Here is a 57,671-nt window from a genome sequence, read left to right on the forward strand (position 1 = left end):
AATACCACGTTCACCTGGTAAAATCCCCGTTGGCTTAAAAACTATGCCGCAAATACATCGAAAGTTAAGTATAATGAGACTATAAGCGAACTGTGAGCGGAGGTGCGCGTGATTGGATGAAGTGACAAAGCGTTTAACAGAATTTTCAAAGAAAACCATTGAGTTAGGCGAGCTTGAGAAACTGCTCACGCCGTTTTTTCAGACCTATGAAACATTCGCGGACAGGATTCTTCAGTTCGAAAAAGAGAACGTATTGATCATGGTGCGATCCACCGGTCGGACGACACGCACACCGTCGCTCGCACTCAAATACCGAATCAATAAAAGTGCGCTGAGCGGGAATTACCACAAAGAGCTTCAACGCTATCGGGCTAAGCTGCACACGGCAATCAATCTTGACGGGTATTATCGCGCGGATCCTTCATTGTGGGAAAAACATCTCCCGTATCTCCTCAAAATTGATCGTTATCTCAAAACACATGGTTTTCCGACTGACCTCGTTCCTGCGCCGGAGCGAAGCTATGAATTGGTTGAGGATGAGAAGTGGATTGATGAGAAGGGCGGGAAGGAACTATTAGAAAAAATTGGTTTGTATGCTCGCCTTACTATTATCCCCGTCTCAGATCCTTTAATGTTCGCAATCAATCCGCTTAAACTAAATGAAAAAGAACAGTATCATCTGATTGTTGAAAATAAAACAACCTATCAAGGCCTTCTGCCGGTATTAAAAGAGACAGATTGTGCGACACTGATTTATGGGTGCGGCAAGGCAGTTGTTAAGAGTATTGAGCAGTTTCCCATGCAATATCCGATCAGCGCCAAGCATCATTTCTTGTACTTTGGTGATTTGGACAGGGAAGGACTGTCAATCTGGTACTCTCTTAATCAGAAACAAGCAGCGCGACCGGCATTACCGTTTTATCAAGCCTGCTTAAAAAAGGCCCCTGCCGTTGGCAAAGCGTATCAGCGATCTCGAAGCGTTGCAGAGGATCAATTCCTTGCATGTTTCTCAGAACAACAGGCAGAACGAATACGCACGATGCTTCATGATGGAAAGTACTATCCGCAAGAAATTCTGAAGACGAGAGAATTACAACATATATGGAGGGGAACGGATTGGAAGAGCTTGATCTGCGCGAAATCGTAAACGGCTATAAGGAACGGATGCGGCGGCTCGCTCTGTTCGATCCACTATATGAGCTGGAGCGCAAGCGCGAACAGGACCACGAAAAGAATGACGTTGATATGAAGGGACTGGGTTTGCTTTCGCTACTTTTCTTTTTTGAGCAGAAATTGATGCGCCAGTACAAGGCCGGGGCGAAACAATTGGCCGCTTTTTTGGAAAAGGTGATTGCGGCTCAGTATCAGTTGGATGAGAACGATTATGAACGTATCGCCCGATCAATTATTCAAACCTTCCGTCCCACAACCGGGAAAAAACGGCGTTATATCTTTTTTAATTGGGAAACAAATCAAGAGGACAGCATTGACTATTCGATCTTGAAGGCAAACTCATTCGACTTGAAAACGAACACGCAATATTACACTTTGGACGAGGATGGACTCGAACTCGTTTTCGCCACCAAGGAGTTTTACAGTGAATTTCAACTGTCGATTAATCAGCTGATGCTTCGGAAACAGCTGGACAAGGGAGAGTTCAAAGGCGCGCTGCGGCAGATTAATGAAATGCGGATCGATGTCGAGAGTCTTGAGGAGCGCATGGGGCGGCTGAAGCATGAAATTCAGCGCAGTATTGTGTCGGAAGAGACCTTTGAGCGCTACAAGCAGCTGCTGGAAGATATCTATGGACGGCTCAAACGTGAGGACGAAGAATTCAAAGAGCTGCGCCAATTTGTTAAGGAAACACGTGATCGGCTGTATGCAAAGGATGTGCATAAGCGGGAGATCCGTACCTATGATTTGGTTTTGACGATCGCGCGCGAACTGGAGTCTGTGCATTATGACCATTCGCGGCTTTTGGAGCAAACCCTAGATTTGAAAAATACGACGCTGCTTACCGCTCAGGAATCCCTGTACTACACCGGTATTCAAGCATTCAATTTTGATCAGGATCTTACCGCGAAAATCCTGGCTACGCCATTGCCTGCCGAAGCAATGATCGGAGTCCTGCAACCGTTTCTTAACGTAGAAGAGAATGAAACATGGTCGCCGCTCACGGTCCTTGCCGACCAAAAAATCAATGAAGAACGTGAGGAACGCGATGATCAGGGATTTGTTGAAGCGGACGAGCATGAAGAGGATCAATCCTACCGGCACGCGCTGGCTGAAAAATACAAACAGCTCATGGGTCTTTTTCTGAGTGCCTATGAACAAGGGCAGGGGCAAAATTTGTCCCGGTTCATGAATTTTCTTGAAGCACATGAACATGCGGAATTATTGGAACGACGCTATTTTTACCAATTCTGGCTGATTCTTCATCAACGCTCGCCAATCAGATACGGCGAATCAGAGGATGAGGAAAGTAATGCCATCCTTGACGAAGCGCTCGCACTACTCGAAAACCGAACGCTGCATGTGCGTGAGGGTAAAGGACTGATTCGAAAATCCAAGCGATTTTCCATCCAAGAATTGCAAATCCATTTGGAGGGCGAAGAAAATGAACTATTCTGAACATAAAGTTGTCAAGGCATTTCGCCTTTATACCGTGCTCGCCCGCGATGGCGTGGCGGGAGATGACGCGGTGCAAAGTTATCGGGCGGATGACGAGCTGCGAAGTCTTCTTGATACGTTCAGCCATGAGGTGGATTGTGTGATCATCAGTACAAGCGAGCAGCTGTTTCTTGTGCCGGAGACGAAGCTCTCGCCATTCCATGTCAGCAACGAATGGATCAAGCGCAACTATTTGCGCAGCGGGGCGACGAACGGAGATCTTTATCTGCTCTATTTCGCGACACTGATCCTGTTCGGCAGTTTCTACGACACGTACCAAAGCCAGGAGCCGACGCGTCTTTTTTTGCGCATGGATGAATGGATCCGTTTTATTCAGGAACGGATTGATCAGCTCAAAACGCATGACGAGGATGAACTCAAGCAGCTGGAAAATGAATTTTTCTATAACTGGCGATTGATTATTCAGAAATGGGACGACATGGATGATATTAAGGAACAGGCAAAAAAGCAGAGCGGCAATACAATCAGCCGAATGAGTTTTATTGATACGGTGAAACGATTCTTGGTTGATCAAGACTTGGTGCAGGACATCGGTAATGAGGAGATTCGGCTGACGGAAAAGGCGAAGACGATTATCCAACGCTATTTTATGGAAGTCGAATACAATAAGGGGATTTTTGAATTCATTTACGGCTTTGAAGGAGGTGCAGAGCATGCCGACGATCAGTAAAATTCGCTTGACGAACGTGATCTATGAAGAAGGAAACAAACGCTATAATGATGAGTTGTTCCTTTTTGACGGGCACAACGGCGCGATTCTGATTGAGAACGGCGGCGGGAAAACGGTATTCATTCAAACTGCGCTGCAGGCGATTCTGCCGCACACCGATCTGGCCGACCGCAAGATCAAAAATACGCTGATGCTGGAAAATGCCCCGGCGCACATCGCGATTGAATGGATCACGAATGAGCGGCCGAGACGCTACGTGGTCACGGCGGTCTCGCTTTACACCGTGAAAAATGGCTTGGATTCGCTGCGCTATGTCTATGAATACAACGAAAACGATCCAAACGGAATCGAGGGCATTCCTTTTGTCCGAGAGACGCGTGAGGGTAAGCGGGCAGCCGAACGCGGCGAAATGCAAGACTACTACGCCGGCATGCGCGAGAAGACGCTGAGCGCGCAAACCTTCAAAACGATTAAAGAATATAAGACATTTCTCGAGGAACAGTACACCATTATTTCGAGCGAATGGGAAAGCATTGTCAAAATCAACAGCTCGGAAGGCGGCGTCGAAGCCTTTTTTGATGAATGTAAGAATACCAATCAACTGTTCGACCGCTTGCTGATTCCGACCGTGGAAGATTCGATTGTCGGTCACGACAGCCACCTCTTCGCCGATTTGTTTGAACAACAGCTGGCGAGTTTGAAGAATTACAAAAAACTGAAAGAAACGATTGAGGAAAATAAACAGATCAGCGGCGAACTGGAAAAATACAGCGAAACCTATGAGACGCTGCATGAGTACCAAATGGACTATGAGAAAGCGAAGCAGCGGGCGAAGGGCGTATGGAATGAGATTATTTTGGAGCATCGCAAGCAGATCGCAGCGCAGGAAGCAAACAGCACAAGTCTGCAAGAATGGAAGGCGGACAGCTCTGCTCACGCGCTGAAGTCGGATTCGTATACCATTTTTGTTGAACAATCGGTACTGAGCGCGCGTGAAAGTAAGTATAAGAAGGCGCTCGCGGCACAAACAGGAATTCAGGAAGCGTTGCAGCAAAACAGGCATGAACTTCATGCGTTGAAATGGGCGAAAGCTAAGCAGGAACGCACGGAACAGGAAGACGCGCTACGTTTGTTTGAGCAGCAGCTGGCACAATTTGATCAGAAGGACGACGCCGGCAATCTTCGTGATCAGCTGGAGACGGCGCGGCGGGAACTGCTCGGCTGCTACGAGCGAGATCTGGCAGAACTTGCGAAGATCGAGCAGGAACTAGGCGGGCAGCTGCAGCCGATTCTTAAGCAGATTGAGGCGGACGAGCAGACAAAGAAGAATGCGTCCGGCAAGGAAAAGGGGCTGCTTGCCCGTCTGTCGGAAACCAAGGGTGCTGTGAAGACGCGCCTTGAGCAACTAGAAAAATTGAAACGGGAACTGCTTTCGAATCCGGAACAAGAAACGGTTAAAGAACAGCTGGTTAAGTGGCAGGAACGTGATCAGCTTCTTGATGAAACAATTATCAAATTCAATCAGCAGGAGAAGGAAGCGCTGATTTATAAAAAAGAGGCTGAAGAGCGGAAAGCAGCTGTACAAACGGATCGTATTGAAACCAATCGGGCAATGGATCGGCTGCGCGCCGAGCTTGCCGCGATGGAGAAAGCGCAGCGCGCAGTGATTGAGCAGCTGTCCGCGCTGCGCCGTCAATGGTCCGCGCTTGAAACCGTCTATCTTGAGCCGGATTCCATTGAACAGCGGATGCTTGAGAAGATGAATCAAATCACGGCGGATCGCGAAGCGCTTTTCCACAAAGAGCGGATCGCGCGACGGTTTGTCGACGACCATGCCGACCAGAGCGTCTTTTTCGGCGACACATTTATGGAAAAACAGCTGTTCTCGTGGAAAAATCAAGTTGATTATCTTGTCAGCGGCGTAGACTATCTCCAGTCGATGAGTGAGGAGGAACGCAAAAACCGCCTGCGTTACCCGCTCTGGCCATTGACGCTGGTGACCACCAATACAGATAAGCCGAGAGTGGTTGATAAACTGAACCACGTTGCCGATCGGCTTCAGTATCCGATCACGGTGCTCACAACCGAAGAAGCGCTTGAGGTGCATGAACGGAGTGCAGTCCGTTCATGGGTGGCGCCGAGTCATTGGCAAGGAAACACGGACGCGGTGACCTTCGCTGAATGGAAGAAGCAAATTGGCATTGAGGCGGAAAAGGTGACCGCAGACCGCGTGGCAAAGGAGCAGGAGCTCGCTGAATGGAAGGATGCGCTCCGGGCGTTCCGCCAATTTTTAATGGACTATCCTTATGAATCAACTGATGAAAAGAAAACAAAGCTCGGCGAACTGACCAATAAGAATGAGCAGCTTGCCCTGGAGCTTCGACGTGAAGAACAAATGCTCAATGATTTGGATGCCCAGATCAGCAACGGCCGCGAAAAAACCGACCAATATCGTGAGGAGCGGCATGGACTGGCTCGCTATATTGAAAAGGGTCATGAGTACCTTCGTGTTGAGAAAATGGTTGCAGAGGGACGCAGCCTTGAGCAGCAACTAAAAGAAAAATTGCAGCTTGTGGAGCAAGAACTCGATGCGGTGAACCAAAAGCTGAACCGATTGAATGCTGAGCGCGGGACCCTTGAACGCAGGGCGGCAGATATCAAGCTGCAACTGCAGTTGCTGCGCCAGGATGATGACTACCAATCGTTGAGCGAGCTGACACCTGCTGCAACCAATGAAAGCAAGAAAGTAATTAAGGATAAGATTGACATTTTACGGTTGAAGCTGCGCGAAATTGATACGGCCCGAGGCGAATGGATCGCCAAACGTGACGAAGCTGTTCGAAATATAAAGCGGCTCACGGACGAAATGGAACTGCTGCGCCGCAGCGAGGGAACGATTGATGAATCGCGCGCGTTTCCTGTTGACGGCAAGCAGCAGATTCAGTCGCTGCAGGATCGTATTTTCGCCCAGATCAAGGAAGAGAAAACATGCGGCGATGACGTTCGGCAGGCGGAAACTGAAAAAAATAAGCAAGAAGGAAAGCTGGACACGCTCGTCATCCAGTTTGAAAAAAGTTATCCAAATGAAGAACGGATTGCTTTTGATACCTATGACGGAAATGTCGAAGAGGATCTGGCCGCAGAGATAAAACACTTGAATGAACGAAAAACTTATATTGATCAGGAAGCCGTCCGAATTGAACAGGATCGCAAAGCGATTGAGTCTGCAAAGTATAATCTTGAGATGTTTGAGGAAGCGCATCATTTTAAAGCGCCGGATGTTTCGCCGATTTCTTTGACGAATGAGGAGATTCTTGACTTTACGTACAATCGCAAGAAAGTTGTTGCTGCGACAAAGCACAGCCTGAAGGAAAATCAAGGCCGCGTTGCGGAAGGCGCGAGCGAGGTCTCAAGCGCGCAGCGCGCATTCCGCGCGTTTTGTCGGGCGAATATTTCCGATGTGAAGCTGCGGCAGATGGCAATCAGCGGCATTGAAACGAAACAGAGCTACGAAGCCATCATTGAATTCAAGAAAAATATGGCAACGCGCATTGAGAGCATTTCCCATTATGCGCATGAACATATCCGCCAAAGTGATAAGGATCTCCAACTTTTCATCGACCAGATTCACACGCATCTGCGTACGCTGGCCGAAGAATTGCGACAGATTCCAAAGAAAACCAAGGTGAAGGTACAGGACGACTGGAAACCGATCTACGCCTTTAAAATTCCTGATTGGAACGAAGAGGAAGGCAAAACGCGAATCCGAAATTACATCGAATGGATTTTGACTCAGCTCGAAGACGAGCGCTTCTTGGACGAAGAGCGTCGGCAGGACAGCGGAAAGGTTCGGAAGGAACTGGACATGTGGCTCCAATCCAAACAGCTGCTGCGTATCGTCATGGACAATGAGGTGCTGAAGGTCAGCTGCCGCAAAGTGGCCAATGACAATACAGTAACAACGCGCGCGTACTCATGGGAACAAAGCAATATCTGGTCAGGAGGAGAGAAGTGGAGTAAGAATATGACGCTTTTCTTAGGCATTCTCAATTATGTCGCCGAGAAAAAGAAACATATCCAATCAAGTGCCAAGCTGCACCGTGCCGTTATTCTCGACAACCCGTTTGGACAGGCATCCAGCGATCACGTGCTGAGTCCGGTATTCTTTGTCGCGCAACAACTCGGCTTTCAGATTATTGCATTGACAGCCCTTGCCGAAGGAAAATTCCTGCAAGACTACTTTCCAGTGATTTACAGCTGCCGCTTAAGGGGCTCGTCCGGATCGGGCAAACAAGTCATGACCAAGGAAAAATGGATCCGCAAAGCCTTCTTCGAAGACCATGATCCCCAGGTTCTCGAACGGCTTGGCGAAACCGAACAGCTTGGATTATTTGATTGAACAAGTGAAAATGATAAGAAGAGCCTGATTCAGGGCTCTTTTTTGCTGGTTAGGAATTGATCATATATCAACTTGTGGATAACTAAATCTTTGGTTAACTCGTTTTAAAACTTCTGGAGAAACAGAACCTGGCTATATGAAGCAGCGGGATCCTCAACAACCACTTTGGTTGATTTAGGTAAACGGTATCTCGAGCAGGTGAATTGATCTCTGGTCGCCTTTATGAAGGGTTCGAATGCAGTACCTATGCTCGATTGAAGACACAACCGATGCCGAGTGTTCGGTAACGTCATCCGTGGCACTGTTTTCTCTAAAATACTTGAAGTATTTTTTTTCGATATAAGGTATACTTATAGCAAACACGACCATTTGTTCTCTTCTTGATTTGCTTCACACATTCCTCTTGATCGAAACATACCCCGCAAGGAGGCTTCCTATGTCTATAGACCACGATCGACGCTTTAAAGTCCTGCTTCACGAGTTTTTTGATGAATTTCTCGAAGCCTTCTTCCCAAAGATATACCAGGCACTTGATCTTTCCGACAAGAAATTTCTTTCCGAGGAACTGTTTGCGGATATGGTCGAAGGCGACAAAAAACGGGCAGATGTTATCGCGGAAACAAAGCTGAAATCCAATAAAGATGTCATCCTGATTGTCCATCTTGAAGCACAGAATTATTACCAAGATAATTTTTCCGAACGGATGTACATCTACTACAGCATGATCTATCTGAAATTTCGAAAACCTGTTTTACCCATCGCTATTTTCAGTTATGATGGAGTTAGAGATGAACCGGACGAATTTGTGGTAAAAGTACCGCATCTAATGGTTGTTAACGAGTTCCATTTTCTGAAACTTGAACTTTCCAGAATGAGCTGGCGAAAATTTATGTACAGCAATAATCCTGCCGCCGCCGCGCTAATGAGCAGGATGAACTACTCAAAAAGGGAACGTGTGCAAGTACGACTTGCTTTTATCAGGCAAATGATTACAATGCATCTTGGAGAAGCACGTGAAAGCATGATCAATGGATTTTTCGAAACCTATCTTCAATTAAACAAGGAAGAGGTGGATCAATTGATGGACCAAGCAAAAAAACTCCCGGAAGAAATTCGTGAAGAAGTGCTCAAGTGGCCCAATTCTTTTTATGATCGCGGAAAAAAAGAGGGAATTGAACAAGGCATAGAACAAGGCATAGAACAAGGAATTGAACAAGGCATTGAACAAGGAGAACGAAAAGCAAAAGAACAATTCGTCCGAAAACTGTTGCAAAAAGGAATGAGTCATGCTGAAATCAGCGAGCTAACCGGATTGAGTGAAGTAGCGATTAAATCGATGGAAATCACCGGTGAATGAGCCGAATTATAGAGTTCACCCAATGAATGACCGCCTGCCATATTTGCTAGTACAGGGGAAGATGGAACCTCGTGTTCCAAGAATTGTTTTGGAGCACGAGGTTCCATTTTTTTGCTGTCTAAGAAAGCTGATTGGATGCTAAGCGATTAAAACCACGGTAATTCTTGTCGATACAATTTTATTTACTCTTATAATTGATAATTTCCTTAAGCTTTAGGGCTTATCGGGTTTTGTTGTTTAACGGGAAGTTGAATTTCTTCTGCAATGACGTGGTATTTAGCGAACATACCTGCACTGTATTTTGTGAATGGGTATAAAATACAGTTGACACTTTTTAAAAAGTCTGATATAAATAGAATCACCAACTCAAAGGGAGTTTTAAGTCATGATCAAATCAGGCAAACTCCAATTGAATAACTTTTATTACTACTTTGGTTTCTTTCGTTAGTGTTTGCATTCGCTTCAACAGGGTGCAAACACTTCAGCAGAAGGTTGCATCCATGCGGAAGCCAAGGCGGTACGATTTAACTTGGAAAAATAACCACATGGATTAAGAATCAATAATCCGTGTGGTTTTCATTTATCGCGAGAAATTCCGATCGCCCATGGTTATTGAAGCCGTGGGTGATTTTTTTCGCACAAAAATTTTATAAAAGGCAGGTAACGAAAAATGACCCACTCATTAGTTGGCAAAATGAAAACGGAATTGAACTTGCTTAAGCCTTCGGACATTCTGAAATTCGATCAGGATATTTCAGGAATCCCGGATATCATTAAATTGACACTTGGCGAACCGGATTTCAACACGCCCGAGCATATTAAAGAAGCGGGAAAACGCAGCATTGACAATAACCGGAGCCACTATGCACCGCCTGCAGGAACACCGGGTTTAAGAAAAGCAATCAGCAATTTTCTCAAGGAAAAATATAATTTATTTTACAATCCGGATCACGAAATTCTTGTTACCGCCGGTGCGACGGAAGCGATCTACACCGTGCTCACATCGATTTTGAATCCTGGCGATAAGGTGCTGATTCCGACACCGATTTTTCCTTTATACATTCCGGATACGATTCTAGCGAAAGCGGAACCGGTATTCATGGATACCTCATCAAATGGTTTTGTTCTTTCGCCTGAATTACTCGAAGAAACACTTGCAAAACATGGTGACGCGGTTAAGGCGATCGTCTTCAATTTCCCGACCAACCCAACCGGTGTGACGTATCGCAGAGAAGATGTGAAGGCACTCGCAGCAATTTTGGAAAAACATGATCTTTTTGTCATTAGTGATGAGATTTACAGTGAGCTCACCTATGGCGAACACCATGTTTCCATGGCTGAATATCTGCCGGAACAAACAATCGTGCTTAACGGTGTATCAAAATCGCATGCGATGACCGGTTGGCGAATCGGCTTCATTTGTGCACCGGCCGCGATTACGACGGAGTTGAGCAAGATTCATCAGTTCACAATTACCTCAGCGACAACGATGGCCCAGGACGCGGCTCAGGAAGCATTTGAAAATGGAATGGATGACGGTGCGGAAATGCGTGTGGAATATGAAAAACGGCGCGATTTTGTTTATGAAGAAATGAGCAAAGCCGGCTTTGCTTGCGTGAAGCCGGAGGGCGCTTTCTATCTGTTCGCCAAAATTCCGGAAACCATGATTCAAAAAAGTCTTGATTTCTGTACGGATCTTGCATACAAGGCTAAGGTCGCTGTGATACCCGGCGGTTCTTTTGGCCCCGGTGGTGAAGGCTATATTCGAATCAGCTATGCGGCAAGTATGGAACAGTTGACGGAAGCGATGAGTCGAATCGCAAACTATGCGGCGACTATTAGTGAAGAACAAGGGAGCGTGCAGCGATGAAAGTGATTATGTTCAGTGTACGAGACGATGAGGAAGCAGCAATTAGGAATTGGGAAAAGAAAACCGGTGTTCACGTCGACATTAACGATTTGGAACTGGATGCGGAAACCGTGCAGAGGGTCAAGGGTTATGATGGCATCGTCATTCAGCAGCGTAATCGTATTAGTGATCCGGTGATCTATGAGACTCTGGAAAAATTCGGCTTGAAGCAGCTCACATCACGAACCGCGGGTTTTGATATGGTTGATCTTGAACAGGCGACGGCGCATGGTTTGGCTGTGACGAATGTTCCGGCCTACTCGCCGAATTCTGTTGCAGAATTGGCCGTAACGCAGACGATGCGGCTGATCCGCAATCTGCCGCTGTTCGACGCGCGAGGTGCCGAACAGGATTTTCGATGGGCAGGACTTCAAGCACGGGAAATCCGCTCACTGACTGTCGGCGTTATTGGTGCCGGACGAATCGGCGGAACGGTTGCCCGCCTGTTTAAAGGGCTTGGCGCGACAGTGATCGCAAATGATATCGTTGAACGTGATGATTTGCGTGACGTGCTCAACTATGTTTCAAAAGAAGAACTTTTGAAGACAGCGGATGTTGTAACGCTGCATGTTCCGCTGATGGAATCAACCACCCATTTGATTGACGCGGATGCACTTGCGTTAATGAAGCGCGACGCGTTCCTTGTGAATGCATCACGCGGACCAGTCGTTGACACAGATGCTTTGATTGCGGCGTTGACTAATAAAAAAGTTGCCGGAGCTGCGCTAGATACATTAGACGGCGAAGAACACTTCTTCAATCAGGATTTGCGTGGCAAGGATATTCCAAGCAAGCAGCTGAAAACACTGCGCGCGATGCCAAATGTATTAATTACGCCGCACATCGGTTTTTACACAAATCTAGCGGTGCAGAATATGGTTGAAATCAGCTTGAATGATGTGCTCGCAATTTTGAAAACAGGTCGGAGCGAGCATCAAGTTAACAAAGTGGCTGTTGAAAGCTAAAAAGAAGGTCAGCTCATGGAGATTGTACAAACAAAGGATGCCGCACTGATCGCCAGGCTGAATGAACCAGTTCAAGCCTTACATGCCGAGCTGTATCCTGAGTACTTTAAGCCGTATCGTTTTAATGAAATTCGTCAATGGTATGAAAGGGTCATCGCCAGTGATCCTGATTCAACGTTCTTAGTGATTGAAGATGAAGGTCAAATCGCAGGCTATGCTTGGATTCAAGCTTTGAGTCGAAAAGAAAATCCGTTTATGATAGCTCGAACTGCACTCGAGATTCATCAATTCTGCATCATGCGAACCGAACGCAGAAAGGGTTATGGGACTTTTTTGATGAGCTACATTTGTCAAATGGCCAAAAACAAAGGGATAAATGAGATTGATCTTGATTACTGGGCGGACAACGAAGCAGCAGAGCTATTTTATAGGAAGCAAGATTTCAAGGTATACAGAAAAGCTGCTCATCGGATCGTGTAAACAAACAACAACTATTTAAGTGAAGGAAAAATGCGTCACGCAGATCATATACTGCGTGATTTTTGTATTCGAAAAGATCTTCATGTCTATCCTATAGTTCTGGATTTTTCTCGGATAAAATGACGAGTTTCCCAGATTGCTTCCCAGTATGACCTATAAATCGTTTTAAACTTTTATGCTTCACAGTTCGTCAACTATGCACTAGATTTGAACAATTTTTTTCATCAGAATTGGATTCACAGCATTAGATCCAATTGGATCTTTTCGGCGGACATTGGTATGGATATGATAAGAATAATCACTTTTCATACTTAATAAAAAAGGAGGCAGCTATGAGACTGGAGATTAACCGAGAGGATCCGATGCCTGTCTATTTGCAAATGGCGAATCGAATTAAGGAACAAATACTGTCGGGAATTCTTCCGGAAGGCTTTGTTTTACCGCCTGAACGAAAGATGGCGGATGATCATCACGTTAGCCGAACAACTGTCATCAAGGCTTATGAAGAACTCAAAGCATTGGGGCTCGTGATGTCCAGAGTTGGACAAGGGACTGTGGTCACTGAAAGGAAACTTCCTGCAACGAATGGATCGGAACCGCTTATTTTTCCGATGTCTTGGTATCCGCTCTTCGATAAAAAAATCACCAATGTTAGCGATACGGTGAGTGAGATCATGTATATCGGCAATCAAGGCAATATGATTTCTCTTGCGGCAGGTATCGGCGATCCGAGTTTGTATCCAGTCGATGAGCTTCGAGAAATTCAAAATGAGCTGCCGATCGACAGTGATCATCTGAATTTATGTCCTGTTGAAGGTTACTATCCGCTCCGCAAAAGTATTGCCCAATTGATGGGTTCTCGCAACTTATCCGTTACTGCAAAAGAAACAATGATCGTGACCGGATCGATGCAGGGCATTGATTTCGCGGCGCGAACATTCTTGTCTCCCGGTGATGCGGTTATTGTTGAAGAACCAACTTTTTTGCAGGCGATTCAATGCTTTAGGGCAACAGGCGCAAGGATTATTGGCATTCCTATGGATGAGGAAGGTATTCGGCTAGACATCCTCGAGGCACAGTTGGCACGGTATAAGCCTAAACTTATCTATACAATCCCTAATTTTCATAATCCAACGGGTGTTTCGATGAGCATGGAACGAAGAATGGGGCTGCTGAAATTGGCGTATCATTTTCAAGTGCCGATTCTTGAGGATGATCCTTATGGAGATATTGCGTTTGATCAAGAAAAATTGACGCCGCTTAAAGCACTTGATCCGTATGGATATGTGATCTATCTCAGTACCTTATCGAAGGTTCTTTTTCCAGGCTTAAGGATCGGCTGGGTTGTTGCGCCGGAGCCAGTCATGAAAAAATTTGTGCTGCTCAAGCAGATTACCGATTTGCATGTGAATACGGATAGTCAGATCTTGATTAACCGATATCTCAGAAAAGGACTTTATGAACCACATCTCAAAAAGATTCTGCCGATCTATAAAAAGAAAAGGGACGTTGCTATTAAAGTGCTTAACGAAGAAAAGGGACTCGTTCATTTTGAACCTCCCGAAGGCGGCTTTTACTTATGGTGCCGAATTCCTTACTCTGTACCGCAAAAGAAATTACTTGCGTTATGCGCGGATCAAGGAATGATCTATACGCCGGGAACGGTGTTTTTCCCTCAAGAAAGCGATGGGGAGCACTGGCTGCGATTGAATTACACCTATGAGACGATAGAACGCTTGACTGAAGGGCTGAACCTGCTCATTAAGGCGATAAAGAAGCTAAGTGTGCAGAATGAGCCATCAGATAAGGAAACCGGCGTACGCCCAATCGTTTAAAAAAGAGAGGAAGATCCCATGATGAAACTTAACTTTTCAGAATGCGCGAGAAGCGTATCCAATTCAGCAACACGAGAAATATTAAAAGTAACAGAGCAGCCTGAGATTATTTCCTTCGCAGGTGGGCTTCCGGCGCCTGAGTTATTTCCGGTAGCAGGTATTAAAGCAGCCTGTGAGGCGGTGCTCGATGAAGCAGGGGAACAAGCGCTTCAGTACAGTACAACTGAAGGTTATCTTCCGCTGCGTGAGGCTATTGCCGAGCGGATGCGTACTCTTGGAATCGTCACGACTCCGGAACATTTGCTTGTTCTCACGGGATCTCAGCAAGGGCTTGATTTGACTGGTAAGCTGTTTCTGGACAAAGGAGATGTTGTGATCTGCGAGAGCCCCACTTACCTTGCGGCGATCAATGCGTTTAAGGCGTACAGCCCCCGATTTGTCGAAGTACCGATGGACGATGGCGGTATGAGAATGGATGAACTTGAGCTGGCGCTCCAGGCAAATCCTAATGCTAAATTCATTTACACAATCCCTGACTTTCAGAATCCGACCGGACGAACGATGAAGCTTGAACGACGAAAAAAGCTGGTCGAACTTGCGAATCAATACAATATTGTGATATTAGAAGACAATCCGTATGGTGCGATTCGTTTTGTCGGGAAGGATCTGCCACCTGTAAAACATTTCGATACCGAGGGCAGAGTGATCTATTTGAGCACCTTCTCAAAGATCTTCGCTCCTGGCCTGCGTCTGGGATGGATCTGTGCTGATGAATCCATTCTTAACAAATACGTTGCGTTCAAGCAAGCGACCGACCTGCATACAGATAGCTTTGCGCAAAGAGTCACGGCAAAATACATGGAGCTTTTTGATCTGGAGGAGCATATTCAAAAAATTAAGGGTGTCTACCGTGCGCGTCGGGAAAAAATGATGGAATGCATTGATGCGTTTTTTCCAAAACAACTCAAGCACAGTGCTCCCGAAGGCGGACTGTTCATTTGGGTGGAGCTTCCTGAAGAGATTAATGTCCAAAATTTATTTAAGAAGTGTTTGGACAACAAGGTTGCCTTCGTGCCGGGGGATTCGTTCTTCCCAAATGATGCAAAGATCAACGCATTCAGATTGAACTACTCGAACATGTCTGAAGAAAAAATTGTTGAGGGCATGAAGCGGATCGGAAACGTTTTAAATGAAACGTTGATGCTCGTGTGAACGAAAAAACAGCTCTTCTGGGGATCGTACCGCCTGAGAGCTGTTTTTTTACGCTTAGTTAAGCTGTTGTTTGCTGATTTCCGGATTTCAATAGTCCAAATTTGGTCAGGCGCTGGCGAACCTGAATGCCGACAACGCTGGCGATGACTGCTTTAACCACACCCACAATGAGGAATGGATAAACACCGGCAGCCAATGACTTCGCCCAAGAAAGGTCGAGGACATATTTCAATTGGATCGTGCCGATTGCTAAGGTGACGAACATGCCGACAATGTTGGCGATGATCGCCATTGGTGTAGTGAATTTCGTGTATTCGAGAATCAATCCGGTAACAAGTGCGGCAACGATAAATCCGGTAATATAACCTCCGGATGGCCCAAGAATAACGCCGAATCCGCCGCTCATTCCTGCGAAAACAGGAAGGCCGATGGCACCGAGTCCGGCGTAAACAATCATTGATACTGTGCCATATCTGCTTCCGAGAACAGTGGCGGTAAGTCCAACAGCCAGCGTCTGACCGCTTATCGGAATAATGGGTAACGGAATGGTGATCTGCGCGAGAATAGCAGTAATTGCCGCAAATAGTGCGCATAAAATTAGGTTCTTTAATCGTGTATGATTCATAATGAATAAGCTCCTTCGTTTATATGTTAACCCAAGCAAATAATAGGTTAACATACATGGAGGCTAATTACTATATTTTTTTATTAAATCGCAGGTGTATTGATTTCAGAATTAAAATACAGATGCACACCAATAAGCCAAAATAAAAACCCAACTCTTTTTAGAGGGGGCTTCACTACATGGAATGATAGGATATAACAAAATGCAGGATGGCTAGTGTTGAAGAAGGGTTAATGTATTTATGATCCAGATCGCCTTTGAATTTAATCGAATCATACGCGTTTAGATGATACGTTTCACCGCCCACTTCCAATTCCAATTCGCCGGACATGACAGTGACGTATTCGTTTACGCCAAATTGATGTGCGGAGGATGGATACTCGGCATTCGGCTGAAGGTAACCGCGATATAATTCATAGAGTCCATGCGATTGGAAGAGGGGTTCGGCAACAAAAATCTTATCTGAGCTGGCTAGCTTCATGCTGTCTTCTTTGCGCGCGATTGACACATCGGACTCTATGGACAGAAGCGCACTGACCGGGATATTCAACCCGTTCGCAATCTTCCAAATGACGGATAGGGTTGGGTTGCCGTCACCGCGCTCAACGTTCATGAGTGTCAGTTTGCTGATACCGATCTTGGTCGCCAAATGCTCAAGGCTCATGCCTCGGCTTGTCCGAAATTGGCGCAGATTGGCTCCAATTCGCTTACCGGCATTGCCGTCTTCCCAAGGGTTGTTCTGCAAGACTATCATCTCCTTGGTACATTTTAATATACAAAAGATAAATTAATATATACTTGATTTCCTGCGTCCTTACTCGTGACTTCAGTCATGAGTAAGGACGCCCTTCTTTTGTAAAAAAACGAACATTTGTGCTATATTTAAGGTAACCATTTTTTACAAAAAAGGAGGAACGGCTGTGCTCATCCAAAAGGCGTTTAAGTTTCGGCTTTTCCCTACGGAAGAACAAGCCGTTCAAATCAATAAGTCCATTGGATGCAGCCGGTTTGTCTACAATCATTTTTTAGACTGTTGGGAAAAGACCTATAAACAAACCGGGAAGGGCTTAACCTATAACACCTGCAGTAAAGCCCTGACGCAGCTCAAAGCCGAGCTGCCTTGGCTCAAAGAGCCGGATAAGTTTGCCTTACAGAATAGCTTAAAGAACCTTTCCAAGGCTTATGACCGGTTCTTTAAAAAACAAGCCAAGCATCCTCGCTTTAAGAGTAAAAAGAATCCGAATCAGGCGTATAAGACCTGCTTCACCAATCGCAATATTGAGGTGACGGATCAAACAATCAAACTTCCTAAACTGGGCTGGGTGCGTTACGCCCGCTCTCGTCAGGTGAAAGGACGCCTTTTATCTGCCTTTATCAGGCATGTGCCGAGCGGCAAGTATTTTATTTCGCTCGTTGCGGAAGCGGAAGTAAAAGAACATCCGAAAACCGGCAAAGCAGTCGGCATTGACTTAGGTTTGCTGGACTTCATGACTTTGTCTACCGGAGAAAAAATCACCAATCCCAAGTTTGGGCGTTCCATGGAACAAAAGCTTCGCTGTGAGCAGCGAAAGCTGTCTCATCGCTACGAGGGAGCGAAAAAGCGAATCCTAAAACAAAAGAATCTAACCTTAATGGATGCGCGCAACTATCAGAAACAAAAGATTAAGGTTGCTCGTCTTAAAGAAAAAATCAGTAACCGTAAGACAGATTTTTTACATCAATGGTCCACGAAACTGGTCAAAAATCACGACCAGTTGGTGGTCGAAGACCTCAACGTCAAAGGGTTACTAAAAAACCATCATTTAGCCAAAACCATTAGTGAGGTCAGTTGGGCAGAATTTGTGCGTCAACTCACGTATAAAGCTCAATGGTATGGCAAAACACTGATAAAAATAGATCGCTTCTTTCCCTCTAGCCAGAGGTGTGCCACTTGCGGGCACCAGGATGGAAAGAAAGCGCTCCACATCCGGAAATGGGACTGCCCGCAATGCGGGGCTCACCACGATCGAGATGTCAATGCAGCTCTCAACATCTTGCATGAAGGGCTAATAAAGCCTTCAATTGAGGGCTGAATAAAAGCTAAGAACCGTCGGAACGACGGGGTTCGCCTGCTCAAAGAAATGAGCCGCTACCCAATGATAAGTCGTGTTGGGCAAGCTTATTGTTCGCAGGAACTTTTGATTGAGAGATCAGAAGCCCGCGACTTTAGTCGTGGGAGGTTCACGTGGTGATTATATTATAATGTACAATAAGTTAATTTTAGTATACTATTTTCAGATAATATTCACACGGAAAAAATAGAGAAGCGAGGGAATGAAGATGCTTCATCGAAAAAAGTCGGCGTTGAAAACAGCGGGCGCGGAGGCACTGCCGCTGGCTATTGCGATTGCTGCCTATGGCATGTCCTATGGTGTTCTTGCCACGCAAGTGAACTTTACTTTGCTTACGACCGTTGCTATGTCTGTGTTTGTGTTTTCCGGATCTGCTCAGTTGGTTGCAGTGGCAATGCTGGCCGGTGGGGCAGGGACAGCGAGCGTTCTGCTGACCGTTATTTTACTGAATCTGCGCAACCTTCTTTATGGAGCGGCATTATCGGAGGGGCTTGCACCCGCGAAAAAATGGACACGCCTGCTCGCTTTCGGTATATCGGATGAGCCGTTTGTCTTAGCGAGCGCGCGCTTCAAGAAAGTCGGCCCGGATCCTTTTTATTTCGCTGTCGTTGCCGGTATCTTTTACATTGCGTGGATCCTTGCGGCACTGTTCGGAGCGCTCATCGGCAATCAGCTTGATCCGCAGAAATGGGGTCTTGATCTCGCTTTTCCGGCCACATTCGCTGCTCTGCTTGTTCCTGGATTGAAAGGTAAACCGGTCATTGGTACTGCGCTTGCCGCGGTGATCCTTACCCTTGTCATGGAGTTTATCAAGCCGGGTAATGAGCTCACAATCATTATGATCGGCCTTCTCGCGCCGCTTGTCGGACTCTATTTACATAGAAGGGGGCGCACGCATGCTTAATCAATGGTTTCTGATCGGCGCGCTTGCGCTCGTCACCTACTTGTCTCGTGTGATCGGTCTCGAATTTATGTCACGCTGGAAAATGAACCCGACGCTTCGGCTGTACTTCAATTATGTCCCAATCGCGATCATAGCGGCACTTCTCGTGAAGCAGATCGTGCTGCCTTTTCATGGCGGCTTAACTCTATCGATTCCTGTGTTGCTTAGCTGCATCGGCACGGCTGTCATGATTCTGCTGACGAAACGTTTTCTGCCTTCGGTCATTGTCGGCGTAGTGATCGGCGTGCTGTTCCGATATTTCTTTTCCTAACATATGGTTCGCACCTTAACTCATTGCGTTTTGGCTAAATTTACGCTAATATAAATCGTAATCATTACTATTTATATTAAGGAGGAACCTCATGGCAAGCAAAACTGAACTTTCGAGTGCGCGCAGGGAACTGAAAAGTCCTAACAAAAAGACGCATCGACGCGCACTCAAGATGATTAAGCAGATGAAACAATTGAAAAAAGGACTATCCTTTTAACGAATCGTGCCGTATCAGTAACGACGCATGTAAAAAGGCGAACAAGTTATTGAACCAAAAAAATAAGAACATGCCAAGTAGAAAAGACGATCTGTATCTTCATTTTAGACGATGCCGATTGTTTTTTCTTTTTATAAAAATTCGCATGAAAGCGTTTTTATTATATAATGAAGGAAAACATGTCAATCATGAAGAATTATTCAGAGAGGTGAACCTAATGGGACGGCGACGTGAAAGAATTTATAGTGAATTAGCCAAACGATGCGCTCAGTTTGATAAAAAGGCGCTTATGAAAACCTCAGGGATCACAGCTTCCGACCTTGCCGAGGTTCTTGACATTATGCGCAGCAATGTCAGTTCAGAACTGAATGAGCTGGTCAGAGAAAAGCGTGTCATCAAATTTGTTACTCGCCCGGTACTGTATGTACCGGCTGAGCTCATACGATCACAGTTTGGTGATGTGATCAGAGAGTATGAGGTAAAGGCTGCTTCTCTCAAGGAATTATTGAATCAAGAGAATACTCACGATAAAAATGAGGATCCCTTTTCACATCTTATTGGTGCAGATAAAAGCTTGAAAAATAGCGTGAAGCAGGCAAAATCGGCAATTGTATATCCGCCGAGAGGTTTGCATACGTTGATTCTTGGCCCCACAGGTTCCGGAAAAACGTTGTTTGCGCATATGATGTATAATTATGCGCAATCCATCGGCCGAATTAATGAGAAAGCACCGTTTGTCGATTTTAACTGTGCGGATTATTATAACAATCCTCAACTGCTAATTGGGCAGCTGTTCGGTTATGTAAAAGGTGCGTTTACAGGTGCGGCACGTGATCAGGATGGACTAGTCGCCAAGGCAGACGGAGGTATTTTGTTTCTTGATGAAATTCACCGTCTGCCCCCGGAAGGACAGGAAATGCTGTTCTATTTTATGGATACCGGCCGCTACAGTAAATTAGGCGAGACGGGGAATAAGCGAGAGGCACATGTTCTGATTATCGGAGCGACGACTGCTGATCCGGAATCGGCACTGCTGCAAACCTTCTTGAGACGAGTACCGGTCATGATCAACATTCCGAACTTCCAAAGCAGAAGTATAAGCGAACAAATAGAGCTGACTAAATTCCTGCTTTCCAGAGAAGCACATCGCACAAGCCATAAGTTTCATGTAAGCTCCGATGTGATCAAGGCACTGATCGGCAGCGTCACCTTTGGAAATATCGGCCAACTGAAATCGAATGTGCAACTGATCTGCGCGCAAGGATTTCTCGACAGTATGAATAACGACTTTGTCCAGCTTGATGCAAAAATGCTGCCGGCGGAAATGCAGGAAGGCTTGCATCGAATCTCGCATCAGCCTCAAATCAACCAGCAACTGAATAAACAGCTCCCGCTATTTCTCATTGTAACCGGAAGCAAGGATCCATTGCTTACTGACATCGATCAGTATGAACCGCCTTTTGATTTATACAAAATGATTTCGGGAAAATACGATTCACTGACACAAGAAGGCTTGTCCACGCACGATGTGCGCAAGTTTATTGCCGAGGATATTAAAGATCAGGTGAAGAAATTTTATCAGAAGACAGCGAAAGATATGTTGACGGCGGTTGTGGATCAACGGATTCTGGGACTCTCGAAAGATCTGGAGGCAATCTGCACACAGGTACTTGGCGAACACTTAAGCAGTCAATTTGTTTCCCTATTATCTGTCCACCTTTCTTCATTTCTTGAGCATCCGTTGCGCAAAATTGACTGTTCTCCCGATGTGAAGCAGACGATGTTTACCTATGCGCAAAAGGATTATGAGGCGGCTGGGAATATAGCAAAACTAATTGATGAGCGGCTTCATGTGGAACTGCCTGAGGTAGAGATTATTTATATTGCTTTTCTGCTTGGTTCGTTCGTTGAACTGTCGCAGCAGCGCAATGTCGGTATCGTTGTTGCAGCGCATGGTCCGCATACGGCAAGCTCAATGGTAAGCGTTGTAAAAGAATTGATGGGGGATTATCCGATTGAAGCCGTGGACATGCCGCTCAGCTTGAATTTCGGCGATATCTTTGAAAACATCATTCAAGCTGTTCAATCCGTTGATCAAGGTGCGGGCGTCTTAATGATGGTCGATATGGGATCGCTTTACTATTTTGAAGAAAAAATTGCGCATGGTGCAAAGGTACGTGTCAAAGCGATCGATATGGTATCGACACCGATGATTCTGGACGCAGTTAAAAACGCCAACTACCTGCATATGGACTTAAAAGGAATTGTTGATTCACTCTTCAAACTGCGTCAAACGGTTGGCATGGAACGACAAACGACGAACAGTCTGCGTCAAAAAGCCATTTTGACCATCTGCACGACAGGAAGCGGTATCGCAAAGCGAATTAAAAATATTGTCAGCATGTATATTCGCAATATTACGGATGAAGAAATCAGTGTGATTCCCATCTCTATTGAAGGACTATATGACGTAGCACAGAGAATGCAGACGAAATATGATATTGTTGCGAGTATCGGCGCGAAGAACCCCAAGCTTGAAGGTGTTCCTTATATTACCCTGTCTCAATTTGTCGGCGGCGAAGGACAAGAAATACTCCAATCTATTTTAGCGGGGAAATCTCTGCCAATTAAGGATAATCCATCGCATGTTATTGTTAAAGGCGTTTGTGAAGACAGTTTGCAGGATATGCTGATGTATCTTAACCCAAGACGAGCAGTCGCAGCCATTCTTGAATTTAATGATGCAGTAGAAAAAGCGCTGCATCTTCATTTTAAAAATGCGACGCAGATCCGCATCATCATGCATTTGGCCTTCGCACTCGAACGTGAGGTTGCACACACACCGTTGAAATATGAAGGCGAGCTGAGCAGCGAAAAGAAACAGCTGTTTCATCAACTGGAGAAAACGCTAGAAGTGCTCAACTTCAAATTAAATATTCAACTGAGTGAAGGCGAATTTTATTATTTTATTGATATGTTGATTGATGAATTGGGGAAAAACGTATTATTTGCTCGTACTTCACAAATCTAGTGTGTTATTTTGAGTACCGTTCAAAACACAGTGTGTTGTTTTCGACGATTTCAATGATTAGTGAGTTATGAAACAGAACAGTGTATTATTTTTGAAATTTAGTGTGTTGGTTTTTGGAAGCATAATAGAAAAAACGTTTATCAGAGCCTATTTACGGCTCTTTTTTTTTAAAACACAAAATTGGCACGATACTTGCTTATATAAAAGTGTACAGAGAGAAAGGAGGAGAAAAAAGTGGTCGCAATCGTTATTGCTACACATGGAGATCTTTCAGATGCGTTAATGGGCACTGCTAAGATGATCTTCGGAACTATTGAAAATGTTGCTCAGGTCACATTTAAACCAGGGGAAGGTATTGAAAATCTGCTCGACAAATATCAGGCAGCCAGTGAAAGCTTGGAAGATGATCACATTCTGTTCCTTGTCGACCTGTTTGGTGGGAGCCCTTACAACGCGGCGAGCCGCTTTGTTGCAAGAAAGGAAAATATGGATATTGTAACCGGCGTTAACCTTCCGATGTTTGTGGAAGTTCTCGGTAAACGCTTGGCCGGCGGAACGCTTGAGGAACTCGTACAAACAGCCAAGACTGCCGGAGCGGACGGTATTAAATCATTCAAAGAAATTTTTTCACATCAAACATTAGCAAATAGTGCCAAAGAAGACGAGGGAGATGAGTTAGGATGAAAATTAAATGGTTACGTATTGACTCACGATTAATTCACGGACAGGTGGCAAACAACTGGGTAAACCATGTGGGTGCCGGAACGATCATTGCAGCAAATGACAGCGCTGCCAAAGATGATTTGAGAAAAACTTTGCTTCTGCAGGTAGCTCCGGGACGAACAAAGTCCTATGTCATGACGATTGATAAAACAGCGCGCTGCTATAAGAATCCATCCTATGAAAATTTGGATGTACTGCTGGTTGTTGAAACGCCTAAAGATGTACTTCGCCTGATGGATGCTGGTGTGGAAGTCACTCAGGTGAATGTCGGAGGAATTACCTTTAAAGAGGGCATGACGTTAATCTCTGAAGCAGTATCGGTCAGCCCGGAAGACGTTGAAGCGTTTAAAGAGTTAGACAAACGTGGTGTTAAGCTGATTCTTCAACAATTGCCGAACACAAACGCGTCTGACTTTATGAATCGGCTGAAAAGCAAAAATCTATTATAAAAACAAAATAGAGGGAGGGTTTTAGACTATGAATACCATGCAATTTATTTTAGTTATTCTTGTAGCACTTATCTGCGGGATGGCGAGTGTGCTCGATGAGCGCCAATTCCACCGCCCAATTGTCGCATGTACACTCATTGGACTCGTTTTAGGAGATTTGCATACCGGTATTATTCTAGGTGGTAGTCTTGAATTGATCGCACTCGGCTGGATGAACGTTGGTGCCGCAATGGCGCCGGACGCAGCACTAGCCTCAACAATTTCAGCAATCGTTGTTATTGTCGGTCACCAATCCATTGGTGAAGGAATTGCGATTGCTGTACCGCTTGCTGCAGCAGGCCAAGTATTAACCATTTTTGTTCGTACGATTACTGTGTTCTTCCAACATCAAGCCGATCACTTTGCGGCTGAGGCAAATTTTCGAGGGGTTGAATGGTGTCATATAGGAGGCTTGTTCCTGCAGGGCTTACGTGTTGCCATTCCAACTGGAGCAGTAGCTGCAATTGCCGGAACTAGTCTTGTCAGCCAGTGGCTGGATGCCATTCCTCCGGTCGTTACACACGGCCTGCAGGTTTCCGGCGGATTCATTGTTGTTGTCGGGTACGCGATGGTTATTAACATGATGAAGGCACGTTCGCTGATGCCATTCTTCTTCATTGGGTTTACCCTTGCTACATTTATGACAGGCATCAACCTTGTTGGTCTCGGTATTCTCGGTGCATGTGCCGCGGTTGTCTATGTTCAGTTGAACCCGGATTTTCATGACTCAATTAAAGCTCCAGCTGCTGCCACAAATGTCGGATCCGATGACGACGATGTATTAGGATAAGGAGGGTGAAAAAAATGACAGAAGTGAAAAAAGTAGAATCGTTAACGAAAAAAGATATCATCAGTACTTATTTTCGAAGCACATTTATGCTAGGTTCCTTCAACTTCGAACGTATGCAAGCGATTGGTGTCGCGGTGACAATGATTCCGGCGATCAAACGCTTTTACCATAAAAAAGAAGATCAGGCCGCTGCGTTGAAGCGTCACCTTGAATTCTTCAACACGACGCCATGGCCGGCATCAGCAATCTTTGGTGTTACCGCTGCTATGGAACAAAAAAAGGCAGAAGGCGGCGACATTGATGAAGCCGCAATTACCAACGTAAAAATCGGTTTGATGGGACCGCTCGCCGGTATCGGTGATCCAATTTTTTGGGGAACGGCGCGCCCGATCCTTGCAGCTCTTGGCGCTTCGCTTGCTATGAGCGGAAGTATTCTCGGACCGCTGCTCTTTTTCTTCGGAATTAACATCATCCGTATGTTGACGAGATGGTACGGATTTAAGGTCGGTTATACTCAAGGTACGGACATTGTTCAAGACGTTGCCGGCAACCGTCTTAAGAAATTAACGCAAATGGCTTCTGTACTTGGTTTGTTCGTTATGGGATCACTGGTATCAAAATGGACCAGCATTAAAATGCCGCTTGTTCTTGTATCGTACAAACAAGCAGGGAAAGTCGTTGACACAACCATGCAGGGGATTTTAGATTCACTGCTTCCAGGTCTTGTTGCCTTACTGATGACTTTCGGCTGCATGTGGCTGCTCAAGCACAAAGTCAATGCGATCTGGATCATCTTCGGTATGTTTGCAATCGGTATTCTCGGATACTGGGCTGGTATCTTCGGACTGTAAGATGGCTGATACGGTTGCGCGTCACTTGTGCATGATTCATTCATAACTTTTTTGTAAATCGGCTAGGAGGGATTTCGATGTTTAACAGCTTGAAAGCATTTCTACATCCAAACAATAGACCTGAAGGCTATGTGTACAGTTCTTCAAAGTGGGTGACGATCCTAATGGTGATCGGTATCCTGCTCTACACAATCACTGACGGGTGGGGAACCTTGGTCGCCTTATCGCTTGCGGTCGCCTTACTGATCGGACGATACATGCTGGCCAAACAAGCTGCAGGAGATTTTCTTGATATGCACCAAGCCAAAAAAGGCTACGCGAAAACAAGAAATAAAGATTATCTGCGCTTTATTAAAGCCCGCGGCGAGCAGATGCTCAATGACAACAAGGTACTCACGAAAGCTGCCAAGGAAGAAATTCATCAACTTCTAGCCTATGCAGAAAAATATCTCTGATTCTTGCAGCCGGTGACGCTGCCAATATAAGAATAAAAAACGTGAAGGAGCTTAGGTTCCTTCGCGTTTTTTTGCACTCGAATGGCCAAAAGAAGCGCATGACGGAGTACGATTCACCTGCGATTCTATAGAGCGTATACATATCAATTAAACGTTTACTTAACTAATGCTTTCCTAAGCAGTGCTTGTTCCCTATGCGCAGAAGCGGTATTATATTCTAAGTTCCAAATCTAGAGGTGAGAAAGGTTTATGAAGCTGACTTTATCCTGTGTGCGCACATTGATTGCTGCTAAAAACGGGAGATTTGCGCCCTTTTTTAAGCAGCGATTGCGGGATAAAGCATGATCAATGTTCACTTTTGAAGATCAGGGCCAAATCAGGCGGGTGGGTTCACCAACATGCCGCAATCGCAAAAACACGAGCGATGCGGAGGATGGATCATGAACGACCTGATAAAAAATAAAAATTTTGTTTCACTCTTTTTTGGACGATTAATCTCCAATATCGGTGATAGTCTCTATTATATCGCTGCGATGTGGCTTGCCTATAATTTGGGCGGCTCCGCTTTCTACTCGGGGCTTGCCGGCTTTTTGACGCTTCTCCCGGAATGTCTCTCCTTTTTAGTTGGTCCGATTGTGGATCGGATGAATCTGAAAAAAGTGCTCGTCATTCCTTCGCTTTTTCAAGGGATGCTTCTTTTGCTTGTCCCCATTCTATACATGACTCATTTACTTACGGTTACCGGTGTGCTGATCATCATGCCCTTGATCGCTTTAATTGATTTATTTCCTTATCCTGCCGAAGGTGCGCTGATTCCAAGATTGGTGAAGAAAGAGCAACTGGTTGCGGCAAATAGTGTGATGAGCTTTTCCTATCAGGGAACGGATCTGATCTTCAGTATGTGCGGCGGCTTTCTGATTTTGTTCACTGGCGCGGTGAATCTGTATCTTATTGACACGTTTACTTTCTTTATTGCGGCAGCATTTTTTGCGACCATACGTTTAAAGGTGTCGAATCAAATAGCACAGCCTTCATTTAATTTTTCGTCTTACCGGGCGGATTTGGCTGCTGGGTTTCGCTTTGTAATGCAACCTTTGAATCTCAGCCTGTTGCTGCCGCTTTTGGGTATAAACTTTTTCTTAAGTGCCGTACTCGCGGCCCTGCCGTCGTTCGCAAATCAGCTAGGCGGCCCGGGGAAATATGGAATTCTGCTCACCTGTTACACATTGGGATTTTTGCTTGGAACGCTGACCTCATCCTTTTTATCTCGAAAAATGACGATGGGCATAGCACTGATTTTCGGTTATGCCGGGTCCGGTATCATGTGGCTGCTGGCTGCGTGGGCAGCGGATCGTTTCTTTATGCTTTGCTGCGTTTTTATTGTTTTGGCTAATTTCCCGGTCGGGGCAACGAATATCCTGTTCAGTACTTTTTTCCAAGTGATGCCGCCTCAGGACATGATCGGACGTGTGTCTGCGGTTATCGAAACGCTGATTGCGGCCGCAATGCCGCTTGGAGCATTGTTCGGCGGCATAATCACACCTTGGCTAGGCAGTACGCCTCTGTTTCTCTTTCAAGGAGGGGTTGTTCTGGTCACGTCGCTGATTTGGATATTGAATAAGAAATTGCGGCAGATTCCAAGATTGGAAGAACTTAACGGTGGATCGGGTCACAAGTTGTCCGACATACCCGAATAAAACATGGACAAATCACGTGATTACGGAGGAAAAATGGGAGCTGGTCTTTTGAAGAAAGAGATTAATCGAGGTTACGCCTCACTTTAATAAATGCAACGATTTCTTTTTGTTCCTCTTCTGTGAGTGCTTCCCCATCAATAATTAAACAGCAGTTCGCTTCTTGGGGTTGGTCGAGATGAATGTTTGGTTTATAAGGCCGATCAACTAATGTATCTAGAGAAGTCTTAAAAAAATCAGCTATTTTAATCAACGCGTCAATCGGTGGCTGACGGTAGCCGGTTTCATAGCTGGCGTATGTACTTTTAGCGATTCCGAGAATATCGGCCATGTTCTGGATCGTTAATTTTTTTTTCTTTCTTAATGTAATTAATTGATCAAGCATCCGAACACTCCCCCAGTAGTCAGTTTACCTCTAGATACACGTATAGTAAACATTTTGTTGAAAAATATGGAGAAAAAGTTATAATGATCGTATAAAATACACAAGACGAGGAATTATTAATGAAAAAAATTTTAGTTCTTGCTACAGGGGGAACGATTGCCTCAACGCCTCATCAGGATGGTTTGGCACCGGGCATGACCATTGATCAATTGGCCGGCTATTTTGAGCACAATTCGGATGTGTCCGTTGATTTTTGTGTGTTAATGAATAAGGACAGTACCAATATGCAGCCGGAAGACTGGCTCACTTTGGCTAAGACTATTGATGAACAACAGCATCGCTATGACAGTTTTATTATCACACATGGTACGGATACCATGGCCTATACGGCAGCAGCATTGTCCTATCTGCTCCATGGACTGAAAAAAACAATTGTCATTACCGGTTCGCAGGTTCCGGTCAGTTTTAAGCGTACCGATGCCAAGAAAAATATTAAGGATGCACTGACGTTTGTGCAAAAGGCAGATCTTTCCGGTGTATTCATTATTTTTGATGGAAAGGCGATTCTTGGGACACGAGCAATTAAAATGAGAACAAAAAGCTACGACGCATTTGAAAGTATAAATTATCCATATATCGCTTCGATTGACGACACAAAGATTCATATTCAGTTCAAACCAAAAAACGATACAGATTCATTTTCCCGGAAAATCGATATCTGTCCGGATGTCTTTTTGCTGAAAATTTTTCCGGGACTCTCGCCTGCCTTTTTCGACTTTCTTAAGAGTCATACAAAGGGCCTGATTATTGAAAGTTTTGGAAATGGCGGTCTGCCCTTCGAAAAAAGAGATCTGGTCGCTGGGGTCAGAAATTTGGTGCAGAAGGGAATACCCGTGGTTATTACGACCCAATGTCTTGAAGAAGGCCAGAACATGGACCTTTATGAGGTTGGAAAACGGGTCGAAGAGGCCGGCGGGATCACAGCCGGTGATATGAATACAGAAGCGATCGTTGCGAAGCTGATGTGGATTCTCTCGCAAACTACGGATCTATCGGAAATCAAAAGAATGCTTCAGACACCGATCGCTCATGATTTGGATTATATTTAAAGCTTAAGGGAAGGCGAGTACAATTAAATCTTCTTTTTTTACGATCACGATCATAATTATCGGCTCGATTCTGTACGGTATCGGCATTAATTGGTTTCTAATTCCGGCCAATGTTTATTCGAGCGGATTCGGCGGTTTGTCCCAACTGATTGCAACAACCGTACACCAGTTTTATCCGGCATTATCAATTTCAAATATGGTCGGTGTGCTCTACCTCGTGTTTAATATACCTGTGCTCGTTTTGGCATGGCATGCACTTGGGCGGAAATTTGTCAGCTATACAATACTGAGCGTTATTTCATGCTCTGTTGCGCTTCACTTTATTCCAAACATTGATTTTTCATCCAATGTACTTTTGAATGCCATTTTCGGCGGCATTTTTTGTGCGTCCGGGGTTGCCCTGACGCTTCGATCAGGTGCGTCAACGGGCGGGCTCGATGTGATTTCGCTGGTTATGATTCGGAAAACCAATTTTTCATTTGGCCGGATCAGCCTGAGCTTCAACGTGATGATCACGGTCATTGCCGGGATTGCCTTCGGTGTAGAAAAATCGCTGTATACATTGATCAGCTTATATACGAATGCCAAAGTTGTCGACACCATTTATACAAGCAAATTCAAAATACAGCTCACGATGGTCATCGATGGAGACCGTCTGGATACGGTTAGGAGCCTCGTTCTAAAGCATACGAAACACGGCCTGACCTATACCGAGGCAAGAGGCGGCTACACCGATAATAAAAAACAGATCATTTATACCGTGATTACACGCGATGAACTTCCGCAACTGGCGGCACTCATCCATCAAGCCGATTCCTCATCATTTATCACCATTCAGAATGTTGGCGAAGTGAAAGGCAAATTTTTAATGCAGTAGCCGTTCGCTCCTTTCCTTAGAAAAGACGGCCATTTCTGAAAGGATGACTTCTCTTTTAGAAAATATACGATTTCTGCCTTGCTAGTATGAAGATATGGTCATAAGAGGCTAATTCCCAATCCGTTCTGATCGGTTGAGCGATTAGGTAGGCATCTGATCTGATAAATAGACGGAGAAATTCCGCTTAATTAGAAAATAAGCGAAAAAAAAGCTTGAATAGACGGAAAAATTCCGCTTATCGAATCGAAAAACGTGAAAATGGAGAGTTTTGTTTTGCATAAGCGGAAAAATTACCCTTATTTACCGGCGAATAAGTGCTATGGTGCATATAAACGGAAAAACTCCGCTTATTTTACTCGATACTTAATTAAGGATCAAGATGCTTTATAAAATAGAACTGTCAGTTCAAGTACAAAGCTGATGATTAAAAACCGCATTTGGAACAAGGGAGCTTTCGTATGTAAAAAAATTTTCGCAAACTACGTATACGTCCTGTATGCAACGCGAAAGCCACCGCATTCTGCGGAAGTAAGGACCGGGCGCTGTCTGCCCGGTTTTTTTGACAAGGAAAGAAAGTATATGATTTTTGCCAAAGCCAAAGGTTGTGAGCCAAACGCGCAGGTGCGAGACTCCTGCGGAGCGGTTCTGTTGATCGCAGGCCAGGGGAGACCCCGCAGGTATTAGTTTGCTTGAGGAGGCTCCCGGACTGCCCACGGTCGCGCTCAGTTGATGCGAGCAACCGGAGCGTAATCAAAATCCGGCATGATTTAAGGACCGGGCGCTTTTTGTCCGGTTTTTCTTACAAGTAAAGAAAGTATAAGATTTTACCCCATATTTAAACGAATAAACCAGTGTCTTGACCGAGAATCAAAGCGGAGGTGCGAGACGCCTGCGGGATCAGCGTGCCAGCGAGACCCCGCAGATTTCTGCTTGTCTGAGGAGGCTCGCGGTGCGCCCGCGGTCGTGCTCTGTTGATGCGAGCAACCGAAGCGATGATTCAACACTGTAAAGACACAAACCAATCACACACGGCTGGAGATTAAAGACCGGGCGCTTTTTGCTCGGTTTTTCTTAGAAATTTTTTTCTAATATAGGCGTTGCAAAATAAATCAGTTTGCCGTATGATATCAATGCAAGCAATCACTTACATTGTGGGAATGATAAAAAATGGTCGATGCAAATCAAACAGCTGAAAAAATCATTGCGGCATTTCTTGAATTGGTCCAAGAAAAAGGATATAAAGGGACGACCACACGCGCCATTTCAGAAAAGGCTAATGTCAATGAAGTGACGATTTTTCGCCATTTTGGAAATAAAAAAGGCATCATAAAAGCAGCGGTTCAAACTTTTTCAAGCAGAATGCAATTATTACCGATCATTGAACATGATATGGCTTGGGATTTGGAAAGTGATTTACTCACCATTGCAAAACTGTATCACAGCTTCGTTACCAAATATGAAGCATTGATTTTGATTGGTATCAGAGAAACCGTAGATTTTCCTGAGATCAATGAAGAGGTTGCGCAAATTCCAATCAAATTAAAAACGATTATTATTAACTACTTATCCGAGATGAAAAAACGTGGAAAACTTGCAGAAAAGATTAACATCGAAATTCAGGCGATGAATTTCATTTGGCTTAATTTTGGCTATTTTCTTACCCAAACACGGTTTAAGGATACGGAATTAAAAATTCCAAAAGAAACTTTTTTTAAAGAGAGTATTATCTTTTTTGCTGAGGCTCTTAAAGCTCAGTAAAATTTTTTAAAATATATGTAAGCAAGTACTTGCTTTGGAGGCGTTTAGATGAATGTAGTTAGAGATTTCTTCAAGATTAAAGAAACAAAAATAGGACTCGCTGCAGGACTGTTATTTTTAATTTGTTTTTTCGGTGTTTGGATGACGGTATATCAGAATATAGATGATCGCTCCGATCAACTCCATGTCGCTTTAGTGAATCAGGATTTGAAAATGAGTCAAAAAGAGGTAGTCACATTAAAGAATAAAATACCTTTTAAGGTCCATGTGTATCAATCACTGAATCATGCAAAATCGGTAATGAATAAACATAAAGTCGACATGATCATGGTTGTTCCTAACAACTTTACGAAGCAGATATCAAGCAACAAACGAGCAGAACTGCACTATTATATCAATCAAGCGAATTCGAGCCTGGCAAAGCAGATCATGAATCAAGCATCGGATAAGATCACTCAGTCAATGAACCAGAAAATGTATGCATTAAAGCAGCAAGTAGTAAACGAAAAAGCAACTGCGGCGATCAAGCAGGGACTTCCGCAGCCTCAAGCAGCACAGCAAGTAACAACCGTATTCGATAAAGCGATTCAGTCGCTGAATCTGAATACGGTCACGTCAAAAGTGACGAAATCAAACAATGTTAAAGGCTTTCCTGCCTCTGTTCTTCCACTATGCATTGTGCTTGTCTCCTATGTAGGCTCGATGGTCATGCAGATGAACATTTATGCAGCTGTCACTAAGCTGCGCAAAAAATATAACAAGTGGCGCGTCTATTTGGCTCATGTGGGCATTAATTTAGCAGCTGCAGTTGTCTTAGCGGCGCTCGTAATGCTTGCTTTGCAGATTTTCGATTTTAACCTGCATGTGAATGGATTTGGTGTGTTTCTGTTCCAAATATTAAGCTACTTTTCATTCATGAATTTGTCGCAAATGTTCCTGTATGTGCTCGGATTTGCGGGAAACGCGATCAATGTGCTGGGTACACCGATGCAGCTGATGACTTCCGGAGCAATTATTCCAAAGGCAGTACTCGCACCGTTTTATTATAAAATCAGCTTCTTATATCCGGCAGCCTATGTGGCGAACGCCTATTACCTTTTTGTGTATGGTGGGACCGGTCTTGGGCATGATGTGCAAGCTCTGTTTGTGAACGTGGTGGTAACGCTGGTCGTATCTGTACTAGCCGTGACGGTTCAACGTAATCGCGTGGAAAATATCGATCGTAAAAAAAGAATTCTAGAGTTAGCGGAATAATCACGCGTGACGGATCAAATGATCATATAAAAGGGGGAGGTTTATTGGAGAAGAACAAAGAAAGTATGCGAAGCAAGCTGGTTAAAGCATTGCTCAGAATCGTGCAAATAAAAAAGGATTGGCAATTAACGAACGATGACTTAAAGAAAACCATTCGAAAAAAACGGTTAGCTGAGAATTCTAACCCTCCCAAAAAGGTATATAAAGCATGTACCATTGAACGAAAAGATAGTGACGGCTATTGTTATTATGTCATGAAACCAAAAAAAGGGTCGGGACAAAAACATATTTTCTATTTGCATGGGGGCGGCTATGTATACGAAATTAAGTCGATGCACTGGGTGTTTTTAAGCAAGCTGGTCGAAGCCTTGCAGTGCACGATCACGGTTCCGATTTATCCTTTGGCACCGGAGCACCATTATCAAGACGTTTTTGATCTCATTGCTCCGCTTTATGTTCAAATTGATTCGGAGACTGAGTCTCAGGATCTCGTGATTATGGGTGACTCCGCAGGTGGCGGTATGAGCTTGGTACTTGCTCAGCAGTTAAAGGATATTGGGTTGCCGCAGCCGGGAAATATCGTTGTCCTCTCTCCTACATTGGATATGTCAATGAGCAATCCGGAGATCGGTGCCGCGGAGCAGCTTGATCCGGTGCTGGCGGCTCCTTCGCTTAGGCAAATAGGGAAGTGGTATGCGGCAGATAAAGATCCGAAAGATGAACTGATCAGTCCCATATATGGCAGTTTTGAAGGACTTGGCAAAATCAGCCTGTTTACCGGGACCCATGATCTGCTCAATCCTGATGCCCGCAGACTCAAGCGGATGCTCGACACGCAGGACATACGTATTAACTATTATGAATATCCGTCCATGATCCATATATGGCCGCTCTTCCCATTGCCTGAAGCAAAACAGGCAATCGAACAGATTGTTGCTCTTTTAAAATAATGGTGGATCATAACGAATTAGCGAAAATCAGTCCCGCAGAATAATGCGAGACTGATTTTTGTTGTACGAATATTAGAGATCTATGTACGAAAGCGGATCAGTGCCAAGTAAATGCACTTTTTAACTTAATCAAGCTTCTTTTAAAATGAAAATTTTTATAGATATATTATGGTATAATATATCTATAATTATGCTACGGAGGCAGATCCAATGAACATAAAGCCATCGGCTGCAATACGAAATAATTACAATGAAATTGCTGAATTGTGCCGGGAAAGCGGCGAGCCAGTTTATTTAACGAAAAATGGTGAGGGCGATCTTGTGGTCATGGACATTGACGCATTTTCAAGACGTGAACAGATGCTGCGTTTGAGAGAACATCTCATTGCTGCGGAAGAGGAACGGTTAAACGGTAAATCGGGGTATTCCATAGACCAGACGGTTTCACTGATGCGCCAGGCAGCTGATGAGGTTCGCAATGGGAAACAGCAGTAGGCGGTATTCGATTGTTATTTCCGAGCAGGCACTGGAAATGCTTGTTTCACATACGCGATTCCTCGCCAATGTAAACAATGAAGCGGCAGAAAAATTAATTAAAGCATTTGAACGTGCCGCAGAATCTCTGCAAATCAGGCCAGAGCGGAATCCATGGCTTGATGACAAAAATTTGCCAATTAATAAATACAGAAAGATCGTATTTAGCGGCAATGAGCCGAGAACCAGGTATAGTGCGGCTTTTTGTTCTTAACATTTTCAAGGATATACTGTATAATGAAGTCAGTTAAAGCGAGATTAATTGCAATACATAAGGTTAATTACATTGCCTTGTGTATATAATAAAAACGGCAGTTACCTGTGTTGTCGCACAGGTAACTGCCTAGGCTTTAGAAGCTGCTTTAAGAGCAGCACATCACAAGTGTAAAGCTATCACAAGGATAACCGCTACAATGAGTGTCGGCTCAGAGCGGTTATTTTTTATCCCTTGTGATATGGTCAAGTAAATTCAGCACAAAGTTCATACTCATAAAGAGCAGCCCAATGATGCCAATCACAGCCATAACAGCAGACAAGGATAAAAGCGCCTCCTTCCGTTCTCTGTCGTCTACGGGAGACACTACGAGTAACAGGGTGTGACACGCCGCCCTTCAAGCCGATCTATTGCCTTGTCCTCATTATACAATATATTTTCCCATTCGAAGTATTGCGTTAGAAAAATTCCCTGGCATGGTGTTGTCCGAGAATATTATATTCTTTCGTCATTATAAATCCGTGAACCAAGCTCCTCATCTAGAACTGCTATTGAACCACGATTAGAGTCATTAAAATAACTTTGGAAATTTCCGGATCGTTGCCCAGCGAAGATATCATTTCTCATATACTTTTCCCAGCCTCTATTTTTTTATTATTCTGTATAATACAATAGATTGTGGGAAGATCTTTTGGAAAAAAATGATAGTTATCAACACTTATTAAAAAGGCTTTGTAAAGCTCGAAATATTTCTCCGCGAAAGCCAAGATTTGAAAATATTGAAGACGTAGTCGTTATTCATGTTAAAAATCATTTGAAAGAAGGCGTAGATTTAGAATGTGTAAAAATTTTAAATCTCATCCATCAGACAATTCCTTTAGGAATAAAATACAGTGAACTATTATATTTGTATCCGGGCGGGAATCGTTTAGACAGAGTAACAATATCTTTTGACAAGGATGATTATATGCTATTAAACAAAAAACTAGAGAAAGGAGATCTTTGAATAAGTCATGCACGCTCTCAAGTAAATTGCTTGCATCGTAATTTTAACCTCTATATAACTTTAACTTATGTAGCACAAAACAAAGATGAGGCCATCCCTTTTGGACGGCCTCATCTTATTTATTAACTTTATACCGATTTGAGTTTCTTACGTCCTTGCCACCATCCGGCACCGAGCACGAGGATAAGTGCGCCGATTCCGATATACCCGAGAATTGAAGCCATTGTCCATAGATCTGCTTTTGCGCCGAAGTAGAGCACATCTTTGATCGTCTCCATACCAAAGCGTACCGGCACCCAGCTGTGAATCCAGTAGCGGAAGAAATGGTTCAGCATTTCTGGTGGGTAAGGGAGCAGCGGTGATCCGAAGAACCAGATCAGAATAACAATTGGCCACCCTTTAAATCCGAGCCAGTTAAGGACTGCCGTCTGGATCAAGTAATAAACGAATGCACTGAATGTGAGTGCCCAAATCAGGTTCGATGTGTCAGGCACATGAAGATTCATCATGCCGCTGACCACAGTGAGCAATGTGAGCGCTTGAGCGAAGGCGAGGACAAGACCTGCCAGCGTCTGACTAATGGTGAGGCGCAGTGACAGCGAGTCATTGCCCATTTTCTTGAATGTGCGCCACATAAGCAGCGAGCTGGTGAGCCCGCCGAGCCAAACGAGCATTGTCAGAAGTACCGGAGCATTACCGCCTGCGCTATGCGTGCCAACCTTATTTATCAAATGCGTCTCAGTGGTCATTGGCTGAGCCAGCACGTTCGCTTGGGCAGGACTCAGCTTCAAATGATGTGCTTCTGCGGCCTGAAGTGTTTGATCACTAAAGGCTGCCGATATTCGATTGGATACTTTGGCGAAAATCGTTTGAATAGCAGTCGCGGCTTGGGCATTCATGCCTTGGTTCACCCATAATTCAAGCTTTGCCGTTTCTGGTTTTGCGGTCTGAAGCGTCAACAACTGTTCCGTGAAATTTTTGGGAATAATGACTGCCGCATAATAATCTTTGTTCTCCATTCCTTTTTTTGCTGAATGGAGACTGCTGCGAGAAACCCACTTTATCGGTGCGTCCGATTTGTCGAATGCGTCTTGCAGTTTTTCCTTAATGACTTTTCCGTTTGGTCCCTGATCTTCATTTACTAGGGCAACTTTTAATCCTTTAATTTTTGATGTGCTCGATGGACCAAATTGAGCGAAGGAAAAGATTGAGAGAACCAAAACGACGATGACAAGATACAGCCAAAATGATTTCTGAATAAAAATACGTAGCATATGAAGCCTCCTATATATTCACTGACCAATCAGTGAATAAAAATGCAATTTAATACTGGAGATTGTTTTATTCATTTCCAGCATTCAAGCAGAAAGTCGATGTTCGCCAGAAAGTAGCGCTTGGAATCCTCACTTAATTCATGCTCACCCAAAATAAACACACGCTCAAAAAGGTAGCTCTGAAAGAGAGCACACAGTTGGCGGGCCATCAGCCGGCAGTTGAGCGGACGAAGCTCTCCGCGCTGCACACGTTCTTCAAGCAGTTCAGCAATTTGCTCAATGACTGAATGAAAGGTATCAATGATCCATGAGGTCTGTTCTTTTTTCAGCAGCGGTTGCTCGTGAAACATGATTAATAGTGCTTTTCGGTTGCTGTCGGTAGTGATTAGAGTCCACATAGAGCGTAATATTCCAACAAGCATGTCACGAACCGAATCGTCACGATTCACGTTCTGTAAGACCTGACTAATAAATTCCGCTTTGCTTTCAGTTGTTTCCTGAATGACTGCGTCAAGAATCTGCTGTTTCCCCTCTGGAAAATAATAGTACATGAGTCCGTCTGCCATGCCGATCGCTCGGTTAATTTCTTTTGTCGACGTATTGTGGAAGCCTTTTTCAGCAAATAAATTCCGCGCAGAGTCGAGCAGCTGCTTTTTGCGTTCAATGGCTTGCAAATCTCGACTGGTTAAGTTCTTCTTTCGTGTCGATCCGTTCATTGATTCATTCACCTCATGGTCAATGTTAGCCAAGTTGAGTGGGTGACGTCAAGGTAAAGGTGGCATCAAATTATATTTTCATTAACTGATCGGTCAATGAAAATATAAACGACTTTTCGCTTATTGTCAACATTTAGTTGCGATCATGTTAAGAAAATAGCGGATCAATTAATGTCTTTTTGATGTTTTCGATCATATCTGCTTCGCTGTATCCATTCTTTTGGCGCAGAAAAAGATAGATTTTTGGATTAACCGCTGCGATAAAAGTGTGAGCAGTAAAATCTGTATTGATCGGTTTCGCTGCGTTCGCCTTGATTGCTTCATCGAGCAGCTCACCAATTGTTTTGTGCATAAACAGATACGGCTTCGACTCAAAGAATGTTTTCTTTTTCCCCATACAGGACGTGAAGTTGTGAATGGTTTCAATTAGTGCAACATGAGTCTCCAGAAAATGGATATGTTCTTTCAACAAAGTCTGTAATCGTTCTTTTGCAGGCTTTGACTTTGATTTCTCTAAGTAAGAGGCGGTTTTTGCCTGCATCAGGTTGAACTGCTCATGCAGGAGCTCCATGCAAAGGTCACCTTTATTGGCGTAGCGTCGATACATCGTGCCTTGGCCCACATTTGCGGCTTTGGCAATCTGATGCATGCTGACATTCTCAACACCGTGCTGTGAGAACAAGGATTCAGTTGTTTGCAAAATTGATGCGCTTATCTCGTTGGCATCTCTGCGCTGTGTTCGATCAGGCATACAAAACTGGTCTCCTTTTTGTTAGGTTTAATCATTGTCCAAGGCCACTCTTTTTGCTAGGAGGCTGTTTCAATAATAGTCATATCACGAACGTATGTGCTATAATTAAGCTATGAAAAGAGGTGAAAGCATGCCCTTAAAAGGACTTAAAGTACGTATCTACCCCAATAAAAAGCAGAAGCTACTCATCCAAAGTAATTTTGGCTACAACCGTTTTGTTTGGAATCAAATGCTCCATATGCTGATTGAACGGTATAAAAATAATCCAAAAACTCCTTTTTTGAATGCCTATACCTTAAATAATTTGCTTCCGGCGTTGAAAAAAGAGTATCCTTGGCTAAAAGATGCAGAAAGTACCAGCCTTCAAGCCACCAATCATGATTTAGTCGAAGCCTATAAAAAGTTCTTTAAACAAAAACATGGATTTCCCAAGTTTAAGTCAAAGAAGTCTTTCAAAAAATCCTATCAATGCAAATGCGTCAATCAGAATATGAAACAGGTCGCAACACACTCGATCCAATTGCCGAAGTTAGGCAGGCTTCGCTTTAAAGCTGGGAAACCCATTCCAAAGGTCATTAAATCGGTAACTATTCGACAATCGTTTACTGGAAAATACTACGCCATTCTTCTTGTTGAAGACGAAAACCAAGCCTTCACGAAGACGAACGCACGTATTGGTCTTGATTTGGGAATCTCTGATTTACTTATTGGTTCGGATGAACAAAAGATTCCCAGTATTCGCTTTGACAAAAAACAGGCAAAAAAGCTGCACGAGTGGGAGAAACGACTGGCTCGGCGTCGTCTGCACGCACAAAAAGCTATGGCTTGGGACAAACACAATCAGGTTCTTCAGCCAAGACAGCTCGCCGACTTCAAAAACGTGCAAAAAGCCAGATTAATGGTGGCGAAACTCCATGAAAAAATGGCCAACCAGCGTCAGAATTATTTGCATCAGATCACCACAAAACTAGTGAAAAACTATGATCTGATCGCCATTGAAGATCTGAAAACCAAAAACCTTCTTCGCAATCATAAATTGGCACGGGTGATTGCGAACCAAGCTTGGGGAGAAATTCGCCGAATGCTTGAGTATAAATGTTCTTGGTACGATAAGCAGCTTATTGTCGTCAGTCCATATAAGACCTCACAGATTTGTTCCCATTGCGGGCATGATGATGGGAAACACGAACTTGGTGTCCGTGAATGGACGTGTCCACATTGCGGGGTGCACCATGACCGCGATGTTAACGCTGCAAAAAACATCTTAACTTTGGGCTTGGGACAAGCCTTGGTCAAAGAGTTGTAACCTCTGCTTTTGCGTCCTCGGACAAAAAAGTAAGTCTGCAATGTTCCCAGAAGCTCGGTACTTTAAGTACCGATGTAGTTCACTGTAAACATTAAATGAAAACAGGTCAATAATGAGGTCACGGGATAAATGGTAAGTAAAATGGAGGATGAAAGATGGCTTTAAAGAAAACATCAGACATTCGTTCTGATCAGGCAACGTCGATAAAAGCGATTATTGCGCCGCTTCTCGCAATCATTGTCGGTATGTTTATGGTTATTTTGGATGGAACGGCAATGAATGTTGCCCTTCCCGGACTTGTAAAAGATTTTGACAGCAAGATTTCTGTTGTTCAGTGGGCGGTAACAGGGTATGCGCTAGCCCAAGCAGCGGTTATTCCGCTTGCCGGATGGCTTTCCGACCGCTTCGGGGCAAAGCGGATTTTTCTCTTTTCGGTAATTATGTTTACGGTTGGATCCGGGTTATGCGCGCTCTCTACAGGCGTTGAGCAGCTGATCATCTTCCGAGTGCTTCAGGGTCTTGGCGGCGGTATGGTCGCGCCGATTGCGATGGCCTTTGTTTACCGGCTCAGTCCAAGGGATAAGGTTGGGGCTGTGATGGGCATGATCGGTATTCCGATGCTGCTTGCTCCGGCACTCGGCCCGGTTTTATCAGGATGGCTCGTTGATTATGCGAGCTGGCATTGGATCTTCCTCATTAACCTTCCTGTGGGTGTGCTCGCCGTTATTGCGGGCATTCGTACGATGCCGAATCTGGAGCGTCAATCTGTGCCTGCACTGGATTTTCTGGGCATGATTCTCGCACCGATTGCTTTTGCTTCAATTGCCTATGGTGTGAGTGAAGGCGGGACAAGCTGGACCTCTGCTAAGACAATTACAGGATTGGTCGTTGGAGGCATCGCGCTGATTCTGTTTATTATTGTGGAACTGCGGCGCAAGCAGCCGCTATTAGAGCTTCGCGTCTTTCGTTCCGCTGACTTTACAAAAGGGATCATTGTTCAATGGATCACACAGATTGCGTTGTTCGGAACGATGTTTCTCATTCCTTTGTTTCTTCAGCAGGGTAAGGGATTCAGCGCGTTTGAATCCGGCCTTGCCGTTCTTCCGCAAGCGATCGCAGCCGGTATTTTCATGCCGATTGGCGGACGGTTGTTTGATCGTCTAGGCGCGCGGCCCGTCGTTATTACTGGTTTAGTATTTATTACATCAGCTGCCTATCTGTTGTCGGGAATTTCAGCGGAAGATGGATCAAGGGCATTGATTCTTCCACTGGCACTGCTTGGCGGAGGAATGGGCTTATCGATGATGCCGTTAAATACACATATTATCCAGGCTGCCCCGCAAAATATTGTCAGCCGTGTCACGTCGCTGACAAACGCTGCTCAGCAGGTCATGATGTCTTTCGCGGTTGCAGGATTATCGACCATTCTTTCACAACGAATGGAGCAGCACTTGAAAGATGGCAGTCAGCCGCTTCAGGCACTGTCCACATCCTTCGGTGACACATTCTTTGTGTTAATGGGGATCGCAATCGTCGGGATGATCCTGAGTCTCATGCTGAAGCGTCCGAAAAAAGATACCGACGGAACAGAATCTTCAAAAGCGCCGGTCGTGGCAGAGCAACATTGATTATAGATAGTAAAAAATGAAAACAGGCAGAGAAAATCGAAAGATGATTTTCCTGCCTGTTTTTTGTAACAAGGAAAGAGAGCTATCGTTTTGCCTTGCTGGCAAGACGATATGGTCATAAAATACTGATTCCCAATCCGCACTTATCGGTTGGGCGATCAGATAGCGCCAAACCTGAAATAGACGGAAATACTCCGCTTAATTAGAAAATGAACGAAAAAATAGCTTAAATAGACGGAAAAATTCCGCTTATCGAATCGAAAAACGTGAAAATGGAGGGTTTTGCTTTGCAATAAGCGGAAAAATTACCCTTATTTACTGGCGAAACAAGCTCCATGATGAATATAACCGGAAAATCTCCGCTTATTTTACTCGTTAGTTAATGAAGGAGGGAATGCTTAATGAAAACAGAAGTGTTTGGAAAAATATTTTCCAGCAAAACGCAAAAATTTTGAAAAACCCGAACCCTCCATTTTTTGTTCCTATAGGAATTAGTTTTGATCGAGATAGGCAATTTTATCATTAATAACCGCTGCTTTAAAACAAGTAAGATCATATCAAATTGAAATAGTGGCCTGATAGGACATTAAATGCACGTTCTTCAGATCATAAGGTGCTATTGTTGAATGTCCGTTTTACTTCCTGAATCTGCAGGTTCGCGCTTAATGAATGTATAGGACAACGCGATAAAGATCAGCAGTATACCCACGATCTGCAGAAAAGTGGGAACAAATCCGGTGATCACGACATCAAGCAGGATCGCGACGAGCGGGTCCAGATAGGTAAGTGCTGAGAGAATAGGAGTCGGAAGCGACCGAATGCTCTCATAAAAAAGCAGATACACCACGCCGGTGTGGACGACGCCGGTGAAAATGCTATAGAACCAGTTGGCAGCGGTTAGCTGAGCGTATAAGGAATAATGGACAAAAGGCAGCAGCATGATCACACCGATAAACGTCTGAATGATCGTTACTAAGTAGGGACTGGCATGCTTGATGTACTTTCCGGTGATGATCACCAGCGCGTAAAGACATGCGGCAATCAAGGCATAAACCGGTCCGGCAACCGATGTTCTGTTCATGAGGTCGCTTGGACGGACCCCTGAAATCAGTACGGTGCCAATGAAAGCAAGCGTCACTGCGCCAACTCCGATCCATTTGATCCGATCTTTGAAAAAGATCCACCCGATTACTAGAACAAGGATTGGAGCTAAGTTATAAATTGAGATGGCGACGGTGATTGCCGTTTTTTCAAAAGAAGCAAAGAAAAAAATCCAGTTCAAGACAAGAAAGATGCCGCCGATTATGATGGTGGTCATCTCTTTTTTCTGCCACTTTTCTTGCTTGTAGTGCCCGCTGATCAGCCAGAAGGCGGTGAGAAAAACAGTCGCGCTGATACAGCGAACAAAAACCAATTCCATAGACGGAAGACCAGTCAAACGCGAGAAAAAACCAATCGAACCAAAAATGGTCATGGCGATGCTCAATTTTATAAAGGCTGATTTGTTCACAGAATCATTTTCTCCTTCAAGCGGCCTTACCTTCGAACGCATGGCAACGCTTATCTCTGATGTCGTTTTTTTTATTATAAAGGATCGTTTCGTAGTGGTACAACTCATCGATCCGTTATCTCGAAACACCCGGTAATCGGAGCTATGGACGCTCATACATATCTCTCAACCGCTTGGTAAAAATAAGCTGCATGACAACTTTTTTATCTAGGGGGCAGAGCTATGCAGGTCGGTGAATTTTTGTTTGAATGCTTGAAAAACGAAAACATTACAGACGTTTTCGGGGTACCAGGTGATTATAATTTCTCGCTGCTCGATCAACTCGAAAAGGATGGAGAACTTAATTTTGTCCATTGCCGGAATGAATTGAATGCAGGCTACGCTGCCGACGGCTATGCGCGAGTGAAAGGAATCGGCGCGCTGATCACGACATTCGGCGTTGGTGAAATGAGCGCATGCAACGCGATTGCTGGTGCGTATAGTGAATCGGTTCCGATCATTCATATTGTCGGAGGTCCGAAAGCGATGATGCAGACGCAGCACAAGCTGATGCACCATACCTTGCTTGACGGAAATTTTGACACGTTTAAAAAAGTGTATGATCAGATTACAGCCTATGCGGCCGCCATCACTCCGGAAAATGCCGGTGTTGAGATCCCCAATGCCATTGCTAAGGCGCGAGAAACAAAGAAACCCGTTTATTTGACGATACCTACGGACGTTGTGACCGCACCTATGACATCAAGAGCGGGAAATCCGAAGCGAAAGAAAACGGATAAAGCTTCATTAAAAGAAGCGGTCCGAATGATTACTGCTCGCTTGCAAACCGCCGAACGGCCCATTATCCTTCCCGATGTTTACGCGATGCATTATGGACTTGGGGAGCAGGTAGAAGAACTTGCTCAGAAAATGAATGTTCCGTTTGTCACAATGATGATGGGGAAAGGGGCTTGTGACGAGAGTCTGCCAAATTATGCCGGCTTTTACTGCGGCAAACTCAGCAGTAATGAAGCGACTCGGAAGCTTGTTGAATCCTCTGATTGCGTGCTCGCGTTCGGAGCGGTATGGAACGATTACAATACCGGACTGTTTACCGACACTATTGATCCGCTCGCGATCATTAATGTGATGCCTAATTATGTTCAAATCGGAAAAACAATTTATCCGAACATCATCATTGATGACATGATCGACGCGTTTCCGGCTGGGGACCATTCATGGACATTGCCGCAGCAGTCGGTGTTTCCTTTTGATCAACAAAAGACGGATGATGGCGCACTATCTGCGGACGACTATTATTCGCAATTCCAGACGATGTTCCGCGAGCGGGACATTATTGTCACTGAATCCGGAACATTTGCATGGGGCTTGGCAGAGACTCGACTGAAAAAAGGCGTCACCTATATCACTCAGGGAGGTTGGGGCGCGATCGGCTATGCGCTGCCAGCCGCTTTCGGCGCATGTGTCGCTGCCCCGAATCGACGTGTTCTGCTCTTTACGGGTGAAGGCTCGATGCAGATGAACGTTCAGGAACTAAGCTCAATGCTGGAAAACGGCTGCAAGCCAATCATCTTTGTACTAAATAATAAAGGCTACACAATCGAAAAATATATTAACACAGTAAAAAGCACCGTTTATAACAATTTTCCTGATTGGGATTATGACAAATTGCCTGAGGTATTTAAACATGAAGCATTTACCGTTCAAACGCACACGACAAATGAACTTCGTCAGGCCGTTGCTGAAGCTGAAAAAAAGTGTGCCAAACAACTTTGTATCATTGAAATGATGGCCGATCCAATGGATGCGCCTCAGATAATCCATCGAATGCATGAGACAGTACTGGAAATGGAGAACAAGAGCAAGGGTCTGCTTTCTGTTTTCAAATAAATTGAATGTGAAAAAAAGAGCCGGTCATAGATCTCGAATTTTTCGAGTCGATGACCGGTTTTTTCGTTGTCTAGAAAATTATAAAAAATCGACTTGGCTAACTCTCCTTTAAACGATTCATAGCCTAAACTCATTTAGGCATGTTTCCTGAATCTAATCGAGAAGATAGGTGGTTCGTACTCATCAGTAAATAATTCATTATACAATTAAGAAAAATCTTATGAGCAAAATAGTTTTCTGTATACCCGTATGGGTATATACTATAGATGTAATAGAAATTTTATATTTGGTCTTGAGGCTATGAGGCTAGCATCAGCTTGCCAGTGATGAACAGTTAAATTTCTGATCTTTTAAGAGCTTAAAAAAATTTTAAAGGAGTTATGAACGATGAATGAAATTACTGTGTATACAACCAATACTTGTCCTTATTGCCATATGGTGAAAAATTTTCTGAAACAACAGGGACTACCATTTAAAGAAATCAATGTGCAACAAGATCAGATTGCGGGCCAACGTCTTGTGGAAACAACCGGACAAATGGGTGTACCACAAACAAGTGTTAATGGTCAATGGGTACTTGGATTTGATCCTAATCGAATCATGAGTTTTGTTCATGCATAATCTTGCTTGACCGGCAATAGGTTGAAGAAATCAATCATTGACCAAAAAGAGAAAAGGAAACCCTCTTCTCAATTTTTGATTGTTGAGAAAACCTTGCACCATTATACCCTATGGGGTATAATGGTGCTGAACATTGGCGGATTCATCGCCATGAATACATGCACCCAGGAGGTCTCATTGTGAAACAGCGAATCATTATTGTCGGCGGCGTTGCCGGCGGTGCAAGTGTAGCGACACGGCTCAGGCGATTAAATGAAGAAAATGAAATTGTCATGTATGAAAAAGGCGCTTACATTTCTTTTGCTAATTGCGGGCTTCCATATTATGTCGGCGGTACGATCCGTGAAAAAGATGCGCTGCTTGTCGAATCGGTTGAGAACATGGTCAATGAATTCAATATTGAGGTGCACAACAACACAGAAGTGATTGATGTAGATCCGGATAAACACACCATTTCTGTGAAGGACGTGTTGAATGGAGAGGAGTCAACGGATCATTACGATCGTTTAATTCTTTCAACAGGTGCCCGGCCGATTGTGCCTAAGATTCCAGGACTTGATCAAGCGGATAATGTTTTTTCTGTACGAAATATACCCGATGTTGAACGTATTAAAAATTATATCGATACTCATAAAGTGAGCAAGACTACTGTGATTGGCGGCGGCTTCATCGGATTGGAAATGGCTGAAAATCTCGTTGATCTTGGACTTGAGGTCACAATTATTGAGGCCAGTCCGCAAGTTATGGCACCGCTTGATTTTGAAATGGCGCAATTTGTCCATGAACAGATCGAACTTAATGGTGTCAAGCTCATCGTAAACGATGGGGTTGCTCGCTTTTCTGATAATGGCCATAAGGTTGTGCTAAGCAGTGACAAAGAAATAGACACAGACCTGACGGTGATGTCCATCGGTGTTTTGCCTGACAGCAGGTTGGGACAAAAGGCCGGTGTGAAGACGGGCATTAAAGGCGCGATTGTCGTTAACGAGCATTTTGAAACAAGTGTTCCAGATATATTTGCAATTGGCGATGTGATTGAGGTTAAAGATTTCATTACAGGAAATCCAACGTTAATTCCGCTCGCTGGCCCAGCCAATCGTCAAGGAAGATTTCTCGCTGACTATCTGAATGGATTGGATGCTAAGAATCCTCCTGTACAAGGAACAGCTGTGGCCAAGGTTTTTGTACTCACAGTAGCGACGACTGGAAAAAATGAGCGCCTTTTGAAGAAGGACGGCATCGCTTATCAGGTGATTCATTTACACCCGAATTCACACGCCGGCTACTATCCGGGTGCAGCGCCAATAGAATTAAAAGTTATTTATAATGAACAAGGAAGAATTCTCGGAGCGCAGGCGATCGGTACGGAGGGTGCGGACAAACGAATTGATATGATTTCTGCGGTAATGCGCATGAATGGATCGATTGAAGATCTTCAAATGATCGAAGTGGCCTATGCGCCGCCTTATGCATCAGCGAAAGATCCTGTCAATTATGCAGGTTATATCGGCGCGGATATACGAAAAGGTTTAGTGAAAACCGTTGAGTGGCATGAGGTCGATGCGCTTCTAGATAAAAAGGCGTATTTCTTAGACGTGCGCGAAGATTTTGAACTTGCTGCAGGAAAACTGCCGGGTAGTCATCATATTCCTCGGGGCGAATTAAGAAGACGGCTTAATGAACTTCCTAAGGATCAGCCGATTTATGTTTACTGCTCTGTTGGGCTTCGCGGCTATAATGCGGCCCGTATTTTAGATCTGAATGGTTTTGATGTGTACAATCTTGACGGTGGATTGAAGACTTATGAACAGGCTAAATATCAAACAGGTGCATCGCAGTCTCGTGTGTCACATGCCGTGAAAACAGAAGCAGCTTCAGCGGCAGCTGAGCAAGCACCACAGTGTACAAAAATTGAAGTCGATGCGTGCGGGCTGCAGTGTCCGGGTCCGATTCTCAAAGTAAAACAATCCATCGATAAAATGAATAATGGCGATTTGCTACAAGTTCAAGCGTCGGATTTTGGTTTTCATAAGGACATTGTCTCCTGGGCAAATGCAACAGGCAATCAATTGCTGACCAACGACATTGTCGGAAGTAAAGTTGTTGCGACGTTGAGGAAGGGGCCGAAAAGCAATAGCGAACCAGCACCAACCATGATACAAGATGCATCCAGTGCTGGCGGCGCCACGACGATGGTGGTTTTTGATGGCGATTTGGATAAAGCGATCGCAACATTTATTATTGCGACCGGAGCGGCTGCAATGGGCAAACCGGTTACACTCTTCTTCACTTTCTGGGGGCTAAATATTATTAAGCGGCATGCCAATACGAAGATCAGCAAGTCGGGAACCGATAAACTGTTCAGTATGATGCTGCCGAAAAATGCGAATCATCTGCCACTGTCGCGAATGAATATGGCCGGCATGGGACCGAAAATGATTAAAAAGGTCATGGCTGGCAAGAATGTTGACAGTCTTGATGTGATGATCGAGCGTGCGAAACAGCTTGGGGTAAAAATGGTTGCCTGCACGATGAGTATGGATCTCATGGGCGTTGCACGTGAAGAAATCATCGATGGTGTTGAATTTGGCGGTGTTGCCAGCTATTTAGGCGAAGCAGCAAAATCAAATGTGAACCTATTTATTTAATCAAATCAAATCATTGAATAAGCCCCCTTATTGATAAGGGTAGGTCATAGATTAAACGCGTAGGTGCGAGATTCCTGCGGGATTGCTCCGATTTGCTTGGCTTTAAAAAATAAGTTGAATAATATACCTGTATCGGTATAAAAGGAGGCAGCTCATGGAGTATACAGCACAAATGACCAATCGATTGAAACGGATTGATGGGCAAATCCGTGGAATTATTCACATGATGGAACAGGGTGAAGACTGCCGCAGTGTGGTCACCCAGATGACGGCTGCACGGTCAGCAATGGATCGTGCACTGGGTCTAGTCATTGGCAAGAATCTTGAAGCTTGCTTGCGGGAACAGATTGAAAACGGTGAAGAGTCAGCAGAATCAATCATAAACGAAGCGGTTCAAATGCTGGTGAAAAGCCGTTAAGGGATCATGATGAAGTGAATCCAACGGCATAAGGAGGAAATCAGTCATGAGATGCATGTTCTTTTGTAAACCCAAAATTAAGAAGATAAGTACTTCAGAGCTAAAGGAAGTCTATCTGCCGAGTAAAAAGGGTAACTATTTTCTTGACGTACGCACAAAAGCAGAATTCAGTGGTCAGTCAATTCCGGGTTTTGTCAATATTCCATTGCAAACCCTGCACAATCATCTCAATAAGATTCCGAAAGAAAAAGAAGTGGTTGTCATTTGTCAAAGCGGTATGAGAAGTTCGATGGCCTGTAAGCTTTTGAAAAAAGCAGGCTATGAAAAAGTGACTAATGTGCGTGGCGGAATGAATCGCTGGTTTTAATTTTTTATTGGGAAAGATATACCCACATAGGTATTCAAATGCGCGGTTTTTGATAAAAAATAAAAAATTGTTTCAAGGAGGAAACCTGCATGTATGAAGAGTGGACACCCGAAGAAGTAGAGCAACGGATACGCAGTCATGCGCCTGTAAGTATTATTGACGTTCGCGAACCATTCGAATTTGTTGAGGGGCACATTCCTGGTGCCAAGAATATTTCGGTTAATAGAATCCAGAATCGACTCAATGAAATCAATAAAAATCAAGAACATATCATTGTTTGTCATTCCGGAAGCAGAAGCGGTGTGGCTTCTGCCATTTTGTCCGCAAGTGGATTTAAGGTCAAAAATATGACAGGCGGGATGATGAGCTGGCACGGACCGATCGAATTTTAAGGAGGGAAACTCAATGAAATACGTCATTATTGGAGGAGTTGCCGGCGGTATGTCGGCAGCCACACGTCTGCGCCGATTGAATGAAGATGCGGAGATTATTGTTTTGGAACGCGGACCTTATGTTTCTTTTGCCAATTGTGGGCTTCCCTATTATATTGGGGGAGTGATTAAAGAACGGTCGAAACTGCTTGTGCAAACGGCAGAAAAGCTGTATCAACGTTTTCGTCTGGACGTGCGGACGGAAAGCGAAGTGACGCGTATTGATCGAGAACAAAAGAAGGTGGTCATTGGTCATCATGGAAAGACTTATGAAGAGACCTATGATGTGCTGATTCTCTCAACAGGCGCGCACCCGATGCGTCCGCCAATTGAAGGAATCGACCAAGCGGACAATTTGTTCACGCTGCGCGACGTTCCGGACGCTGAACGTATTGTTCAGTATCTGCAGCAGCATCAAGCGGGTCGTGCGGTGATCGTTGGTGCCGGCTTTATCGGCATTGAAATGGCCGAGAATTTGGCAGAACGCGGAATTAAAGTGACGATTGTTGAACGAGAGCATCAAGTCCTTCCTCCGCTTGATCCGGAAATGGCGATTATGATCGAAGCTGAACTGAAAAAGCACGACATTGAGGTGCTCAAAGGAAAAACAGTAATGGGCTTTGAGAAAAAAGGTGCGGTTCTTGTTCTCGATGACGGCACGCGCAAGCAGACGGATCTGACGCTATTATCGGTCGGTGTTGTTCCAGAGTCATCCTTAGCTGATCACGTGGGCTTGGCGCTTGGCATTCGTCGAAGCATATCGGTGAATGATCAATTACAGACTAGTGATCCAAACATCTATGCCATTGGAGATGCAATAGAGGTTGCTCAAACTGTCGGCGGTCGGGCAGCAGTTATACCGCTTGCTTCTCCGGCTAATCGGCAGGGGCGCATGGTTGCTGATATTTTAAGTGGGATGAAACGTAGTTACAAGGGAACTCTGGGTACATCCATAGTGAAAGTCTTTGATTTGTCTGCAGCTGTAACCGGATTGAGTGAGAAACTATTGCAGCGATTCAATATCCCCTACGAAGCGCTGCACACGAGCCCGCCGGATCATGCAACCTATTATCCGGGCAGTTTGCAGATGACGCTAAAGCTGCTCTTTGATCCTGAATCTGGAAAGATGCTGGGTGCACAGGCGGTTGGCGAGAAGGGAATCGATAAGACTATTGATGTACTTGCCACAGCAATTCATGGACAGATGACTGTCAATGATCTGACCGAATTGGAACTAGCTTACGCTCCGCCATTTAGTTCGGCAAAAGCACCGATTAATTTGATCGGCTATGCTGCAGAAAATTTGTTGGACGGCAATGTGCAGAATATTCAATGGAACGAAGTAGATCAGCTTGTGAAACAAGGAACGATACTTATTGATGTTCGGACAGAGCAGGAATATGGGAACGGAACCATCCAGGGGGCTATGAACATTCCTTTAGACGATATTCGTGAACGGTTAAGTGAGATACCGAAAAATTGCGACCTGATTGTGACGTGTCAGGTAGGCCTTCGCGGCTATCTAGCGGCGCGTATTCTTGCTCAGAAAGGCTATTCGGTAAAGAATCTGGATGGAGGCTACAAACTGTACCATAACGTTTTCCCGGAAAAAGTAAAGTGACAAGATTCTGATAAAAATCAATCATATCTGCCGATTAAGTGGATCTGGTCTATTAAAAGAATGGGAGGACACCTGTAGTAAATCATAGGTATCCTCCTTTCACGGCTTAATGTATGCGTAACCACTGCTTTGTTTTTCCACTAATTCAACAACTCCTGCGGGAATAACAGATACAAATGCAAATAGTTCTTCCTTAAGTATGTGATGCGCATTCAAGGCATTCCGGCAGGCAACAAACTGAACGCCCTGATCCTTCAAACTGTTCATCTGATTGATAAATTCTTCAGACTTATAGCCAATGACAGCCACACCATTAGCCAGCACTTCGACCTCAGCGGTCATATCCGCCAGAAGGTTTTTAACATTTCCAAGCAGCAGAGGCGACTTTTCTTTTTCATCGATATGGAAAATGACATGATCCATAGTTCCCGTCTCCCTCCACTTCGTCTTTCTGTTTAATATAATACAACAGTCTTTGATAATACGAGAAATACGTCAAATTTTTTTAAAACCGTACATAGGCTTAATAAAAACCAGTTTTTAATTCATAGGTGTGTTCCATTGAGCGATTATCGCCTTTTTCATAGAAAGAGATGATCTTGATACAGTGGTTACTCTAATCGTTTTTTCTATTCTGATCATTAGTTTTATATTGGTAGAATGGCGCAGTCTTAATAGACTAGAAGATTAATATGATACAATTTATTCGATAAGTAGGCGAAAAATCTAAAGTCAACAAAAAATCGTTGAAGTGGAGGAATAAATCTTTGACTGTTCAACCGTTAAACCCGGTCGCTATTCATCTTGGTCCGATTCAAATTTATTGGTATGGTATTATTATTGCCTGCGGTGCGCTGCTTGGTTTGATGATTGCTTTGCGTGAAGGCGACAGAAGGGGTATTCCCAAGGATACATATGTCGACCTTATTATGTTTGCCGTACCGATTGCCGTCATTTGTGCACGTATTTATTATGTTGCTTTTGAATGGTCTTTCTATTCGCAACATCCGTCACAAATCGTTGCTATATGGAACGGTGGCATTGCTATTTATGGCGCTTTGATTGGAGGGGCAGCCACGACGATTGTATTTTGTCGTATGCGTCATCTGTCGTTCTGGAAGATTGCCGATGTTATTGCACCGAGTGTGATTCTCGGACAGGCACTTGGACGTTGGGGCAATTTTATGGATCAGCAGGCTCACGGTGGTCCGACGACCCGAGCTGCGCTTGAGAATATGCATCTTCCGGATTTTATTGTCAATCAGATGCTGATTAACGGCACCTATTATATTCCGACGTTTCTATATGAGTCGGTCTGGGATATTGCAGGATTTATCCTCCTCCTTATACTAAGGCGGGTGAATTTGCACCGTGGTGAGCTTTTTATGTCCTATATCATTTGGTACTCGCTCGGTCGCTCGTACATTGAAGGTCTAAGGACAGACAGTCTGATGCTAGGGCCACTGCGTGTCTCTCAATGGCTGGCAATGGTACTAATCATTATCGGTGTCGGGCTGATCCTGTTCTGGAGAGTGAGAAAAGAGAAACGTCCTTATTATCTTGATACTTGATCATTTCATGAGCTAATAGCACAATCAGTTATGTTCTTATAAATGTGAGATTAATTCTTTGATTCATAGTTATTAGACTATGAAATATAAACCGGCTCTTGCAGTTAAATAGACTAAAAAATAGCCATAAAACCTGAACTGCCCCCCTTAAGTTGGACAAATGAAAGTTCAACTTAAGGGGGGCAGTTTATTTAAGGGTGGTTTTGATTACTCGATCTATTGTATTTTGTGGTGTGGTTTACGTTAATATAATCGCAATCAATTTTATTTGAGAGAGGTAATCTATGCCCAACAAAATATCTGTTTCACAGGCACGTTGTGAACTGAAAAGTCCAAATAGGAGGACGTACTGGCCGCGGACGCTCAAGGTCATAAAGATGAAACAATTGAAAAAGGGATTATCTCTTTAACAAATACTTAGGGGCTTCACATGCTGTTTCAACACGAAGAACATCTGGCAACACGCAAAAAGAAGGGAAGGACTCGACGGCGCTGATCAGAGTTAAAAAACAGTGCCGGCAGAATGTGAAACCGACGATTGCTTATCTGCCGTGTGATAGATAGCGGCGATGAGCGCTAAACTTTCTTTTAAGCAAGGTACCATCACCTGATCTTTTTGTGGATTAAATGCTGATAAATTTTTTCTGTCACAAGGCAGGTGAAGAATTATAATGAAGTAATGAAATTGAACTAATGCTACAAGTAATTGAAGGGAAGTGATGAAATGAAACCATTGAACGAAAGAAAAATTCGAGGAAATTCTGATGCGACTCGACTGTTATTCATTATGGAAGGACTGCTTGTCGGTTTGCTGGCAGGCGGAGCGGTCAGTTTATTCCGCTTGTTCATTGAATTATCCTTACATTTTTGGCAATATCTCTATCGGATGGTGCCGACACATCTTTGGTTAATTGCTGTCTTTATTCTCATTAATGGTATCCTCGCGTTAATTATTGGCATGTTCGTTCGTTCTGAACCCAATATTATGGGTTCAGGGATTCCTCAGGTAGAAGGGCAGCTTGCCGGTGATATAAAAATGAATTGGTGGCAGATTTTATGGAGAAAATGGATTACCGGGATACTTGGCATTGGTTCAGGGTTATTTCTGGGTCGGGAAGGTCCTTCTATTCAATTAGGTGCCGCGATTGGTCAGGGCGTGGCGGAACGAATAAACTCAATTGAATCGTCGCGGCGGGTTTTTATTGCGTGCGGTTCTGCGGCTGGTTTATCCGCAGCTTTTAATGCGCCGATGGCCGGAACGTTGTTTGTATTGGAAGAGGTCTATCACAATTTTTCTCCCCTTGTGTGGATGACGTCTTTGGCGGGGGCCATTGGCGCGGATTTTATCTCGTCAAACTTTTTTGGACTTGTTCCGGTGCTTCAACTCCACTATCAGGCAAGTTTCCCACTTTATTTGTATGGGCACCTTATTTTACTGGGCGTTGTGCTGGGCGTGCTTGGTTTTGTTTATCAAAAGGTATTGCTTTTTATGCCTCGTGCCTATGCGGCAGTTGCACCAAAACTGCCCCGTCATTTTCACGGAATCATTCCCATGCTGCTTGTGATACCAATTGGAATTTTTTTGCCGCAAACCCTTGGCGGGGGAAATCAGTTGATTTTAGATGTTCGTAACCTTCCATCGGTTGTTTGGATTCTTTTCTCATTGTTTGCACTTCGTTTTATCTTTTCGATGGTTTCCTACGGATCGGGCCTTCCCGGTGGTATTTTCTTGCCTATTTTGACTCTTGGTGCGCTGATTGGGGTTGTCTATGGTACATTAATGGCGCAGCTCGGATTGATGCCGAAGATTTATATTATGAACTGTGTCATTTTTGCCATGGCCGGTTATTTTGCGGGGATTGGCAAAGCACCCTTTACGGCAATTATTTTAATAACTGAAATGGTGGGAAATCTTGAACACTTGATGCCGCTTGCAGTAACCTCATTTGTTGCCTATGTTATTGTCGATGTACTTGGCGGCGCGCCAATCTATGAATCACTTCTAGAGCGGTTGAATCTGGGGAAAAAGTTAAATCAGCTGAGCGGTAAAAATGACCGATTGGAGTTTCCGGTGTTTGCCGGCAGCCAATTGGAAAAAAAGCTCATTCGTGATATCCATTGGCCAAATGACGTCTTGCTCATTGGTATTCGTCGTGGTGAGCGCGAAGTGATTCCTCATGGAGATACGTTGATTCATTCAGGGGATACGCTGATTCTGTTGACAGATCGCAATGAGCGCAGCAAGGTTAAGCGGATGTTGCACGAAATGAACACAATGGGTACATGATTCAGTTCATAATTTGTGCTACAATTAAGGCAATAATTTAATCGGTGATGATGTTCGCCATTAACCGCTGTACATTTGCAGCTGATAACGTCTGTCTCATTCCCCGTAAGATGGGGAGTCATTGAGGCAGGCGTTTTTTAATTGTTACCATTTAAACAAGTTAAAAATAGAGGCGATAAAAGATGGAACAGTTGCTGAGAATAGTTGTTAGTGAAGAGATGGGAGTGAAACAATGGCTGCTTCGTTTCCTATGGGAAAAGGGGTTCCCCGGGCTGACCATTCGACAAAGTGAGATGAGCCTTGATGAAAGGGGTCTACGGCACGTCAGTGTTCTGGAGGACCAATTATATAATGATTTGGCACTTATTATTGAGACAGTAGCGGATGAAACGTTGATTACATCGATATTGCCGCAATTAAAAGAACGGCTGAAGCATGGGCAAATTTGCGTCACAAACGGATTGGAGGGTGATAAGATGAATGAACATCGCTATTATACAGTGAAGGTGTATACGAAAGAAGATAATACATGGTTCAAAAAGGAAGAATACGAAAAAGTGTTGCTTTTCTTTCAAGAAAAGAACGCGATATGGACATCCATGACCAAAGGAATTGCCGGCTATGGCAGGAATCGAGTGATTCATACTCAGAAAATGTTTTCGTTGAGCGGCAAAATACCGGTTGTGATTGAATGCGTTGTTAAGGGTGACTACTTGAATCAATTGCTTGCCGAGTTAAAAACAATTGTTGAAGAAGGAACCATTTTTACAACGCCGGTTCACTTAATTGAAAATAAATAGAAATGATTAAAATGGGGAGGATTTTTAGGTGTATTATGTATTTCTTGTGATCTTCGGCATACTTGGGGCGATTTCTCGCTATTCAATTAGTCTTGTGATTCACGACACGGCGTTTCCATTGGCAACGCTCTTGATCAATGTCCTTGGCTGTTTTTTACTTGCATTCATCACTCAGTTTTTGTCACGCATCCCGAAACTGTCAAGCCGATTGGTAACAGCGATTGGAACTGGATTCGTCGGTTCCTTCACCACCTTTTCAACGTTTTCACTTGAGTCGATGCACTTAATTCAAACCGGACAACTATTCGCTGCCTTCCTATATCTTTTGATGAGCGGATTGGGCGGATTTATGGCATGCGGGCTCGGTTACCGATTTAGTAAGTGGCTTCTGATTCGTGGAAGAAAGGGCGTGCTCCAACATGCTGATTAATTATTTAATGGTTGCGCTAGGCGCTTCATTTGGCGTTCTTGCTCGAGTGATGCTTTCCAATGAAATAAAGCGTAGATGGACGCGTGTGTTTCCATTGGCAACATTCATTGTTAACTTGAGCGGTGCGTTTGCGTTGGGTTTGCTCAACGGAGTTGGTGTAAGTCCGACGCTTTCGCTGCTTCTCGGTACGGGATTTATGGGTGCCTATACAACATTTTCTACCTTTAATGTGGAAAATGTTGAGTTGAGCAGACGGAAACATTATTGGTCGCTCTTTTGTTATGCAGGTTGCTCCTACGTGTTTGGCCTATGTGCGGTTTATGCGGGTATTCTGATTGGGAATGTTGTGCAAGGAGGATAATTGAAAGATAGTGCCGGAGAAGTTAAGAAAGCTTCTTCGGCACTTGAACGTTCAGCGTTCGTGACAGTCTCCGGGCAATTAGCAGGTCCGCCTTCTTTAGACGAATAGATCGTTGCCACAGGTGCTGTTGATGATAATTGACTGCTTTCCCTTGTAAATCGGCCATTCCGAGAAGGTTAGGAAAAAATCATAATAAAAGCGATTTCAAATTTGCTAATCAGTGTGATTGCTTCTTAATAACGAACGGTCTTCATTCATTTGCAGCTTGAGATTCGGCAGAATTTTCGTGACACGTATTCATACAATTCATTTCCAAGACATGAGAAAAAGTCCGTATTAATTATTTATGTAAGCGCTATTATAATTAAACCGTAAAGAGATAAGCATGAATCAAGATCATGTTAGTCAATTTGTTAAAAATGACTGATATGAAGATTCAAAAAAGTTTTAAAATAGAGGAGAGATTGAAAATGGTTAATTCTTCATGGCTTGGATTAAAAAACAAGGTAATCATTGTGACAGGCGGCGCATCCGGAATTGGCAAACATATTGCGCGTACACTTAAGGATACAGGCGCCCAGGTTGTTGTAGGTGATCTGAATGCGGAGACTGGTTCGCAGGATGAAGAAGGAATTTACTATGTTCAGCTCGATGTTACAAAAAAGGCAAGTGTTGAGCACTTGGTTGATCATGTAGTCGCTAAATTTGGAACTGTTGACGGACTTGTCAATAATGCGGGGATCAATCTTCCAAGATTGCTGGTCGATTTTAAAGGTGAAAAGCCGGAATATGAGCTGGATGAAAAAGCATTTGACCTCATGATCGGCGTGAATCAAAAAGGTGTATTCTTCATGACTCAGGCCGTTGTTCGAGAATTTCTAAAGAAAGGCTCCGGTGTCGTGGTGAATACGTCTTCTGAAGCCGGCATGGAAGGATCAAATGGTCAAAGCTGTTATTCTGCAACAAAAGCGGCAGTTAATGGATTTACGCGTTCATGGGCAAAAGAGCTTGGCAGCCATCATATCCGTGTCGTAGCAGTGGCACCCGGAATTAATGAAAAAACAGGACTAACAACAGACGCTTACAATGAAGCGCTTGCCTATACAAGAAACATTACGGTTGATCAGTTGGGAACGGATTATGCGAAAGCCATTCCTCTAGGCAGACCGGGTCGACTGGACGATATCGGTAATTTGGTCACTTATCTGCTGTCTGACCGCGCCGATTATATTACTGG

At 44.2% G+C, this 57,671-nt stretch carries 52 protein-coding genes and 1 riboswitch (1 of these 53 cut by a window edge); of the genes, 44 read left to right on the top strand and 8 right to left on the bottom strand.

The window, feature by feature from the left end; genetic code table 11:
* Positions 1–121 precede the first annotated feature (121 nt).
* From NOM01_RS09365 to NOM01_RS09410, 10 genes are all read left to right on the top strand, one after another.
* Complete coding sequence (locus tag NOM01_RS09365) at positions 122–1,147, top strand: Wadjet anti-phage system protein JetD domain-containing protein (RefSeq protein WP_342742017.1); 1,026 nt, start codon at positions 122–124, stop codon at positions 1,145–1,147.
* The gene (locus tag NOM01_RS09370; RefSeq protein ID WP_093673245.1) at positions 1,117–2,631 is read left to right on the top strand and encodes a replicative DNA helicase; all 1,515 of its coding nucleotides are present in this window, start codon (positions 1,117–1,119) and stop codon (positions 2,629–2,631) included. Before NOM01_RS09365 ends, NOM01_RS09370 begins: the two co-directional genes overlap by 31 nt.
* Positions 2,618–3,361 (top strand): DUF6063 family protein, encoded by a 744-nt coding sequence (locus tag NOM01_RS09375; protein WP_093673247.1) that lies wholly within the window; start codon positions 2,618–2,620, stop codon positions 3,359–3,361. The genes NOM01_RS09370 and NOM01_RS09375 overlap by 14 nt, the downstream gene beginning before the upstream one ends.
* Positions 3,345–7,760 (top strand): coiled-coil domain-containing protein, encoded by a 4,416-nt coding sequence (locus NOM01_RS09380; RefSeq protein ID WP_255748259.1) that lies wholly within the window; start codon positions 3,345–3,347, stop codon positions 7,758–7,760. Before NOM01_RS09375 ends, NOM01_RS09380 begins: the two co-directional genes overlap by 17 nt.
* Before the next feature lie 436 nt (positions 7,761–8,196).
* A complete protein-coding gene (locus NOM01_RS09385) occupies positions 8,197–9,117 on the top strand; it encodes an RpnC/YadD family protein (RefSeq protein ID WP_093673251.1) in 921 nt (306 codons plus the stop codon).
* 670 nt (positions 9,118–9,787) lie between these two features.
* On the top strand, positions 9,788–10,987 hold the full coding sequence (locus NOM01_RS09390) for a pyridoxal phosphate-dependent aminotransferase (RefSeq protein WP_093673253.1): 1,200 nt from the start codon (positions 9,788–9,790) through the stop codon (positions 10,985–10,987).
* Complete coding sequence (locus tag NOM01_RS09395) at positions 10,984–11,991, top strand: D-2-hydroxyacid dehydrogenase (RefSeq protein WP_093673255.1); 1,008 nt, start codon at positions 10,984–10,986, stop codon at positions 11,989–11,991. The genes NOM01_RS09390 and NOM01_RS09395 overlap by 4 nt, the downstream gene beginning before the upstream one ends.
* 15 nt (positions 11,992–12,006) lie before the next feature.
* The gene (locus tag NOM01_RS09400; protein ID WP_093673257.1) at positions 12,007–12,471 is read left to right on the top strand and encodes a GNAT family N-acetyltransferase; all 465 of its coding nucleotides are present in this window, start codon (positions 12,007–12,009) and stop codon (positions 12,469–12,471) included.
* 332 nt (positions 12,472–12,803) lie between these two features.
* Complete coding sequence (pdxR, locus tag NOM01_RS09405; RefSeq protein WP_093673259.1) at positions 12,804–14,306, top strand: MocR-like pyridoxine biosynthesis transcription factor PdxR; 1,503 nt, start codon at positions 12,804–12,806, stop codon at positions 14,304–14,306.
* Positions 14,307–14,324: 18 nt separating this feature from the next.
* Positions 14,325–15,518, top strand: coding sequence for an aminotransferase-like domain-containing protein (locus NOM01_RS09410; RefSeq protein WP_255748260.1), 1,194 nt, complete (start codon positions 14,325–14,327; stop codon positions 15,516–15,518).
* A 58-nt stretch (positions 15,519–15,576) separates the two neighbouring features.
* Here the strand turns inward: NOM01_RS09410 and NOM01_RS09415 are convergent, their stop codons facing one another.
* Entirely contained in the window at positions 15,577–16,143 is a 567-nt protein-coding gene (locus NOM01_RS09415; protein ID WP_255748261.1) for a biotin transporter BioY, read from the bottom strand.
* Between the two features lie 175 nt (positions 16,144–16,318).
* Complete coding sequence (locus NOM01_RS09420) at positions 16,319–16,888, bottom strand: helix-turn-helix domain-containing protein (RefSeq protein WP_370646029.1); 570 nt, start codon at positions 16,886–16,888, stop codon at positions 16,319–16,321.
* Between the two features lie 175 nt (positions 16,889–17,063).
* On the opposite strand from NOM01_RS09420, the gene tnpB reads away from it, so the two are divergent.
* From tnpB to NOM01_RS09475, 11 genes are all read left to right on the top strand, one after another.
* On the top strand, positions 17,064–18,215 hold the full coding sequence (tnpB, locus tag NOM01_RS09425; RefSeq protein ID WP_255748262.1) for an IS200/IS605 family element RNA-guided endonuclease TnpB: 1,152 nt from the start codon (positions 17,064–17,066) through the stop codon (positions 18,213–18,215).
* Between the two features lie 247 nt (positions 18,216–18,462).
* Entirely contained in the window at positions 18,463–19,158 is a 696-nt protein-coding gene (locus tag NOM01_RS09430) for an AzlC family ABC transporter permease (protein ID WP_255748263.1), read from the top strand.
* Positions 19,151–19,468, top strand: a complete 318-nt coding sequence (locus NOM01_RS09435) for an AzlD domain-containing protein (RefSeq protein WP_255748264.1) — start codon at positions 19,151–19,153, stop codon at positions 19,466–19,468. Before NOM01_RS09430 ends, NOM01_RS09435 begins: the two co-directional genes overlap by 8 nt.
* 91 nt (positions 19,469–19,559) lie before the next feature.
* Positions 19,560–19,685 (top strand): putative metal homeostasis protein, encoded by a 126-nt coding sequence (locus NOM01_RS09440; RefSeq protein WP_255748265.1) that lies wholly within the window; start codon positions 19,560–19,562, stop codon positions 19,683–19,685.
* A 217-nt stretch (positions 19,686–19,902) separates the two neighbouring features.
* Positions 19,903–22,716 carry a sigma-54-dependent transcriptional regulator gene (locus NOM01_RS09445; protein ID WP_255748266.1) on the top strand — a complete coding sequence of 938 codons (2,814 nt, stop codon included), beginning with the start codon at positions 19,903–19,905 and terminating at the stop codon, positions 22,714–22,716.
* A gap of 234 nt (positions 22,717–22,950) precedes the next feature.
* Entirely contained in the window at positions 22,951–23,400 is a 450-nt protein-coding gene (locus tag NOM01_RS09450; RefSeq protein ID WP_255748267.1) for a PTS sugar transporter subunit IIA, read from the top strand.
* Complete coding sequence (locus NOM01_RS09455; RefSeq protein ID WP_093672139.1) at positions 23,397–23,888, top strand: PTS sugar transporter subunit IIB; 492 nt, start codon at positions 23,397–23,399, stop codon at positions 23,886–23,888. The genes NOM01_RS09450 and NOM01_RS09455 overlap by 4 nt, the downstream gene beginning before the upstream one ends.
* A 28-nt stretch (positions 23,889–23,916) precedes the next feature.
* Complete coding sequence (locus tag NOM01_RS09460) at positions 23,917–24,717, top strand: PTS mannose/fructose/sorbose transporter subunit IIC (protein ID WP_093672141.1); 801 nt, start codon at positions 23,917–23,919, stop codon at positions 24,715–24,717.
* A gap of 14 nt (positions 24,718–24,731) precedes the next feature.
* Entirely contained in the window at positions 24,732–25,568 is an 837-nt protein-coding gene (locus NOM01_RS09465) for a PTS system mannose/fructose/sorbose family transporter subunit IID (RefSeq protein WP_093672143.1), read from the top strand.
* Positions 25,569–25,645: 77 nt separating this feature from the next.
* Positions 25,646–26,023 carry a hypothetical protein gene (locus tag NOM01_RS09470; protein ID WP_093672145.1) on the top strand — a complete coding sequence of 126 codons (378 nt, stop codon included), beginning with the start codon at positions 25,646–25,648 and terminating at the stop codon, positions 26,021–26,023.
* A gap of 440 nt (positions 26,024–26,463) precedes the next feature.
* Complete coding sequence (locus NOM01_RS09475) at positions 26,464–27,720, top strand: MFS transporter (protein WP_255748268.1); 1,257 nt, start codon at positions 26,464–26,466, stop codon at positions 27,718–27,720.
* 61 nt (positions 27,721–27,781) lie between these two features.
* On the opposite strand, the gene NOM01_RS09480 is transcribed toward NOM01_RS09475, so the two are convergent.
* Positions 27,782–28,102 (bottom strand): helix-turn-helix domain-containing protein, encoded by a 321-nt coding sequence (locus tag NOM01_RS09480; protein WP_255748269.1) that lies wholly within the window; start codon positions 28,100–28,102, stop codon positions 27,782–27,784.
* A gap of 119 nt (positions 28,103–28,221) precedes the next feature.
* Between NOM01_RS09480 and NOM01_RS09485 the strand changes: the two genes are divergently transcribed.
* The 8 genes from NOM01_RS09485 to NOM01_RS09520 all read left to right on the top strand — a co-directional run bounded on the left by NOM01_RS09485 (position 28,222) and on the right by NOM01_RS09520 (position 35,804).
* Entirely contained in the window at positions 28,222–29,211 is a 990-nt protein-coding gene (locus NOM01_RS09485) for an asparaginase (protein ID WP_255748270.1), read from the top strand.
* 55 nt (positions 29,212–29,266) lie between these two features.
* Entirely contained in the window at positions 29,267–30,088 is an 822-nt protein-coding gene (locus NOM01_RS09490) for a YitT family protein (protein ID WP_255748347.1), read from the top strand.
* 1,167 nt (positions 30,089–31,255) lie between these two features.
* Positions 31,256–31,846: a TetR/AcrR family transcriptional regulator gene (locus NOM01_RS09495; protein WP_255748271.1), complete on the top strand. Its 591-nt coding sequence runs from the start codon at positions 31,256–31,258 to the stop codon at positions 31,844–31,846.
* Between the two features lie 48 nt (positions 31,847–31,894).
* Complete coding sequence (locus tag NOM01_RS09500) at positions 31,895–33,100, top strand: YhgE/Pip domain-containing protein (protein WP_255748272.1); 1,206 nt, start codon at positions 31,895–31,897, stop codon at positions 33,098–33,100.
* Between the two features lie 44 nt (positions 33,101–33,144).
* Complete coding sequence (locus tag NOM01_RS09505) at positions 33,145–34,050, top strand: alpha/beta hydrolase fold domain-containing protein (RefSeq protein ID WP_255748273.1); 906 nt, start codon at positions 33,145–33,147, stop codon at positions 34,048–34,050.
* A 210-nt stretch (positions 34,051–34,260) separates the two neighbouring features.
* The gene (locus tag NOM01_RS09510) at positions 34,261–34,545 is read left to right on the top strand and encodes a type II toxin-antitoxin system Phd/YefM family antitoxin (protein WP_255748274.1); all 285 of its coding nucleotides are present in this window, start codon (positions 34,261–34,263) and stop codon (positions 34,543–34,545) included.
* On the top strand, positions 34,529–34,798 hold the full coding sequence (locus NOM01_RS09515; RefSeq protein ID WP_255748275.1) for a type II toxin-antitoxin system RelE/ParE family toxin: 270 nt from the start codon (positions 34,529–34,531) through the stop codon (positions 34,796–34,798). The genes NOM01_RS09510 and NOM01_RS09515 overlap by 17 nt, the downstream gene beginning before the upstream one ends.
* A 691-nt stretch (positions 34,799–35,489) precedes the next feature.
* A complete protein-coding gene (locus tag NOM01_RS09520; protein WP_255748276.1) occupies positions 35,490–35,804 on the top strand; it encodes a hypothetical protein in 315 nt (104 codons plus the stop codon).
* 128 nt (positions 35,805–35,932) lie between these two features.
* Here the strand turns inward: NOM01_RS09520 and NOM01_RS09525 are convergent, their stop codons facing one another.
* From NOM01_RS09525 to NOM01_RS09535, 3 genes are all read right to left on the bottom strand, one after another.
* Positions 35,933–37,078: a YhgE/Pip domain-containing protein gene (locus NOM01_RS09525; protein ID WP_255748277.1), complete on the bottom strand. Its 1,146-nt coding sequence runs from the start codon at positions 37,076–37,078 to the stop codon at positions 35,933–35,935.
* Between the two features lie 71 nt (positions 37,079–37,149).
* Entirely contained in the window at positions 37,150–37,794 is a 645-nt protein-coding gene (locus NOM01_RS09530) for a TetR/AcrR family transcriptional regulator (RefSeq protein ID WP_255748278.1), read from the bottom strand.
* Between the two features lie 148 nt (positions 37,795–37,942).
* Positions 37,943–38,545, bottom strand: coding sequence for a TetR/AcrR family transcriptional regulator (locus tag NOM01_RS09535; RefSeq protein ID WP_255748279.1), 603 nt, complete (start codon positions 38,543–38,545; stop codon positions 37,943–37,945).
* Positions 38,546–38,675: 130 nt separating this feature from the next.
* On the opposite strand from NOM01_RS09535, the gene NOM01_RS09540 reads away from it, so the two are divergent.
* Both NOM01_RS09540 and NOM01_RS09545 read left to right on the top strand, forming a co-directional pair.
* Positions 38,676–39,851, top strand: coding sequence for a transposase (locus NOM01_RS09540; RefSeq protein WP_255748280.1), 1,176 nt, complete (start codon positions 38,676–38,678; stop codon positions 39,849–39,851).
* Positions 39,852–40,006: 155 nt separating this feature from the next.
* Positions 40,007–41,479, top strand: coding sequence for an MDR family MFS transporter (locus NOM01_RS09545; RefSeq protein WP_255748281.1), 1,473 nt, complete (start codon positions 40,007–40,009; stop codon positions 41,477–41,479).
* Positions 41,480–42,095: 616 nt separating this feature from the next.
* Here the strand turns inward: NOM01_RS09545 and NOM01_RS09550 are convergent.
* The gene (locus NOM01_RS09550; RefSeq protein WP_255748348.1) at positions 42,096–42,953 is read right to left on the bottom strand and encodes a DMT family transporter; all 858 of its coding nucleotides are present in this window, start codon (positions 42,951–42,953) and stop codon (positions 42,096–42,098) included.
* A gap of 258 nt (positions 42,954–43,211) precedes the next feature.
* Here NOM01_RS09550 and NOM01_RS09555 point away from each other — a divergent pair, with 258 nt between their 5' ends.
* The 7 genes from NOM01_RS09555 (at position 43,212) to NOM01_RS09585 (ending at position 50,985) form a co-directional block, all read left to right on the top strand.
* Positions 43,212–44,879 carry an alpha-keto acid decarboxylase family protein gene (locus NOM01_RS09555; RefSeq protein ID WP_255748282.1) on the top strand — a complete coding sequence of 556 codons (1,668 nt, stop codon included), beginning with the start codon at positions 43,212–43,214 and terminating at the stop codon, positions 44,877–44,879.
* Between the two features lie 387 nt (positions 44,880–45,266).
* Entirely contained in the window at positions 45,267–45,500 is a 234-nt protein-coding gene (locus tag NOM01_RS09560) for a glutaredoxin family protein (RefSeq protein WP_255748283.1), read from the top strand.
* 179 nt (positions 45,501–45,679) lie between these two features.
* Positions 45,680–48,148 carry an FAD-dependent oxidoreductase gene (locus NOM01_RS09565; RefSeq protein ID WP_255748284.1) on the top strand — a complete coding sequence of 823 codons (2,469 nt, stop codon included), beginning with the start codon at positions 45,680–45,682 and terminating at the stop codon, positions 48,146–48,148.
* A gap of 154 nt (positions 48,149–48,302) precedes the next feature.
* Entirely contained in the window at positions 48,303–48,566 is a 264-nt protein-coding gene (locus tag NOM01_RS09570; protein WP_255748285.1) for a metal-sensitive transcriptional regulator, read from the top strand.
* A 46-nt stretch (positions 48,567–48,612) separates the two neighbouring features.
* Positions 48,613–48,933 (top strand): rhodanese-like domain-containing protein, encoded by a 321-nt coding sequence (locus tag NOM01_RS09575; protein ID WP_255748286.1) that lies wholly within the window; start codon positions 48,613–48,615, stop codon positions 48,931–48,933.
* 89 nt (positions 48,934–49,022) lie between these two features.
* Positions 49,023–49,325 carry a rhodanese-like domain-containing protein gene (locus tag NOM01_RS09580; protein ID WP_255748287.1) on the top strand — a complete coding sequence of 101 codons (303 nt, stop codon included), beginning with the start codon at positions 49,023–49,025 and terminating at the stop codon, positions 49,323–49,325.
* A gap of 13 nt (positions 49,326–49,338) precedes the next feature.
* Positions 49,339–50,985 carry an FAD-dependent oxidoreductase gene (locus tag NOM01_RS09585; RefSeq protein WP_255748289.1) on the top strand — a complete coding sequence of 549 codons (1,647 nt, stop codon included), beginning with the start codon at positions 49,339–49,341 and terminating at the stop codon, positions 50,983–50,985.
* Positions 50,986–51,084: 99 nt separating this feature from the next.
* Here NOM01_RS09585 and NOM01_RS09590 read toward each other — a convergent pair whose 3' ends face one another.
* Positions 51,085–51,408: a DsrE family protein gene (locus NOM01_RS09590; protein WP_255748290.1), complete on the bottom strand. Its 324-nt coding sequence runs from the start codon at positions 51,406–51,408 to the stop codon at positions 51,085–51,087.
* 344 nt (positions 51,409–51,752) lie between these two features.
* On the opposite strand from NOM01_RS09590, the gene lgt reads away from it, so the two are divergent.
* The 6 genes from lgt to NOM01_RS09620 all read left to right on the top strand — a co-directional run.
* Positions 51,753–52,556: a prolipoprotein diacylglyceryl transferase gene (gene lgt / locus NOM01_RS09595; protein WP_255748291.1), complete on the top strand. Its 804-nt coding sequence runs from the start codon at positions 51,753–51,755 to the stop codon at positions 52,554–52,556.
* 724 nt (positions 52,557–53,280) lie between these two features.
* Complete coding sequence (locus NOM01_RS09600; RefSeq protein WP_255748292.1) at positions 53,281–54,843, top strand: ClC family H(+)/Cl(-) exchange transporter; 1,563 nt, start codon at positions 53,281–53,283, stop codon at positions 54,841–54,843.
* Between the two features lie 34 nt (positions 54,844–54,877).
* Positions 54,878–54,944: riboswitch (Fluoride riboswitch) on the top strand.
* Between the two features lie 81 nt (positions 54,945–55,025).
* Positions 55,026–55,643, top strand: a complete 618-nt coding sequence (locus tag NOM01_RS09605; RefSeq protein ID WP_255748293.1) for a DUF190 domain-containing protein — start codon at positions 55,026–55,028, stop codon at positions 55,641–55,643.
* 28 nt (positions 55,644–55,671) lie between these two features.
* Positions 55,672–56,073 carry a fluoride efflux transporter CrcB gene (crcB, locus tag NOM01_RS09610; RefSeq protein WP_255748295.1) on the top strand — a complete coding sequence of 134 codons (402 nt, stop codon included), beginning with the start codon at positions 55,672–55,674 and terminating at the stop codon, positions 56,071–56,073.
* Positions 56,063–56,434, top strand: coding sequence for a fluoride efflux transporter FluC (locus NOM01_RS09615; protein WP_255748296.1), 372 nt, complete (start codon positions 56,063–56,065; stop codon positions 56,432–56,434). Before crcB ends, NOM01_RS09615 begins: the two co-directional genes overlap by 11 nt.
* A 470-nt stretch (positions 56,435–56,904) precedes the next feature.
* Positions 56,905–57,671: the 5' portion of an SDR family oxidoreductase gene (locus NOM01_RS09620; protein WP_255748297.1), read on the top strand. It continues 40 nt past the right edge of the window; the window shows 767 of its 807 coding nt (coding positions 1–767); it begins with the start codon at positions 56,905–56,907; the stop codon falls past the right edge of the window.

Source organism: Sporolactobacillus sp. STSJ-5 (genome assembly GCF_024385605.1).
Lineage (GTDB): Bacteria > Bacillota > Bacilli > Bacillales > Sporolactobacillaceae > Sporolactobacillus.

Excerpts from the sequence above, each read along its gene's own strand:
- NOM01_RS09400 (WP_093673257.1), top strand. The coding sequence starts at position 12,007 with ATGGAGATTGTACAAACAAAGGATGCCGCACTGATCGCCAGGCTGAAT.
- NOM01_RS09475 (WP_255748268.1), top strand. The coding sequence starts at position 26,464 with ATGAACGACCTGATAAAAAATAAAAATTTTGTTTCACTCTTTTTTGGA.
- NOM01_RS09515 (WP_255748275.1), top strand. The coding sequence starts at position 34,529 with ATGGGAAACAGCAGTAGGCGGTATTCGATTGTTATTTCCGAGCAGGCA.
- NOM01_RS09495 (WP_255748271.1), top strand. The coding sequence starts at position 31,256 with ATGGTCGATGCAAATCAAACAGCTGAAAAAATCATTGCGGCATTTCTT.
- NOM01_RS09480 (WP_255748269.1), bottom strand. The coding sequence starts at position 28,102 with ATGCTTGATCAATTAATTACATTAAGAAAGAAAAAAAAATTAACGATC.
- NOM01_RS09545 (WP_255748281.1), top strand. The coding sequence starts at position 40,007 with ATGGCTTTAAAGAAAACATCAGACATTCGTTCTGATCAGGCAACGTCG.
- NOM01_RS09585 (WP_255748289.1), top strand. The coding sequence starts at position 49,339 with ATGAAATACGTCATTATTGGAGGAGTTGCCGGCGGTATGTCGGCAGCC.
- NOM01_RS09375 (WP_093673247.1), top strand. The coding sequence starts at position 2,618 with ATGAACTATTCTGAACATAAAGTTGTCAAGGCATTTCGCCTTTATACC.
- NOM01_RS09460 (WP_093672141.1), top strand. The coding sequence starts at position 23,917 with ATGAATACCATGCAATTTATTTTAGTTATTCTTGTAGCACTTATCTGC.
- NOM01_RS09500 (WP_255748272.1), top strand. The coding sequence starts at position 31,895 with ATGAATGTAGTTAGAGATTTCTTCAAGATTAAAGAAACAAAAATAGGA.
- NOM01_RS09470 (WP_093672145.1), top strand. The coding sequence starts at position 25,646 with ATGTTTAACAGCTTGAAAGCATTTCTACATCCAAACAATAGACCTGAA.
- NOM01_RS09465 (WP_093672143.1), top strand. The coding sequence starts at position 24,732 with ATGACAGAAGTGAAAAAAGTAGAATCGTTAACGAAAAAAGATATCATC.
- NOM01_RS09380 (WP_255748259.1), top strand. The coding sequence starts at position 3,345 with ATGCCGACGATCAGTAAAATTCGCTTGACGAACGTGATCTATGAAGAA.
- pdxR (WP_093673259.1), top strand. The coding sequence starts at position 12,804 with ATGAGACTGGAGATTAACCGAGAGGATCCGATGCCTGTCTATTTGCAA.
- NOM01_RS09550 (WP_255748348.1), bottom strand. The coding sequence starts at position 42,953 with ATGACCATTTTTGGTTCGATTGGTTTTTTCTCGCGTTTGACTGGTCTT.
- NOM01_RS09390 (WP_093673253.1), top strand. The coding sequence starts at position 9,788 with ATGACCCACTCATTAGTTGGCAAAATGAAAACGGAATTGAACTTGCTT.
- NOM01_RS09410 (WP_255748260.1), top strand. The coding sequence starts at position 14,325 with ATGATGAAACTTAACTTTTCAGAATGCGCGAGAAGCGTATCCAATTCA.
- NOM01_RS09385 (WP_093673251.1), top strand. The coding sequence starts at position 8,197 with ATGTCTATAGACCACGATCGACGCTTTAAAGTCCTGCTTCACGAGTTT.
- NOM01_RS09590 (WP_255748290.1), bottom strand. The coding sequence starts at position 51,408 with ATGGATCATGTCATTTTCCATATCGATGAAAAAGAAAAGTCGCCTCTG.
- NOM01_RS09415 (WP_255748261.1), bottom strand. The coding sequence starts at position 16,143 with ATGAATCATACACGATTAAAGAACCTAATTTTATGCGCACTATTTGCG.
- NOM01_RS09580 (WP_255748287.1), top strand. The coding sequence starts at position 49,023 with ATGTATGAAGAGTGGACACCCGAAGAAGTAGAGCAACGGATACGCAGT.
- NOM01_RS09535 (WP_255748279.1), bottom strand. The coding sequence starts at position 38,545 with ATGCCTGATCGAACACAGCGCAGAGATGCCAACGAGATAAGCGCATCA.
- NOM01_RS09530 (WP_255748278.1), bottom strand. The coding sequence starts at position 37,794 with ATGAACGGATCGACACGAAAGAAGAACTTAACCAGTCGAGATTTGCAA.
- NOM01_RS09555 (WP_255748282.1), top strand. The coding sequence starts at position 43,212 with ATGCAGGTCGGTGAATTTTTGTTTGAATGCTTGAAAAACGAAAACATT.
- NOM01_RS09430 (WP_255748263.1), top strand. The coding sequence starts at position 18,463 with ATGCTTCATCGAAAAAAGTCGGCGTTGAAAACAGCGGGCGCGGAGGCA.
- NOM01_RS09445 (WP_255748266.1), top strand. The coding sequence starts at position 19,903 with ATGGGACGGCGACGTGAAAGAATTTATAGTGAATTAGCCAAACGATGC.
- NOM01_RS09510 (WP_255748274.1), top strand. The coding sequence starts at position 34,261 with ATGAACATAAAGCCATCGGCTGCAATACGAAATAATTACAATGAAATT.
- NOM01_RS09525 (WP_255748277.1), bottom strand. The coding sequence starts at position 37,078 with ATGCTACGTATTTTTATTCAGAAATCATTTTGGCTGTATCTTGTCATC.
- NOM01_RS09615 (WP_255748296.1), top strand. The coding sequence starts at position 56,063 with ATGCTGATTAATTATTTAATGGTTGCGCTAGGCGCTTCATTTGGCGTT.
- NOM01_RS09575 (WP_255748286.1), top strand. The coding sequence starts at position 48,613 with ATGAGATGCATGTTCTTTTGTAAACCCAAAATTAAGAAGATAAGTACT.
- NOM01_RS09570 (WP_255748285.1), top strand. The coding sequence starts at position 48,303 with ATGGAGTATACAGCACAAATGACCAATCGATTGAAACGGATTGATGGG.
- NOM01_RS09440 (WP_255748265.1), top strand. The coding sequence starts at position 19,560 with ATGGCAAGCAAAACTGAACTTTCGAGTGCGCGCAGGGAACTGAAAAGT.
- NOM01_RS09435 (WP_255748264.1), top strand. The coding sequence starts at position 19,151 with ATGCTTAATCAATGGTTTCTGATCGGCGCGCTTGCGCTCGTCACCTAC.
- NOM01_RS09540 (WP_255748280.1), top strand. The coding sequence starts at position 38,676 with ATGCCCTTAAAAGGACTTAAAGTACGTATCTACCCCAATAAAAAGCAG.
- NOM01_RS09455 (WP_093672139.1), top strand. The coding sequence starts at position 23,397 with ATGAAAATTAAATGGTTACGTATTGACTCACGATTAATTCACGGACAG.
- NOM01_RS09605 (WP_255748293.1), top strand. The coding sequence starts at position 55,026 with ATGGAACAGTTGCTGAGAATAGTTGTTAGTGAAGAGATGGGAGTGAAA.
- NOM01_RS09560 (WP_255748283.1), top strand. The coding sequence starts at position 45,267 with ATGAATGAAATTACTGTGTATACAACCAATACTTGTCCTTATTGCCAT.
- NOM01_RS09485 (WP_255748270.1), top strand. The coding sequence starts at position 28,222 with ATGAAAAAAATTTTAGTTCTTGCTACAGGGGGAACGATTGCCTCAACG.
- NOM01_RS09395 (WP_093673255.1), top strand. The coding sequence starts at position 10,984 with ATGAAAGTGATTATGTTCAGTGTACGAGACGATGAGGAAGCAGCAATT.
- NOM01_RS09600 (WP_255748292.1), top strand. The coding sequence starts at position 53,281 with ATGAAACCATTGAACGAAAGAAAAATTCGAGGAAATTCTGATGCGACT.